The 56,593-nt window shown below is 57.4% G+C and carries 59 protein-coding genes, 4 tRNA genes and 3 pseudogenes (2 of these 66 cut by a window edge); 6 read left to right on the top strand and 60 right to left on the bottom strand.

Annotated features, from left to right (window positions below; all coding sequences use genetic code 11):
* The 5 genes from AC1Z24_RS03010 to AC1Z24_RS02990 all read right to left on the bottom strand — a co-directional run.
* Positions 1-186: the 5' portion of an ureidoglycolate lyase gene (locus AC1Z24_RS03010; RefSeq protein WP_483744471.1), read on the bottom strand. The gene continues 663 nt to the left of window position 1, outside the view; the window shows 186 of its 849 coding nt (coding positions 1-186); the start codon lies at positions 184-186; its stop codon lies off the left edge, out of view.
* 35 nt (positions 187-221) lie between these two features.
* Positions 222-956 (bottom strand): SDR family oxidoreductase, encoded by a 735-nt coding sequence (locus AC1Z24_RS03005; protein WP_483744470.1) that lies wholly within the window; start codon positions 954-956, stop codon positions 222-224.
* Positions 956-2,347 (bottom strand): MFS transporter, encoded by a 1,392-nt coding sequence (locus AC1Z24_RS03000; RefSeq protein ID WP_483744469.1) that lies wholly within the window; start codon positions 2,345-2,347, stop codon positions 956-958. The genes AC1Z24_RS03005 and AC1Z24_RS03000 overlap by 1 nt, the downstream gene beginning before the upstream one ends.
* A gap of 84 nt (positions 2,348-2,431) precedes the next feature.
* Positions 2,432-4,009, bottom strand: a complete 1,578-nt coding sequence (locus AC1Z24_RS02995) for an aldehyde dehydrogenase (NADP(+)) (RefSeq protein ID WP_483744468.1) — start codon at positions 4,007-4,009, stop codon at positions 2,432-2,434.
* Positions 4,010-4,105: 96 nt separating this feature from the next.
* Positions 4,106-5,074 (bottom strand): LysR family transcriptional regulator, encoded by a 969-nt coding sequence (locus tag AC1Z24_RS02990; protein WP_483744467.1) that lies wholly within the window; start codon positions 5,072-5,074, stop codon positions 4,106-4,108.
* Positions 5,075-5,188: 114 nt separating this feature from the next.
* Here AC1Z24_RS02990 and AC1Z24_RS02985 point away from each other — a divergent pair, with 114 nt between their 5' ends.
* Complete coding sequence (locus AC1Z24_RS02985; protein ID WP_483744466.1) at positions 5,189-6,373, top strand: fumarylacetoacetate hydrolase family protein; 1,185 nt, start codon at positions 5,189-5,191, stop codon at positions 6,371-6,373.
* Between the two features lie 56 nt (positions 6,374-6,429).
* Positions 6,430-8,214, top strand: coding sequence for an IlvD/Edd family dehydratase (locus AC1Z24_RS02980; protein WP_483744465.1), 1,785 nt, complete (start codon positions 6,430-6,432; stop codon positions 8,212-8,214).
* A 151-nt stretch (positions 8,215-8,365) separates the two neighbouring features.
* On the opposite strand, the gene AC1Z24_RS02975 is transcribed toward AC1Z24_RS02980, so the two are convergent.
* The 3 genes and pseudogenes from AC1Z24_RS02975 to AC1Z24_RS02965 all read right to left on the bottom strand — a co-directional run bounded on the left by AC1Z24_RS02975 (position 8,366) and on the right by AC1Z24_RS02965 (position 11,205).
* A complete protein-coding gene (locus tag AC1Z24_RS02975) occupies positions 8,366-9,130 on the bottom strand; it encodes a methyl-accepting chemotaxis protein (RefSeq protein WP_483746508.1) in 765 nt (254 codons plus the stop codon).
* A gap of 150 nt (positions 9,131-9,280) precedes the next feature.
* Positions 9,281-10,105: pseudogene (locus AC1Z24_RS02970) on the bottom strand (cache domain-containing protein); the annotation flags it as partial.
* 359 nt (positions 10,106-10,464) lie between these two features.
* The gene (locus tag AC1Z24_RS02965; RefSeq protein ID WP_483744464.1) at positions 10,465-11,205 is read right to left on the bottom strand and encodes a GntR family transcriptional regulator; all 741 of its coding nucleotides are present in this window, start codon (positions 11,203-11,205) and stop codon (positions 10,465-10,467) included.
* Between the two features lie 102 nt (positions 11,206-11,307).
* Between AC1Z24_RS02965 and AC1Z24_RS02960 the strand changes: the two genes are divergently transcribed.
* The 3 genes from AC1Z24_RS02960 to AC1Z24_RS02950 all read left to right on the top strand — a co-directional run bounded on the left by AC1Z24_RS02960 (position 11,308) and on the right by AC1Z24_RS02950 (position 15,470).
* Positions 11,308-12,663: a class-II fumarase/aspartase family protein gene (locus tag AC1Z24_RS02960; protein WP_483744463.1), complete on the top strand. Its 1,356-nt coding sequence runs from the start codon at positions 11,308-11,310 to the stop codon at positions 12,661-12,663.
* A gap of 78 nt (positions 12,664-12,741) precedes the next feature.
* Positions 12,742-14,043 carry a C4-dicarboxylate transporter DctA gene (gene dctA / locus AC1Z24_RS02955; RefSeq protein WP_483744462.1) on the top strand — a complete coding sequence of 434 codons (1,302 nt, stop codon included), beginning with the start codon at positions 12,742-12,744 and terminating at the stop codon, positions 14,041-14,043.
* Between the two features lie 35 nt (positions 14,044-14,078).
* Positions 14,079-15,470, top strand: coding sequence for a class II fumarate hydratase (locus AC1Z24_RS02950; RefSeq protein ID WP_483744461.1), 1,392 nt, complete (start codon positions 14,079-14,081; stop codon positions 15,468-15,470).
* 82 nt (positions 15,471-15,552) lie between these two features.
* On the opposite strand, the pseudogene AC1Z24_RS02945 reads toward AC1Z24_RS02950, so the two are convergent.
* The 4 genes and pseudogenes from AC1Z24_RS02945 to AC1Z24_RS02930 form a co-directional block, all read right to left on the bottom strand.
* Positions 15,553-15,912, bottom strand: a pseudogene (locus AC1Z24_RS02945) (methyl-accepting chemotaxis protein); the annotation flags it as partial.
* Between the two features lie 225 nt (positions 15,913-16,137).
* Positions 16,138-16,719, bottom strand: a pseudogene (locus tag AC1Z24_RS02940) (PAS domain-containing protein); the annotation flags it as partial.
* A 628-nt stretch (positions 16,720-17,347) separates the two neighbouring features.
* A complete protein-coding gene (locus AC1Z24_RS02935; RefSeq protein WP_259104550.1) occupies positions 17,348-17,884 on the bottom strand; it encodes a single-stranded DNA-binding protein in 537 nt (178 codons plus the stop codon).
* A 9-nt stretch (positions 17,885-17,893) separates the two neighbouring features.
* Complete coding sequence (locus tag AC1Z24_RS02930) at positions 17,894-19,288, bottom strand: MFS transporter (RefSeq protein ID WP_483744460.1); 1,395 nt, start codon at positions 19,286-19,288, stop codon at positions 17,894-17,896.
* A gap of 179 nt (positions 19,289-19,467) precedes the next feature.
* Here AC1Z24_RS02930 and uvrA point away from each other — a divergent pair, with 179 nt between their 5' ends.
* Positions 19,468-22,302, top strand: coding sequence for an excinuclease ABC subunit UvrA (uvrA, locus tag AC1Z24_RS02925; protein WP_483744459.1), 2,835 nt, complete (start codon positions 19,468-19,470; stop codon positions 22,300-22,302).
* A gap of 180 nt (positions 22,303-22,482) precedes the next feature.
* Here the strand turns inward: uvrA and bfr are convergent, their stop codons facing one another.
* From bfr to AC1Z24_RS02685, 48 genes are all read right to left on the bottom strand, one after another.
* Positions 22,483-22,947, bottom strand: coding sequence for a bacterioferritin (gene bfr, locus AC1Z24_RS02920; RefSeq protein WP_483744458.1), 465 nt, complete (start codon positions 22,945-22,947; stop codon positions 22,483-22,485).
* Between the two features lie 155 nt (positions 22,948-23,102).
* Positions 23,103-24,551 (bottom strand): catalase, encoded by a 1,449-nt coding sequence (locus AC1Z24_RS02915; protein WP_483744457.1) that lies wholly within the window; start codon positions 24,549-24,551, stop codon positions 23,103-23,105.
* Between the two features lie 171 nt (positions 24,552-24,722).
* Positions 24,723-25,109, bottom strand: coding sequence for a 50S ribosomal protein L17 (gene rplQ / locus AC1Z24_RS02910; RefSeq protein WP_259104541.1), 387 nt, complete (start codon positions 25,107-25,109; stop codon positions 24,723-24,725).
* Positions 25,110-25,151: 42 nt separating this feature from the next.
* Entirely contained in the window at positions 25,152-26,153 is a 1,002-nt protein-coding gene (locus AC1Z24_RS02905; RefSeq protein WP_259104539.1) for a DNA-directed RNA polymerase subunit alpha, read from the bottom strand.
* Positions 26,154-26,175: 22 nt separating this feature from the next.
* Positions 26,176-26,796, bottom strand: a complete 621-nt coding sequence (gene rpsD, locus AC1Z24_RS02900) for a 30S ribosomal protein S4 (RefSeq protein WP_259104538.1) — start codon at positions 26,794-26,796, stop codon at positions 26,176-26,178.
* A gap of 18 nt (positions 26,797-26,814) precedes the next feature.
* On the bottom strand, positions 26,815-27,204 hold the full coding sequence (gene rpsK, locus AC1Z24_RS02895) for a 30S ribosomal protein S11 (protein WP_002555466.1): 390 nt from the start codon (positions 27,202-27,204) through the stop codon (positions 26,815-26,817).
* Positions 27,205-27,234: 30 nt separating this feature from the next.
* Positions 27,235-27,591 carry a 30S ribosomal protein S13 gene (rpsM, locus tag AC1Z24_RS02890; protein WP_259104533.1) on the bottom strand — a complete coding sequence of 119 codons (357 nt, stop codon included), beginning with the start codon at positions 27,589-27,591 and terminating at the stop codon, positions 27,235-27,237.
* 130 nt (positions 27,592-27,721) lie between these two features.
* Complete coding sequence (gene rpmJ / locus AC1Z24_RS02885) at positions 27,722-27,838, bottom strand: 50S ribosomal protein L36 (protein ID WP_002555468.1); 117 nt, start codon at positions 27,836-27,838, stop codon at positions 27,722-27,724.
* A 28-nt stretch (positions 27,839-27,866) separates the two neighbouring features.
* Entirely contained in the window at positions 27,867-29,195 is a 1,329-nt protein-coding gene (secY, locus tag AC1Z24_RS02880; RefSeq protein ID WP_259104528.1) for a preprotein translocase subunit SecY, read from the bottom strand.
* Complete coding sequence (rplO, locus tag AC1Z24_RS02875; protein WP_259104527.1) at positions 29,196-29,630, bottom strand: 50S ribosomal protein L15; 435 nt, start codon at positions 29,628-29,630, stop codon at positions 29,196-29,198.
* A gap of 3 nt (positions 29,631-29,633) precedes the next feature.
* Positions 29,634-29,810: a 50S ribosomal protein L30 gene (rpmD, locus tag AC1Z24_RS02870; protein ID WP_003186033.1), complete on the bottom strand. Its 177-nt coding sequence runs from the start codon at positions 29,808-29,810 to the stop codon at positions 29,634-29,636.
* 2 nt (positions 29,811-29,812) lie between these two features.
* Positions 29,813-30,313 carry a 30S ribosomal protein S5 gene (gene rpsE / locus AC1Z24_RS02865; protein WP_259104522.1) on the bottom strand — a complete coding sequence of 167 codons (501 nt, stop codon included), beginning with the start codon at positions 30,311-30,313 and terminating at the stop codon, positions 29,813-29,815.
* 3 nt (positions 30,314-30,316) lie between these two features.
* Positions 30,317-30,667, bottom strand: a complete 351-nt coding sequence (rplR, locus tag AC1Z24_RS02860; RefSeq protein WP_259104520.1) for a 50S ribosomal protein L18 — start codon at positions 30,665-30,667, stop codon at positions 30,317-30,319.
* 10 nt (positions 30,668-30,677) lie between these two features.
* Positions 30,678-31,211: a 50S ribosomal protein L6 gene (rplF, locus tag AC1Z24_RS02855; RefSeq protein WP_259104518.1), complete on the bottom strand. Its 534-nt coding sequence runs from the start codon at positions 31,209-31,211 to the stop codon at positions 30,678-30,680.
* Between the two features lie 12 nt (positions 31,212-31,223).
* A complete protein-coding gene (gene rpsH / locus AC1Z24_RS02850; protein WP_259104517.1) occupies positions 31,224-31,616 on the bottom strand; it encodes a 30S ribosomal protein S8 in 393 nt (130 codons plus the stop codon).
* Positions 31,617-31,830: 214 nt separating this feature from the next.
* Positions 31,831-32,136 (bottom strand): 30S ribosomal protein S14, encoded by a 306-nt coding sequence (gene rpsN / locus AC1Z24_RS02845; protein ID WP_027898304.1) that lies wholly within the window; start codon positions 32,134-32,136, stop codon positions 31,831-31,833.
* Between the two features lie 13 nt (positions 32,137-32,149).
* Positions 32,150-32,689: a 50S ribosomal protein L5 gene (rplE, locus tag AC1Z24_RS02840; protein WP_004883677.1), complete on the bottom strand. Its 540-nt coding sequence runs from the start codon at positions 32,687-32,689 to the stop codon at positions 32,150-32,152.
* Positions 32,690-32,711: 22 nt separating this feature from the next.
* Positions 32,712-33,026 (bottom strand): 50S ribosomal protein L24, encoded by a 315-nt coding sequence (gene rplX, locus AC1Z24_RS02835; RefSeq protein ID WP_008081905.1) that lies wholly within the window; start codon positions 33,024-33,026, stop codon positions 32,712-32,714.
* A gap of 11 nt (positions 33,027-33,037) precedes the next feature.
* On the bottom strand, positions 33,038-33,406 hold the full coding sequence (gene rplN, locus AC1Z24_RS02830) for a 50S ribosomal protein L14 (protein ID WP_002555479.1): 369 nt from the start codon (positions 33,404-33,406) through the stop codon (positions 33,038-33,040).
* A 23-nt stretch (positions 33,407-33,429) separates the two neighbouring features.
* Positions 33,430-33,696: a 30S ribosomal protein S17 gene (gene rpsQ / locus AC1Z24_RS02825; protein WP_003444370.1), complete on the bottom strand. Its 267-nt coding sequence runs from the start codon at positions 33,694-33,696 to the stop codon at positions 33,430-33,432.
* Positions 33,697-33,698: 2 nt separating this feature from the next.
* Positions 33,699-33,890: a 50S ribosomal protein L29 gene (gene rpmC / locus AC1Z24_RS02820; protein WP_002555481.1), complete on the bottom strand. Its 192-nt coding sequence runs from the start codon at positions 33,888-33,890 to the stop codon at positions 33,699-33,701.
* On the bottom strand, positions 33,890-34,303 hold the full coding sequence (rplP, locus tag AC1Z24_RS02815) for a 50S ribosomal protein L16 (RefSeq protein ID WP_025215754.1): 414 nt from the start codon (positions 34,301-34,303) through the stop codon (positions 33,890-33,892). Before rplP ends, rpmC begins: the two co-directional genes overlap by 1 nt.
* A 12-nt stretch (positions 34,304-34,315) precedes the next feature.
* Positions 34,316-35,002 carry a 30S ribosomal protein S3 gene (gene rpsC / locus AC1Z24_RS02810; protein WP_003176422.1) on the bottom strand — a complete coding sequence of 229 codons (687 nt, stop codon included), beginning with the start codon at positions 35,000-35,002 and terminating at the stop codon, positions 34,316-34,318.
* Between the two features lie 13 nt (positions 35,003-35,015).
* Positions 35,016-35,348, bottom strand: a complete 333-nt coding sequence (gene rplV, locus AC1Z24_RS02805; RefSeq protein WP_002555485.1) for a 50S ribosomal protein L22 — start codon at positions 35,346-35,348, stop codon at positions 35,016-35,018.
* An 11-nt stretch (positions 35,349-35,359) separates the two neighbouring features.
* On the bottom strand, positions 35,360-35,635 hold the full coding sequence (rpsS, locus tag AC1Z24_RS02800) for a 30S ribosomal protein S19 (protein WP_002555486.1): 276 nt from the start codon (positions 35,633-35,635) through the stop codon (positions 35,360-35,362).
* Positions 35,636-35,651: 16 nt separating this feature from the next.
* Positions 35,652-36,476, bottom strand: coding sequence for a 50S ribosomal protein L2 (gene rplB / locus AC1Z24_RS02795; protein WP_259104511.1), 825 nt, complete (start codon positions 36,474-36,476; stop codon positions 35,652-35,654).
* Between the two features lie 14 nt (positions 36,477-36,490).
* The gene (gene rplW, locus AC1Z24_RS02790; RefSeq protein ID WP_002555488.1) at positions 36,491-36,790 is read right to left on the bottom strand and encodes a 50S ribosomal protein L23; all 300 of its coding nucleotides are present in this window, start codon (positions 36,788-36,790) and stop codon (positions 36,491-36,493) included.
* Positions 36,787-37,389 carry a 50S ribosomal protein L4 gene (rplD, locus tag AC1Z24_RS02785; RefSeq protein WP_259104508.1) on the bottom strand — a complete coding sequence of 201 codons (603 nt, stop codon included), beginning with the start codon at positions 37,387-37,389 and terminating at the stop codon, positions 36,787-36,789. The genes rplW and rplD overlap by 4 nt, the downstream gene beginning before the upstream one ends.
* A gap of 12 nt (positions 37,390-37,401) precedes the next feature.
* Entirely contained in the window at positions 37,402-38,037 is a 636-nt protein-coding gene (rplC, locus tag AC1Z24_RS02780) for a 50S ribosomal protein L3 (protein WP_259104507.1), read from the bottom strand.
* Between the two features lie 81 nt (positions 38,038-38,118).
* Positions 38,119-38,430 (bottom strand): 30S ribosomal protein S10, encoded by a 312-nt coding sequence (rpsJ, locus tag AC1Z24_RS02775; RefSeq protein ID WP_003186070.1) that lies wholly within the window; start codon positions 38,428-38,430, stop codon positions 38,119-38,121.
* 141 nt (positions 38,431-38,571) lie between these two features.
* Positions 38,572-39,765, bottom strand: a complete 1,194-nt coding sequence (gene tuf, locus AC1Z24_RS02770) for an elongation factor Tu (protein ID WP_259104506.1) — start codon at positions 39,763-39,765, stop codon at positions 38,572-38,574.
* A gap of 34 nt (positions 39,766-39,799) precedes the next feature.
* Entirely contained in the window at positions 39,800-41,905 is a 2,106-nt protein-coding gene (gene fusA, locus AC1Z24_RS02765; protein WP_259104505.1) for an elongation factor G, read from the bottom strand.
* Positions 41,906-41,935: 30 nt separating this feature from the next.
* A complete protein-coding gene (gene rpsG / locus AC1Z24_RS02760) occupies positions 41,936-42,406 on the bottom strand; it encodes a 30S ribosomal protein S7 (protein WP_010490886.1) in 471 nt (156 codons plus the stop codon).
* Positions 42,407-42,529: 123 nt separating this feature from the next.
* Complete coding sequence (gene rpsL, locus AC1Z24_RS02755) at positions 42,530-42,901, bottom strand: 30S ribosomal protein S12 (protein WP_002555494.1); 372 nt, start codon at positions 42,899-42,901, stop codon at positions 42,530-42,532.
* Between the two features lie 199 nt (positions 42,902-43,100).
* On the bottom strand, positions 43,101-47,300 hold the full coding sequence (gene rpoC, locus AC1Z24_RS02750; protein ID WP_259104500.1) for a DNA-directed RNA polymerase subunit beta': 4,200 nt from the start codon (positions 47,298-47,300) through the stop codon (positions 43,101-43,103).
* 62 nt (positions 47,301-47,362) lie between these two features.
* Complete coding sequence (rpoB, locus tag AC1Z24_RS02745; RefSeq protein WP_259104499.1) at positions 47,363-51,436, bottom strand: DNA-directed RNA polymerase subunit beta; 4,074 nt, start codon at positions 51,434-51,436, stop codon at positions 47,363-47,365.
* 219 nt (positions 51,437-51,655) lie between these two features.
* The gene (gene rplL / locus AC1Z24_RS02740; RefSeq protein ID WP_259104498.1) at positions 51,656-52,021 is read right to left on the bottom strand and encodes a 50S ribosomal protein L7/L12; all 366 of its coding nucleotides are present in this window, start codon (positions 52,019-52,021) and stop codon (positions 51,656-51,658) included.
* A gap of 78 nt (positions 52,022-52,099) precedes the next feature.
* A complete protein-coding gene (gene rplJ, locus AC1Z24_RS02735) occupies positions 52,100-52,600 on the bottom strand; it encodes a 50S ribosomal protein L10 (RefSeq protein ID WP_483744456.1) in 501 nt (166 codons plus the stop codon).
* Positions 52,601-52,797: 197 nt separating this feature from the next.
* Complete coding sequence (rplA, locus tag AC1Z24_RS02730) at positions 52,798-53,493, bottom strand: 50S ribosomal protein L1 (protein WP_099227161.1); 696 nt, start codon at positions 53,491-53,493, stop codon at positions 52,798-52,800.
* Positions 53,493-53,924, bottom strand: coding sequence for a 50S ribosomal protein L11 (gene rplK, locus AC1Z24_RS02725; RefSeq protein ID WP_062384456.1), 432 nt, complete (start codon positions 53,922-53,924; stop codon positions 53,493-53,495). Before rplK ends, rplA begins: the two co-directional genes overlap by 1 nt.
* Before the next feature lie 117 nt (positions 53,925-54,041).
* Positions 54,042-54,575: a transcription termination/antitermination protein NusG gene (nusG, locus tag AC1Z24_RS02720; protein ID WP_003186097.1), complete on the bottom strand. Its 534-nt coding sequence runs from the start codon at positions 54,573-54,575 to the stop codon at positions 54,042-54,044.
* Positions 54,576-54,584: 9 nt separating this feature from the next.
* Complete coding sequence (gene secE, locus AC1Z24_RS02715; RefSeq protein ID WP_259104495.1) at positions 54,585-54,953, bottom strand: preprotein translocase subunit SecE; 369 nt, start codon at positions 54,951-54,953, stop codon at positions 54,585-54,587.
* Between the two features lie 46 nt (positions 54,954-54,999).
* Positions 55,000-55,075 (bottom strand) — tRNA-Trp (locus AC1Z24_RS02710).
* A gap of 177 nt (positions 55,076-55,252) precedes the next feature.
* Positions 55,253-55,328 (bottom strand) — tRNA-Thr (locus tag AC1Z24_RS02705).
* Between the two features lie 26 nt (positions 55,329-55,354).
* Positions 55,355-55,428: transfer RNA gene (locus tag AC1Z24_RS02700), tRNA-Gly, on the bottom strand.
* 25 nt (positions 55,429-55,453) lie between these two features.
* Positions 55,454-55,538 (bottom strand) — tRNA-Tyr (locus AC1Z24_RS02695).
* A 142-nt stretch (positions 55,539-55,680) separates the two neighbouring features.
* Positions 55,681-56,112, bottom strand: a complete 432-nt coding sequence (locus AC1Z24_RS02690; RefSeq protein WP_483744455.1) for a hypothetical protein — start codon at positions 56,110-56,112, stop codon at positions 55,681-55,683.
* A gap of 7 nt (positions 56,113-56,119) precedes the next feature.
* Positions 56,120-56,593 carry the 3' portion of a pantothenate kinase gene (locus tag AC1Z24_RS02685; protein WP_483744454.1) on the bottom strand. It continues 270 nt past the right edge of the window, so the window shows 474 of its 744 coding nt (coding positions 271-744); its start codon lies off the right edge, out of view; its stop codon occupies positions 56,120-56,122.

The following is a 56,593-nucleotide window of genomic DNA, read 5'->3' as shown; positions in this document are numbered from 1 at the left end:
ACGCGGCTGCCCGGCCACCAGTGGCAGGCTGGCCGGATCCAGTGCGGCCAAGGCGGCCAGACCGGACGGAGTGAGGACATCACCGGCAATATCGGCAACATGGGCGGACAAATCACGGATCTGGCCGTTGGCGTCGAGCAGGCCGGGCTTTTCCGCACCTTTGTCGCCGTAACGTAGCAATTTCATGGAGGTCTCCTGTTCCTGTCGAAGGGCAAACCGGGTCAGATGCTCATGCCGCCATCAATAATGTGCACAGCGCCGGTTGTGTAAGAAGAGGCATCAGAGCCCAGATAAACAGCCAATTGCGCGATTTCTTCAGCACTACCGAGGCGGCCCATGGGTTGGCGGCCGACGAACTGCTGGTAAATCTGCGCTTGATCGACACCCTGTTGCGCGGCCTGTTCGGCAATTCGCTGGCGCAACGAAGGTGAATCTACCGTACCTGGGCAGATGGCGTTACAGCGAATGCCTTGGCCGATGTAGTCCGCAGCCACAGACTTGGTCAGACCGATCACCGCAGCCTTGCTGGCCGTGTAGGCAAAACGGTTGGGCACGCCTTTTACGCTGGACGCCACCGACGCCATATTGATGATCGAGCCACCGCCACGAGTCAGCATGCCCGGCAGAAACGCCTTGATCATGCGATACATGGCCGTGGCGTTGAGCTCAAAAGAACGGCTCCAGGCCGCTTCATCGCACTCAAGAATGCTGCCCGAATGCACGTAGCCCGCGCAGTTGAACAGTACATCGATGGCGCCGATCGACTCACTGGCGGCAATGATGTCCTCGGGGCTGGTCACGTCCAGACGCAGGGCCTGCAGCCCTTCGATGGCTTCAAGCGTGCGAATGTCGATGTCCGTGGCGATCACTTGCGCGCCGGCCGCGACAAAGGCCTTGGCGCTGGCCAGGCCGATGCCCTGGCCGCCCGCCGTGATCAGCACGCGCTTGTTCTTCATCAGGCTTTTTCCATGTTCAGAGAAGTGGGCAGCACCGGCCGAGCGTCGTCTTTCCTGCCCAGCATGCTGCCGGGAATGGCCAGGATCAGCCCGCCGCTGACCAACAGGCACAGCGCAAGCACATAGGTGCCGTTATTGATGTCGCCGGTCAGGTTCTCAGCCACAGCCGTGATCATCGAGCCGGTAAACCCGGACAGGTTGCCGATGGCGTTGATCATGCCGATCCCGGCCGCAGCAGCGGCGCCGGACAGCAACGAGCCAGGCAGGGTCCAGAAGATCGGCATGAGGCTGAGAATCCCCGAAGCGGCCACGGTCAGGAACAGCACCGACAGCACCAGGTTATGGGCGAAAAACGCACTGAGGATCAGCCCGATGCAACCGATGAAAGCCGGAATCGCCGCATGCAGGCGACGCTCGCCGGTCCGGTTGGAATGCCGGGCATTGAGCAGCATGATCACCGTCGCCACACCGTAAGGGATCGCGGTCAGCAGGCCAATCTGCACGGTACTGGTGATACCGGTGCTTTTGATGATCGACGGCATCCAGAACGCCAGGCCATAAAAGCCGGTGTTGAACGTCAGCAGAATCAGCACCAGCAGCCACACCCGCGGGTTGAGGAAGACTTCGCTGATACGGGTCACCTTGCCCGTGCTGTCAGTCTGCAGATTGGCCTTGAGCATGGCTTTCTCTGCCGCCGACAGCCACTTGGCCTTGTCGATGTTGTCGCACAGGCAAGCAATGACCACGAACGCCATGATGATCGACGGGATACCCTCGATGATCAGCATCCATTGCCAGCCAGCCATGCCCTGGATCCCGGCCATGCTGCTCATCAGCCAGCCGGAGACCATGCCGCCCAGTGTCAGGCTGACGGGCATGGCCATGAGGAAACCGGACATCACGCGGCTCTGCCGTTGGGTCGGGAACCAGTAGTTGAGGTAGAGGATCACGCCGGGGAAGAAACCGGCCTCGCAGATGCCGAGCAGAAAGCGCAGGACGTAGAACATGCTGCTGGTTTCGATGTGAAACAGCGTCGCCAGAGGCGCGGTGAATGCGACGGCAATGGAGATCACCGCCCAGCTGAGCATGATGCGGGCGATCCAGAAACGTGCGCCGAAGCGATGCAGCAACATGTTGCTCGGCACTTCGAAGATGAAATAGCCCCAGAAGAACACGCTGGCGCCCAAGGCGTAGATCGTGTTGCTGAATTGCAGATCGCTAAGCATGTCCAGCTTGGCGAAACCCACGTTGACCCGGTCCAGATAGGCCGCCATGTAGCACAGCAACAGGATCGGCAGGATGCGCAGGATGACCTTGCGATAGGTCCGGTCCTCGAAAGCGCTGTCGTGAACAGGCGCGTTGGCGCCCTGGTATTCGGCGTTTGTTTGCATGGGATTAACCCTTGGGCACGTTTACATGCCTGATTGTTTTTATTGAATGGGTCTGTGCCGGGCATGGGGCCCGGCGGCGTTGCGTTACAGCGTTTTCTCGGTCAACCGGCCATCGACCAGGCGCGTCAGGCCCAGCGGATTGCTGTTCTTGAGGGCGTCGGGCAATAGCGCATCAGGAAAATTCTGGTAGCACACCGGGCGCAGAAAACGATCGATGGCCAGGGTGCCGACCGAGGTGCCACGGGCATCCGATGTGGCCGGATAAGGGCCGCCATGAACCATGGCCTCGCAGACCTCGACACCGGTCGGGTAACCATTGATCAGGATCCGGCCGACCTTGCGCTCCAGCACTTCGATCACTTCGACGCAGCGGGCCAGTTCATCGGCCTCGCCAATCAGCGTCGCCGTCAGTTGCCCCTGCAAGGCGTGCAGACACTGCAGCAATTGCTGCATATCCGCCGCTTCGATAACGATGGTCGCCGGGCCGAAAATCTCTTCCTGCAGCAGCACATCGCCGTCCAACAACAGGCTCGCGTCGGCCTGGAACAGTTGCGCCTGAGCCTGGCTGCCTTCCTGCGCCTGACCGGCCAGATGACGAACACCGGAATGTTTGAGCAATGCGGCGCAACCCTGTTGATAACTGCGCAAGGTGCCTGCATTGAGCATGGTCTGGGTCGGCTGGTCGGCCATGGCATCGGCAAGCCGTTGGATAAACCCGTCGAAAGCCGGCGAGCGCAGGCCGATGACCAGGCCCGGATTGGTACAGAACTGCCCGACACCCTGCACCACCGACGCGCTCAGTTCCCTGACGATATCATCGCCGCGAACCTCCAGCGCCTCGGGCAGGATGATGACCGGGTTGATGCTGCTCATCTCGGCGAACACAGGTATCGGCTGAGGCCGGGCAGCAGCCATATCGCATAGCGCGCGGCCACCCTTGAGCGAGCCGGTAAAACCGACCGCCTGGATCGCCGGATGCTTGACCAGCGCCTCGCCCACGCCACCACCGAAAATCATGTTGAACACCCCAGCTGGCATGGCGGTTTTCTCTGCCGCGCGAATAATCGCGGCGGCAACCTGCTCGGCCGTGGCCATATGCCCGCTGTGGGCCTTGAAAACTACCGGGCAACCGGCAGCCAGTGCGGCAGCGGTGTCGCCGCCTGCGGTGGAAAACGCCAACGGAAAGTTACTGGCGCCGAAGACCGCGACCGAGCCGACACCCATGCGGCACTGGCGCAGGTCGACACGCGGCAGCGGGGTACGCTGCGCCAGTGCCTGATCGATCCGCGCACCCAGGAAGTCGCCACGGCGCAGAGTGGCGGCAAACAGGCGCATCTGGCCGCTGGTCCGGGCTCTTTCGCCTTGCAGGCGCGCTGCTGGCAGAGCGGTTTCCTGGCCGATCAGGGCAATGAAATCATCGCCCAAGGCATCCAGTTCATCGGCGATAGCATCAAGAAATTCGGCGCGGCGGGCGGCGGGCAGCCCGCGGTAGGCAGGATAAGCGCTGGCAGCAGCGAGGCAGGCGGCATCCACTTCTTGCGGTGTGGCCTGGTGAAAAGCGCTGAAGGCGTGCCCGGTACGGGCATCGACGCTGTGCAGGATCACCGAGCCGGCCGCGCTGCGACGACCCGCAATGAAGTTGTGACCGGACAAATCGGACATGGGGAATACCTGACCATTTATAGTTATTGGCCGGTAATCTAAGCCCGCGTCCGATTCAATCCCAATGGCATTTTTGGATTAATTGATAACGTATGGTTATTGAGATGCACCGCGCCCTTCCTGTTCATCCCGGGCCAGGCGTGCGTTCTCCATAAGGATGTCGGCAAACTCCATCGCCGGACCGTTCAGGTGCTCGCCTTTACGGGTGAGAATCCCGTAATACTGGGGCGTCAGGTAGAGCGGCGTATCGAGAATCTTCAGCAGGCCACTCTCCAGATGCGGCGCCACCATGGCGTCGGGGAGCATGCCGATCATGGGGCCGCTTTGCAGCACCTTGAGGAAGGTCTGCATGGAAATGGTTTCGATGGTGTTCCTCGGCACGTCCACTTGGGCACTGGCAAACGCCTGCTCCATGCGCCCGCGAATCGGCGTGCCCTTGGGATAGAGCATCCATGGCCAGTCGACCAATTGCTGCAAGGTCATGGGCCCGGCATCGCACAGCGGATGGCGGCTGTTGACCACGATGCAGAAGGGCTCGGGCGCCAGTTCCTGGAAGTCGTAGCGCTGTTGCTGGGCCTGGTCGGTGAAGCGGCCGATGGCCAGGTCCAGCGTGCGCTCTTCGAGCATTTCCATCAGGTGGTCGCTGGTCTGCTCCACCACTTCAATGGCCAGCAACGGCCAGCGCTCCTTGATCTGCACGATTGCCTGAGGGAGCACCACGGCCGTCGCGGCAAAGATACCGCCCACCTTGAGATGACCATGGCCACCGGCACTGAGGTTATTGATCTGTTCGACGAAAGTACGCGCATCGTTGAGCGCCAGTTGTGCATAACGCACCACCTGCACACCCAGAGCCGTGGGCAGCATGCTGCGCGGCAGGCGTTCGAAAAGGGTGAAACCCAACAGGCTCTCGATTTCCTTGAGCATCTTGCTCAGGGCGGGCTGGCTGAGGTTCATCTGCTGGGCGGCCAGATGCATGTTGTGAGTGCGGCCCAAGGTATCGATGAGCACCAGATGCCGGAATTTCAGCCAGTTGCAAAAGTTGGAGAACGACAAGTCCGACATGGGAGCGCCCCGCCCGGCAATAACGCCAGGTTATCAATAATTGAGAATATGCCATTGGAGTTTATCCGCGCGCCCACCTAGCGTGCAGCTTTTATGGCCCTGGAATTCTTCACCATGACAACAATAAGACTGACCTGTGCAAACACCCTGCCCGACGACAGCCCGTCAGCCACACTGATCGGCCGTGCCTGGGTGCCGGGCGAAGTATCCGGGCCGTCGCCCGTGGTGTTGCGCGCCGACGGTGTGTTCGACCTGTCCGCGCATTTCGCCACCCTGAGCGACTTGCTGGAAAGTGACTCGCCGCTCAAGGCCGTGCGTGAAGTCCCCGGCCGCTTCATTTGCAGCGCTGAAGACCTGCTGGCCAATACCGGCGCCCACGCCGATCCGGGCAAACCCTTCCTGTTGCCACCGCTGGACCTGCAAGTGATCAAGGCTGCGGGCGTGACCTTCGCCGCGAGCATGATCGAGCGGGTCATCGAGGAAAAAGCCGGCGGCGACGCGGCCAGGGCCGAAGGGGTGCGTGCCACGGTGCGCAGCGTCATCGGTGACAACCTGCGCGCGGTCAAACCGGGTTCCGAGCAGGCCATGCGCCTCAAAGCACTGCTGATCGAACAAGGCATGTGGTCGCAGTATCTGGAGGTGGGCATTGGCCCCGACGCCGAGATTTTCACCAAGGCGCCGATCCTGTCCGCCGTGGGCAGCGCCGCCGATATCGGCATTCACCCCGGCTCGCAATGGAACAACCCGGAGCCGGAAGTGGTGCTGGCGGTCAACAGTCGCGGGCAGATTCACGGCGCGACACTGGGCAACGACGTCAACCTGCGCGACTTCGAAGGCCGCAGCGCGCTGCTGCTGAGCAAGGCCAAGGACAACAATGCCTCCTGCGCCATCGGCCCGTTCATTCGCCTGTTCGACGAGCAGTTCAGCCTCGATGACGTGCGTAACTGTGTGATCGATCTGGAGGTACGCGGCAACGATGGCTATCTGCTCAACGGCGCCAGCTCCATGGACCAGATCAGCCGCGACCCGCAGGACATCGCCGGGCAAACCCTCAACGCCAACCACCAGTATCCCGACGGTTTCGTGTTGTTTCTCGGCACCCTGTTCGCCCCTACCGAAGACCGTGATCATCCGGGCGCCGGTTTCACCCACAAGCAGGGCGATCAGGTGCGCATCAGCAGTCCGCGTCTCGGCGCCCTGCATAACCACGTAACCTACAGCGATGCGGCCACGCCCTGGACCTTCGGGGTCAGCGCCCTGCTGCGTAATCTGGTTGCCCGTGGCGTACTGACCCGCTGAGCCCAAGCGCCACCGGCCACGACCGAATCACAATAAATACAAGAGAGACATCAATCATGAGCTTGCCCCCTAAACGCCCCCTGCGCAGCCAGCAATGGTTCGATGACCCTGACCACGCCGACATGACCGCGCTCTATGTCGAGCGTTACATGAACTACGGCCTGACCCGGGAAGAACTGCAGTCCGGCAGGCCGATCATCGGTATCGCTCAGACCGGCAGCGACCTGACGCCCTGCAACCGCCATCACATCGAACTGGCCCAACGGGTCAAGGCCGGCATCCGCGACGCGGGGGGTATCCCGATGGAGTTTCCGGTCCACCCGATCGCCGAACAGAGCCGCCGCCCCACCGCCGCCCTGGACCGCAACCTGGCGTACCTGGGCCTGGTGGAAATCCTCCACGGTTACCCACTCGATGGCGTGGTGCTGACCACCGGCTGCGACAAGACCACGCCGGCGTGCCTGATGGCTGCGGCCACCACTGACCTGCCCGCCATCGTTCTGTCCGGCGGGCCGATGCTCGACGGCCACCACAAGGGCGAACTGATCGGCTCCGGTACGGTGCTCTGGCATGCGCGCAAGCTGCTCGCCGCCGAAGAGATCAACTACGAAGGCTTCATGGAAATGACCACAGCGGCCTCGCCTTCCGTGGGTCACTGCAACACCATGGGCACCGCCCTGTCGATGAACGCCCTGGCCGAAGCCCTGGGCATGTCGCTGCCCGGCTGCGCCAGCATTCCGGCCCCGTATCGCGAGCGCGGGCAAATGGCCTATGCCACCGGCAAGCGCATCTGCGAACTGGTGCTGCAAGACGTGCGGCCGTCGCAGATCATGACCCGCGAAGCCTTCGAGAACGCCATCGCTGTGGCCTCGGCACTGGGCGCTTCAAGCAACTGCCCGCCACACCTGATTGCCATCGCACGACACATGGGCGTCGAGTTGAGCCTCGATGACTGGCAACGCATCGGCATGGATGTGCCGTTGTTGGTCAACTGCATGCCGGCTGGTAAATACCTGGGCGAGGGCTTCCACCGCGCAGGCGGTGTGCCTGCGGTGATGCACGAGCTGCAAAAGGCCGGGCGCCTGCATGAAGACTGCGCCACCGTCAGCGGCAAGAGCATCGGTGAAATCGTGCGCAATTCCCTGTCCAGCAATGCCGACGTCATCCTGCCCTACGACGCGCCGCTCAAACACAGTGCAGGCTTTATCGTGCTCAGCGGCAATTTCTTCGATAGCGCGATCATGAAGATGTCGGTAGTGGGCGAGGCGTTCCGCAAGACTTACCTGTCCGAACCCGGCGCCGAGAACAGCTTCGAAGCACGGGCCATCGTCTTCGAGGGGCCGGAGGATTACCACGCGCGCATCAACGACCCGGAACTGGATATCGACGAGCGCTGCATTCTGGTGGTTCGCGGCGCCGGCACAGTCGGTTATCCCGGCAGCGCCGAAGTGGTGAACATGGACCCGCCTGCGGCCCTGATCAAACGCGGCATCGAGTCCCTGCCCTGCCTTGGCGACGGTCGCCAGAGCGGTACTTCGGCCAGCCCGTCGATCCTCAACATGTCCCCGGAAGCCGCCGTGGGTGGTGGTATTGCGCTGCTACGCACCAATGACCGCCTGCGCGTCGATCTCAACGCCCGTTCGGTGAACCTATTGGTGGACGAGGAGGAACTGGCGCAACGGCGCAGCGAATGGACGCCCAGCTTCCCGCCGTCGCAAACGCCCTGGCAGGAACTCTACCGGCAACTGGTCGGGCAGTTATCCACAGGCGGCTGCCTGGAACCGGCGACCCTGCACATGAAAGTCATCGCCCGCAGCGGCGCGCCACGGCATTCGCATTGAGGGAGCCACCAACCGCAGGGTTATAGGCGGGAGAGGCCTCGTAGGAGCGGCTTTAGCCGCGAGATGGCCCTCGCGGCTAAAGCCGCTCCTACGGTCAGATGGTTGCCGCGCGACAACTCTGTGTCAGGAACACCGTGTCCGCTTCTACCGCTCAAATCCTGAAATGCCCCACCAACCCCTGCAAGCGCACGGCCTCGCGCTCCAGCTCGGCGCAGGCGTCGAAGGTCGAGTGCAGGTTGGCCATGCCCTGGCGGTTCAGGGCGTCGATCTGGGCGATGTCATCGTTGACTGACAGCACCACGCAGGTCTGTTCTTCCGTGGCGGCGGCCACCGACTGGTTCATCGCGTCGATTTCGCCGATACGCTGGGCCACTTTGCTCAACCGCTCGCCGGCCTGATTGGCGACGGTGACGCTGGTTTCGCTCTCGCGCTGGCTCTCGGTCATGGTCGCCACGGCGGTTTGTGCGCCGACTTGCAACTGCTCGATCAAGCCCTGCACCTGCCGCGCCGAGTCCTGGGTGCGGTGCGCCAGGTTGCGCACTTCATCGGCGACCACGGCAAAGCCCCGGCCCGCCTCGCCTGCCCGCGCCGCTTCGATGGCGGCGTTCAAGGCCAGCAGGTTGGTCTGCTGGGAAATACTGGTGATGACCTCGAGAATCTGGCCGATATCGCCGGTCTGGGTGGCGAGGTTTTCGATGGTGATGCGCGATTTGTCGATGTTTTTCGACAAGCGATTGATCGCTTCGATGGTCATGCCGACCACTTGTTGCCCGTCATCGGCCAGCGCTCGCGCCTGACTCGAACTCTGGGACGCCAGCGCCGCATTACGGGCGATCTCGGACGAGGCCGCGCCCAACTGGTGAATGGCCGACACCACGCTCTCGGTGCGCCGCGCCTGCTCATCGGAATTGCTCATGGACGTGCGCGACACACGGGTCACCTGGGCCGCCACCTGATTGAGCGCGGAACTGGTGCCCGACACATCGCGAATCGAAATCTGAATGAACTCGAGGAAACGGTTGAACGACTGCGCCAGCGCGCCGAACTCATCCCGGGAATTGATCGGCAAGCGCTGGGTCAGGTCACCTTCGCCATTGGCGATGTCTTCCAGGGCCTGGCCCATGGCGTGCAGCGGGCGCATCAGCCAGCGGATCAGCACGCCGAGCAGCAGAATAATGATCACTACCGCAATCAGGGTGGCAGTGATTGCCAGAGTGCGCAGCTCGCTGAGCATGGAAAACGCGGCCTGTTGATCGATGACCATCGCCACGTACCAGTCGGCCGACGCCAGCCCATCGACATGAGTGAAAGACAGCAACTGCGAGCCATTGGCGCCGCTGATCTCCCGCACACCCGGCGCAGGCAGTTGTGTGCCCGGGCCGAACACGTCCTTGAGATCCTTGAGGATGAACTTGCCGTCCGGATGCACCAACACCTTGCCGTCGGCGCTGACGATAAAGGCGTAGCCATGGCCATCGAAATTGAGGGTGTTGATCAGCTTGCTCAAGTCGTCCAGGGACAGGTTGGCGCAGGCCACGCCGAAACGATCCTGATATTTCACCGGGGTCGCCACAGTCATCACCATCTTTCCGGACGACGCGGCGATATAGGGCTCGGTAAACACCGTCTGCTTGCGCTCTTGCGCGGCCTTGTACCAGCCCCGCACGCGCGGGTCGTAGTCCGGGGCGCGCACGCTGTCCGGCAGGGAGAACATCGAACCGTCGCTGCCGCCGTAGGAAATCAGCTGAAAGTTCTCGGCATACACCGGCAGGTTGATGGTCTTGAGCAGACTGGCGTTGTCAGTCCCTTCGACATTGAGGCGCTGGCCCAGGGTCTCGATCAGGCGCATACGGCTTTCCAGCCAGGTGCGGATATCGTGGGCGGTCAACATGCCCAGCTGCTGCAACTTGGCGTCGACATCACCGCGCAGGGTCTGGCGCTGCCGGTAGTCGGTGACAGCAATAAACGCACTGAAGGCCAGAATGACGATCAGGGCTGCGGCGATCAAAATTTTGCGACTGAAACCAATGCCTTTCATCAACTCACCTCACCCATCGTCACCCAGTCGGTTGATAGCAAAGTTGAATCACGGCCTGCTCACGGGCAATTGCCGTTTCGGCACAGGCGCGGGCCTGTTCGGCACATGCTGTTTAGCACCGCCTTTACAGCAGGATCTGCTGTGGCATTTATTTTTGTGGTGCCCGCAATTAGTGCGAGGGGACGCCCTGGTACGGGGTTCGAGTTCGGAACTTACATCCCATCGCGCTTCATCTGCATGGTCAGGGTGAACCTGTCGGCCGGGTAGAAGTTCTCCGAAACCGCAATCAAACCACCTTGGCCATCGCGATACTGACGAATGATATTGAGCGCCAGCGACCCCGGCTTGGCGTTCAGGCTCGCCGCCATTTCCGCCGACAACTGCACCGGCCGGACTTCCTGATCCACCGAATGAATATCCCGCGAGAACGCCCGGCCGATCAGCGCGGCGATCAGTTCGTCCGGGTGCTCATGGGCTTGGGGGATGACTTCGTCGTATTGCCGGTCGGCGTAGACATCGGTCCAGCACAGCGGCGCATCGCGCTCGTTGCGGTCGACCTTGATGCTCGACACGCAAAAGTAATGGCCGCCCGGCTCAAGACCCAGGCGCCGGGCCAGGGCGATATCCGCGACGAAATGCCGGACGCCCTGAATATCCCGAACGTGGGATTCGGCGACATTGACCAGGTCCGCCACCGAGGCGATGGCCTGGGTGTAGCCGCTGCTCGGCTGGGAGGCTTCGACCCGGGTGCCGACGCGCTTTCTTCTCGAGACCATGCCCTGGCCTTCCAGCTGGCTGATCGCCGCACGGACGGTATGGCGGCTCGCCTGATAGATGGCGCACAGCTCGAACTCCGTGGGCAGCAACGAGCCGATCGGATAGCGGCCGCTGCCGATCGACTCCATCAAATCCTTCGCTACATGTGCGTAGCGCTTCAGCCCATCGCCTTCCATCAGGTACCTCCCGGTTGATTTGACAGCTTACCAGAACGGCGGCAATCATATGTCCGAACATATATTAATATGTACGGTTAAAAACAACAAATAGAGGTTGCCATGTCCAGTACCGTTTTCGACTCCGTCCTGTTCCGCGATATGTTCGGCACTGCCGAAATGCGTGCCGTGTTTTCCGACGAGGCGCTTATTGGCCGTTATATCGAAGTCGAAATTGCCCTCGCCAAGGCTGAAACCCGCTGCGGCGTGATTCCTGCCGGGGCGGCTGAGAAAATCGCCGAACTGGCGCGATTCGACGCGCTAGACCTCAAGCTGATGCAGCACGAGACCGAAATCGTCGGCTACCCGATCCTGCCTCTGGTGGAACAGCTGTCGAAAATCTGCGGCGAAGCGGGCCGCTACGTGCATTGGGGCGCTACCACCCAGGACATCATGGACACGGCTGTCGTCCTGCAGGTGCGTGCGGCATTGGCCATCGTCGAGCGCGATATTCAGGCGGTGCGCGGCTTGCTGGCCGAACTGGCCAAGCGTTATCGCGATACGCCCATGGCCGGTCGCACCCATCTGCAACATGCCCTGCCGATCACCTTCGGCTACAAGTGCGTGGTCTGGCTGAGCATGTTCGACCGTCACGCCGAGCGCCTGGTCGAGCTGCGCCCACGGGTGGAGATCGGCCAGTTTGCCGGCGCCGCCGGGACCCTGGCCTCACTGGGCGACAAGGGCTTGGAAGTACAGCAAGCGCTGATGGCTGAACTGGGTCTGGGGGTGCCTCAGGCGACCTGGCATGTCGCCCGTGATGGCCTGGCCGAGACCCTGAACTTCCTCGGTCTGGTGACCGGCTCCCTCGGCAAGGTCGCGCTGGACGTGATGATGATGATGACCAGCGAACTGGGCGAAGTGTACGAGCCGTTCGTCAAAGGCCGTGGCGCCAGCAGCACCATGCCGCAGAAGCGCAACCCGATTTCCTGCGAACTGATGTATGCCGCCGCCAAGGGCGTGCGCCAGCAGGCCGGGCTGATGCTCGACGCCATGATCCAGGATTTCGAGCGCTCCACCGGCCCGTGGCAGGCAGAGTGGATCGCCATTCCTGAAGCCTTTGCCCTCAGCGCCGCCTCCCTCGGCCAGGCCAAATTCATGCTGGCGGGGCTGGAAGTACGCACCGAGCGCATGCGCGAAAACCTCGACATGACTCAGGGCCTGATCGTCGCCGAGGCCGTGATGATGGGCCTGGCCCCGGCACTTGGCCGTCAGGTCGCCCATGACGTGGTGTATGCCGCGTGCCGCATGGCCAACGACCAGCGCATCAGCCTGCTCGACGCCCTGCTGGCCCAGGGCGAAGCCACCGCGCAACTGGATATCGAAGAACTCAAGCGCCTCACCGACCCGGCCAACTACCTGGGCCTGGCCCCGCAGATGGTCGATTACGCCCTGGCCAACGAGGGCTCGGTAAAGCGTTGAAACATCCAGGGCCGCGGCAAGCCGGGGCCCGCCAAGCAGTTGCTGTAACTCCCCATAAGAACAAATGAGAGTACACACATGGCTTCCATCGAGAAAAAGCCGTTTTACCGCGACCTCACTTTTCAAGTGATCGCGGCCATGTTCCTCGGCATCGCCTTCGGCTTTGTAATGCCGGAACTGGCGGCACAATTGCGTATCCTCGGCGATATCTTCCTCAAGCTGATCAAGACTGCCGTTGCGCCCCTGGTGTTCTTCACCGTGGTACATGGCATTGCCTCGGCGGGCGATATAAAGCGCGTCGGCAAGGTCGGCCTGCGGGCGCTGATTTACTTCGAGGTGGTGTCCACCGTGGCCCTGGCCATCGGCCTGGTATGGGGCAATCTGTTGCAGATCGGCTCCGGCATGCATGACGCCCATCCCAGCAGCGCCACGGCGGCAGCCTCGGCGGCAGCGGTCGCCAAAGGCCACGGCCCGACTTCGACCCTGGACTTTATCTACGGTATCTTCCCCGACAACTTCGTCGGTGCTTTCGCCGGCGGCCAGTTGCTGCAAGTGCTGGTGGTCTCGGTGTTGTTCGGCTTTGCCCTGCTGACCCTCAAGCCTGAGCGCCGGGCGGTGATCGAAGACGGCCTGAGCCGGATCTCCGAGTGCTTCTTCGAGTTCATCAACCTGATCATGAAGTTCGCGCCACTCGGAGCCTTTGGCTCGGTGGCCTACGCCGTGGGCAGCAATGGCACTGCGGTGCTGATGTCCCTGGCCAACCTGGTGTTGATGTTCTACGTCGGCATCCTGTTCTTCATCTTCGTCGTGCTCGGCGCCGTTTGCCGGATCTCAGGCTTCAGCCTGTGGCGCTTCTTGAAGTACATCAAGGACGAGATTTTCATCGTCCTTGGCACCGCCTCTTCGGAGAGCGCCCTGCCACGCCTGCTGCAAAAACTGGAGAAGTTCGGTTGCTCCAAACAGAGCGTCGGCCTGGTGCTGCCCACCGGTTACGCCTTCAACCTGGATGGCACCTCGATCTATATGTCCATGTGCGTGCTGTTCATCGCCAACGCCTACGGCGTGCATCTGAGCTGGGAGCATCAACTGGGCATCGTCGCCATCACGTTGGTCACCTCCAAGGGCGCAGCGGCGGTATCCGGTGGCAGCTTTGTGGTGTTCGCCGCCACCGTGACCGCCATCGGCGTGCTGCCTGCCGAAGGCCTGGCGTTGCTGTTCGGCGTTTATCGCTTCATGTCCATGGCCATCGCCACCTGCAACACCATCGGCAATAGCGTGGCGACAGTAGTGGTGTCGAAATGGGCGGGCGAGTTCTCCGAGGAAACCGCGCAGAAAGAGTATCAGGAGCAGTTTGGCCGGGCGCCGGGCGCAGCGCTTTAAGCTGAGCTGTGGGTATCTGATTGCAGAGGTTTTCAATGTCGAATAATCGAATAGAGATGGATTCGTTCGGGCCGGTAGCCATCCCGGCCGACCGCTACTGGGGCGCGCAAACCCAGCGGGCGCTGGCGGTCTTCGGGGTCGGTCGCGAGATGTTTCCACAATGCCTGGTCCGGGCCTGGGGCCAGCACAAACACGCTGCCGCCCTCGCCAACTTCCAGCTGGGCGTATTGCCCGAACAGTTGCTCGGGCCAATCGCCCAGGCAGCCACCGAGCTGGCCGAGGGGCGCTTTGACGAGCACTTTCCGCTGTCGGTCTGGCAGACGGGTTCCGGCACTCAGACCAACATGAATGCCAACGAAGTCATCGCCAACCGCGCCAACCAGATCCTCGGATGCGAGCTCGGCACTCGTTCGCCCGTGCATCCGAATGATCACGTCAATCGTTCCCAGTCCTCCAACGACAACTTCCCCACCATCATGCACCTGACGACGGTAAGCGAACTGACCGGCCGCCTGTTGCCCGCTATGGAACGACTACGCGGCGAGCTGCAAAACAAGGCGGATGAATGGGCCGACGTACTGAAAATCGGCCGTACCCATCTGATGGACGCCGTGCCCATGACCCAGGGCCAGGCATTCGGCGCCTTCGCCCATCAGGCCGCCCATGGTATCGACCGGATCAAGGCCTGTATGCCGCGCCTGCTGTTACTGCCCCAGGGCGGCACGGCCGTCGGCACCGGGCTGAATACCCCGGTGGGCTTCGACGGTAAATTCTGCGAACACATCAGCGTTCTCACCGGCCAACCCTTCGCGCCCAACCCCTGCAAGTTCGAAGGCATGGGCACTCATGACGCGTTGGTCGAGGTGTCCGGCGTGCTCAACGTCATCGCCGTGTCCCTGACCAAACTGGCCAACGACGTGCGCCTGCTCGGCTCCGGCCCACGCTGTGGCTTTGGCGAACTACTGATTCCGGACGATGGCCTGACGTCATCGATCATGCCCGGCAAACGCAACCCCACCATCGCCGAAGTCCTTGCCCAGGCAGCCATGCAAGTGATCGGCAATCACAGCACCATCACCATGGCCGGGGCCTCGAGCCTGTTCGAACTGAACGTGGCCAAACCGGTGCTGATCAGCAATCTCCTGCAATCCATCGACGTGCTGAGCAACAGCGTGACGATCTTCACCGAAAAACTGCTCAAGGACCTGGACCTCGACCGCGAGAAGCTGCAGAGCAACATCGATCACTCTCTGTTGATCGCCACGGCTCTGAATCCGCTGCTTGGCTACGATGTGGTGGCAACGATCACGCGCAAGGCCGCCGCAGAAGGGATATCGCCCAAGGCAGCGGCGTTGGCACTGGGGGTGATGACGGCGCAGGAGTATGACGCCCAGGTACGGCCGGGGATGATGGTACGGCCGAAGTAAAGGGCGATTTTTCGGGCAAACAAAAGCCCCGCTCAGTTCCTACTGGCGGGGCCATTGAGGCTTATCTACAAATTGGCCGCCACTAATTATTATTTTTGAACAGCACCGATACGGTGCGTGCGACATGGTCGGCACCGTCGCTTATTTCACGCATGATCGTCGTGACTGCCGCAATTTGGTTATTATTTTCCTCTGCACTGCTGGCAATGCTGTTCATATTCACATTGAGATGCTGAGTCAATTTTCCATTCTCAGTCACCACACCTTGAATTTCCACCGTGGCACGGCTGGTACGGGCAGCCAACTGGCGGACCTCATCGGCTACCACAGCAAAACCGCGCCCCATTTCACCTGCGCGGGCCGCTTCAATGGCCGCATTCAGCGCCAGTAAATTAGTCTGCTCAGCGACGCCTTGAATGGTGGTGACGATTTGCTCGATATCCTTGGCCTGAGTGTTAAGTTGCTTAATCAAGTCAACCGCACCATTAATCAGGTTGAGCGTCTTCTGAGACAGCTGAATGGAACTGCCAAGGGAGTCGATGCCACGAATGGAAATTTGGGAAGTTTCTTCGGCGGTGGTGAATGAGAGCTCTGCTGCTTGACGAATTTCCTCGGTTTTGCGTTTTTGCGCACTGACATCGCTGGCGAACTTGATCACTTTTATAACTTCGCCGCGCTCATCAATGACCGGGTTGTAGGTAGCTTCCAGATAAACACGCTCCCCTGACGCCGTTTTACGCTCGAACTGCCCCCCAAAGAAAACTCCGTTTTTCAGGCTTTGCCAGAAACCGGGATTTTCCTGATAAAAACTATCAAAGCACAATATACGGTGGTGGCGTCCCTTCAAGTCACTCAAACGATAACCCATGATATTAAGAAAATTATCATTGGCGTTCAGAATATTGCCATCCGGCGAAAACTCAATCACTGCCATTGAACGATTAATGGCTGCATAGGCGGAGTCCAACAGCAAAAGTCGTTCTTGATTATGAGTCACATCGGAGGCGATCTTTACAACTTCAATTGTTGTATTGTTTTCATCTTTGACAGGAAAGTAGGTTGCCTCAACCCAAACAACCGAGCCCTCTTTGCTCATACGTTTGAAGGTGCCTTTTTGAACAGCCCCCGTGGCTAAATCTTGCCAGAGCTTTTGATAATTGCTGGACTGGGTATAGGTTTTTTCGCAGAAAATACGATGATGCTTACCCACCAACTCGTCGAGCGTGTAGCCGAATGTTTTCAGAAACAAGGGGCTTACATCAATAATGGTGCCATCTGGCCTGAAACGGATAGTCGCCAGGTTTTGATGAATGGACAGCAAACGTCGTTGCAACTCAGTGAGTTGCGTTTGACATGCGAGAATTTCATTTTTTTTTTAAAGAAATTCATGACTGTAGCCTCAGTTGATTGGCTTGCTAAACAACTGCATTCTGAAAGCGAGTTATCACCCAGCCATAATACAGACTCTAAAGTTTAACCTTCGAAGCCCTCGCCCCTTAACCTTAACAATCGATTCGTCGCCCCCTTAAACACGCACTATTGTCATTTCCTGCACAGTACTGACGAAGTACTAGAGTGTAGCCTAATTTTTACCAAGTCAAAATTTCGTGATTTTTACCACTGTACCGTTCTGACACCACCATTTATATGACAATCTGGATCCAATCGTCGATAACCATTGCTCAAACTGTCGTTTAAACTCGTATAACGATAACACCGCAAGCCCACCATCAGCTGCGGCTCACCAGAGGATAATGCGATCTTTAGGAGGCGCCGGCCTGTCATTTTCCCCACCGGCATTGGCAGAAAAAGCACAAAAAAAGCCCGGCATCCAAGAAGAAATGCCGGGCTTCGTTTATCAAACTAATCGCAACTGGTCAGAACGGAATATCGTCATCAAAGCTGTCGAAATCCTGCGCAGGCTGAGGAGCCTGTTGCGGCGCCGGGCGCGATTCGCGCTGTGGCTGCTGCTGTGGCGCCGACTGTTGCGGACGTGACTGCTGCTGTGGACGCGGTGCGGAGTTGCCGTAGTTGCCGCCGCCCTGGCCCTGTGGAGCGCCTTCACCCTGTGGACGGCCGCCCAGCAGTTGCATGGTGCCTTGCATGTCGACGACGATTTCAGTGGTGTAGCGCTTGATGCCGTCTTTTTCCCACTCACGGGTCTGCAGCTTGCCTTCGATGTAGACCTGGGAACCCTTGCGCAGGTATTCGCCAGCGATTTCGGCAACCTTGCCGAACATCGAGACACGGTGCCATTCGGTCTTCTCGACCTTCTGTCCGGTTTGCTTGTCAGTCCACTGTTCGCTGGTCGCCAGACTCAGGTTGGTCACGGCGTTACCGTTAGGCAAGTAGCGAACTTCGGGATCCTGGCCACATGTGCCGACCAATATGACTTTGTTAACCCCACGGGCCATAACGTTCTCCTAGGCTTCGCACGTCTGCGACGACGGATTGATCAGTCGTTCGAGGGACGGGCGATCCAATAGTTCTTTGTCCAATTTGATATAGATGGCGGCCTCCTCGGCCACCACTACCGCATCTGTCACTCCGGCCACTGCCAGCAGGCGCTCAACAAGACCTGCGTCACGTTGCGCCTCGGGCGACAACGGCATGCGCAGGCTCGTGACGTACGGTGGTTCGCGCATGGTAACAGCAAAGGCGAGCCAAATGGCGCTGAGCGCGGCGCCGCCGAGGAACACCACGCCCAGCCCTCCATGCTGCAAAAGCCAGCCGCCGAGGATACCGCCTGCGGCCGAGCCGAGGAACTGGCTGGTGGAGTAAACCCCCATGGCCGTGCCTTTTCCGCCAGCCGGTGACACTTTGCTGATGAGTGACGGCAGCGAGGCTTCAAGCAGGTTGAAGGCGATAAAGAACACCACCGTGCCGATCACCAACGCCCTGAGGCTGTCGCCAAAGGCCCAGAAATACAGCTCGGTGAGCATAAGTACCGCAACCGCGCCGAGCAGTACGCGCTTCATCTGACGCTTTTTCTCACCATAAATGATGAAAGGGACCATGGCGAAGAAGGAAATCAGCAGCGCCGTCAGGTACACCCACCAGTGCTGTTCCTTGGGCAGGCCGGCTTTTTCTACCAGGGCCAGGGGTAACGCGACGAAGCTCGACATGAGCATCGCGTGCAATACGAAGATACCCAAATCCAGGCGCAGCAGGTCCGGATGGCGCAAGGTCGGCCCCAGCGCCTGGCGGGCGACGCCGGATTCCCGGTGTAGCAGCGGGCCATTGGCCTTGGGCACGACGAAGGCGACGATGAGGATGCCGAACAAGGCCATGCCGCCCGTCGCCATAAACAGGCCGGACAGACCAAAGGCGCGGGTCAGCAAGGGACCGACCACCATGGCAATGGCGAACGACACGCCAATGGTCATGCCGATCATGGCCATGGCCTTGGTGCGGTGCTGCTCGCGCGTCAGGTCGGAGAGCAAGGCCATGACGGCTGCGGAAATCGCCCCGGCGCCTTGCAGGACGCGACCGGCGATTACGCCCCAGATGCTGTCGGAACGTGCGGCGAGCAGGCTGCCCAGGGCGAAAACGATCAGCCCCAGGTAAATCACCGGACGTCGGCCGATGCGATCGGAAATGATCCCGAAAGGAATTTGCAGCACCGCCTGGGTCAGGCCGTAGGCACCAATGGCCAGGCCGATAAGTGCGGGGCTCGCGCCCGCCAGATCCATGCCATAGGTTGCCAAAACTGGCAGCACCATGAACATGCCGAGCATACGGAACGCGAAAACCAGGGCCAGGCCGCCCGCTGCGCGGGTCTCGCCACCACTCATGCGTTCGCTGTGGGGATCGTGCATGGATAAACCTCGTGTGAACCGGCGGCGATTCTACCAGTCCCATCGTTGCGCGGCACATACGCGACGCTTTGCCGCGCAATACATGACACAGTCTTCATGTAGGGATGCAATAGTGTGCATCCATCCAGTATTTGACCGTATACTCCCACGTTTTCGTCGCCCGCCGAGCGAGGCCAGCCTTGGACAAGATCCTGATTCGTGGGGCCCGCACCCACAACCTGAAGAACATTGACCTGACCCTGCCACGGGACAAGCTGATCGTGATCACCGGCCTGTCCGGTTCCGGCAAGTCTTCCCTGGCCTTTGACACCTTGTATGCCGAAGGTCAGCGGCGTTACGTCGAGTCGCTTTCCGCCTACGCCCGCCAGTTCCTGTCGATGATGGAGAAGCCGGACGTCGACACCATCGAAGGCCTGTCGCCGGCGATTTCCATCGAACAAAAGTCCACTTCCCACAACCCGCGTTCCACTGTCGGTACGATCACCGAGATCTACGACTACCTGCGCCTGTTGTATGCCCGCGTCGGCCAGCCGCGCTGCCCGGATCACGACATCCCCCTGGAAGCCCAGACCGTCAGTCAGATGGTCGACCTGGTGCTGGCACAGCCGGAGGGCAGCAAGCTGATGCTGCTGGCCCCGGTGATCCGCGAGCGCAAGGGCGAGCACCTGTCGGTGTTCGAAGAGCTGCGGGCTCAGGGTTTCGTGCGTGCGCGAGTCAACGGCCGGTTGTGCGAGCTCGACGAACTGCCGAAGCTGGACAAGCAGAAGAAGCACTCCATCGATGTGGTGGTGGACCGCTTCAAGGTGCGTAATGACTTGCAGCAGCGTCTGGCCGAGTCGTTCGAGACCGCGCTGAAGCTCGCCGACGGCATTGCCCTGGTCGCGCCGATGGACGACGAACCCGGCGAAGAGATCATCTTCTCTGCGCGTTTCGCCTGCCCGATCTGCGGCCACGCCATCAGCGAGCTGGAACCCAAGCTGTTCTCCTTCAACAACCCGGCCGGCGCTTGCCCGACCTGCGATGGCCTGGGCGTGAAGCAGTTCTTCGATATCAAGCGTCTGGTCAATGCCGAGCTGACCCTGGCCGAGGGCGCGATTCGCGGCTGGGACCGGCGCAACGTCTACTACTTCCAGATGCTCGGCTCCCTGGCCAAGCATTACGATTTCAGCCTCGAAGTGCCGTTCAAGGAGCTGCCTGCCGACACGCAGAAGATCCTGCTCAATGGCAGCGGCACGCAGAACGTCGATTTCCGTTACCTCAATGACCGCGGCGATATCGTCAAGCGTGCGCACCCGTTCGAAGGGATCGTCCCGAATCTGGAGCGGCGCTACCGGGAGACCGAGTCGGCCACCGTGCGCGAGGAGCTGGCCAAGTTCCTCAGTACCCAGCCGTGCCCGGACTGCCGTGGCACCCGCCTGCGTCGTGAGGCGCGGCACGTCTGGGTCGGGGAAAAGACCCTGCCAGCCGTGACCAATATGCCGATTGGCGATGCGACCGAATACTTCGGCGTGCTGAAACTGACCGGCCGTCGTGGCGAAATCGCCGACAAGATCCTCAAGGAAATTCGCGAGCGTCTGCAGTTCCTTGTCAACGTGGGTCTCGACTACCTGACCCTGGACCGCAGCGCCGACACCCTGTCCGGCGGTGAGGCCCAGCGTATTCGTCTGGCCAGCCAGATCGGTGCGGGTCTGGTGGGGGTCATGTATATCCTCGATGAACCGTCCATCGGCCTGCACCAGCGCGATAACGATCGCCTGCTCGGCACCCTCAAACACCTGCGCGATATCGGCAACACGGTGATTGTGGTGGAGCACGACGAGGACGCGATCCGTCTGGCTGACTACGTGGTGGATATTGGCCCGGGGGCCGGTGTACACGGCGGCGCCATCGTTGCTGAAGGTACTCCTGCCGAGGTCATGGCTCACCCTGACTCCCTGACCGGCAAGTACCTGTCCGGGCGAGTCAAGATCGAGGTCCCGGCCAAGCGCACGCCGCGCAATAAGAAGATGTCGCTTTCGCTCAAGGGCGCACGCGGCAACAACCTGCGCAATGTCGACCTGGAAATTCCGATTGGCCTGCTGACCTGCGTGACCGGGGTTTCCGGTTCGGGCAAGTCGACGCTGATCAACAACACCCTGTTCCCCCTCAGTGCTACCGCGCTGAACGGCGCCACGACCCTGGAAGCGGCGACCCACGACAGCATCAAGGGCCTGGAACATCTGGACAAGGTCGTCGATATCGACCAGAGCCCGATCGGCCGTACGCCGCGCTCCAACCCGGCGACCTACACCGGGCTGTTCACACCGATTCGCGAGTTGTTCGCCGGCGTGCCGGAGTCCCGCTCACGGGGCTATGGGCCGGGGCGCTTCTCCTTCAACGTCAAGGGCGGGCGCTGTGAAGCCTGTCAGGGCGATGGCCTGATCAAGGTGGAGATGCACTTCCTGCCGGATATCTACGTGCCGTGCGACGTGTGCAAGAGCAAGCGCTACAACCGCGAAACCCTTGAGATCAAATACAAGGGCAAGAGCATCCATGAAGTGCTGGAAATGACCATCGAAGAAGCGCGGGTGTTCTTCGACGCCGTCCCGGCCCTGGCGCGCAAGCTGCAAACCCTGATGGATGTGGGCCTGTCCTACATCAAGCTGGGGCAATCGGCTACGACTCTGTCCGGTGGCGAGGCGCAGCGCGTCAAGCTATCCCGCGAGCTGTCCAAGCGCGATACCGGCAAGACCCTGTATATCCTCGACGAGCCGACCACCGGCCTGCACTTTGCGGATATCCAGCAACTGCTCGACGTCCTCCATCGCCTGCGCGACCACGGCAACACAGTAGTGGTGATCGAGCACAACCTGGACGTGATCAAGACCGCGGACTGGCTGGTCGACCTGGGGCCGGAAGGCGGCTCCAAGGGCGGGCAGATCATCGCGGTGGGCACGCCGGAGCAGGTATCGGAGATGGAACAGTCCTACACCGGGCACTACCTGAAACCGTTGTTGCTACGGGACAGGGCGTAGTTCAAAGGGCCAACCCTGTGGGAGCCGGGCTTGCCCGCGAAAAACACGGCGCGGTGTCTCAGGCATACCGTGTGGTGGCCTTCGCGGGCAAGCCTCGCTCCCACGGCAAAGGTCGAAACTCCCTGCAAACAAAAACGGCGGTTATCTCTCGATAACCGCCGTTTTTTATAACCGCAAGAATCAGAACTGCGACTGCAGGTAGTTCTCGAGGCCGATGGACTTGATCAGGCCCAGCTGCTTTTCCAGCCAGTAGGTGTGATCTTCTTCGGTGTCGGCCAGTTGCACGCGCAAAATGTCGCGGCTGACGTAATCTTTGTGCAGTTCACACAGTGCGATGCCTTTACACAGCGCAGCACGAACCTTGTATTCCAGGCGCAGGTCGGCAGCGAACATGTCGGGCACGGTGGTGCCGACGTCGAGGTCGTCCGGGCGCATGCGCGGCGTACCTTCGAGCATCAGGATGCGACGCATCAGGGCATCAGCGTGCTGCGCCTCTTCTTCCATCTCATGGTTCATGCGCTCGAAGAGCTTGCTGAAACCCCAGTCTTCGTACATGCGCGAGTGAACGAAATATTGGTCACGAGCAGCCAGTTCGCCCGTCAGCAACGTGTTGAGGTAATCGATTACTTCGGGGTGACCTTGCATCGCCCTACATCTCCCTGCTTTAAAGGTTGCAGTTTGAACCAAGCGCTATCGGAGGTCACTCTAAAAAAGGCAAAATATTGATTAAAAGCAGCGAAAATCGACCATTGGATGCGAAAAACCGCCCAAATGAGGGCGGTTCTGTTTATCACTTCCAGTTACGCGAGTTTTACACCCAAGGCATCGGCAATGCCTTGACCGTAAGCAGGATCAGCCTTGAAGAAATACTGTAGCTGACGCTGCACCACATCACTGGATACGCCGGCCATGGTCCCGGCAATGTTGCCAATCAGTTCGGCCTTCTGCGCAGCGCTCATCAGATTGAACAGCTTGCCCGCCTGACTGAAGTAATCGCCGTCTTCACGATGATCGTAACGATCAGCCAGACCACTCAAGGCCAGCCCCGGCTCAGCGTACTGCGGTGCCTGTTTCGGCGCATCGCTGTAGCTGTTTGGCTCGTAGTTTGGAGCGCCGCCGCCGTTATCGCCAAAGCGCATGGCACCGTCACGCTGGTAGCTGTGGACCGGGCTACGTGGCAAGTTGACCGGCAGTTGCTGGTAGTTGGTACCTATGCGATAGCGATGGGCATCGGCGTACGCGAACACACGACCTTGCAGCATGCGGTCCGGCGATAAACCGACACCGGGCACCATGTTGCTCGGACCGAACGCCGCCTGCTCGACTTCTGCGAAGTAATTCAGCGGGTTGCGGTTGAGCTCCAACTGGCCGACTTCGATCAGCGGGTATTCCTTCTGCGACCAGGTTTTGGTCACGTCGAACGGGTTCTCATGGTGCGCTGCGGCCTGGGCTTCAGTCATCAGCTGGATGCATACGCGCCATTTCGGGAAGTCACCGCGCTCGATGGCCTCGAACAGGTCGCGCTGGGCGTAATCCGGGTCAGTACCGGCGATGCGTGCGGCATCGGCGGGTTTGAGGTTCTTGATGCCTTGCAGGGTCTTGTAGTGCCATTTGACCCAGAAGCGCTCACCGGCTGCGTTGATCAGGCTGTACGTGTGGCTGCCAAAGCCGTGCATGTGGCGATAGCCGTCAGGGATGCCGCGGTCAGAGAACAGCGTGGTGACCTGGTGAAGCGCCTCAGGCGAATGCGACCAGAAGTCCCACATCATCTGAGCGTTCTTCAGGTTGGTCTGCGGCTGACGCTTCTGGGTGTGAATGAAGTCAGGGAATTTCAGCGGATCGCGGATAAAGAACACCGGGGTGTTGTTACCGACGATGTCCCAGTTGCCTTCTTCGGTGTAGAACTTCACAGCAAAGCCGCGTGGATCGCGCTCGGTATCAGCCGAACCGCGCTCGCCACCCACAGTGGAGAAGCGCAGGAAAATAGGCGTTTGTTTGCCGATAGAGTCGAACAGCTTGGCGCTGGAGTACTGGCTGATATCGCGGCTGACAGTGAAGGTCCCGTAGGCACCCGAACCCTTGGCGTGTACGCGGCGTTCAGGGATGTTTTCGCGGTTGAAGTGAGCCAGCTTCTCGATCAGGTGGAAGTCTTCAAGCAGCAACGGACCGCGAGGACCGGCAGAGCGAGAGTTCTGGTTATCGGCGACGGGGGCACCGCCAGCAGTGGTGAGGATCTTGTTCTGACTCATGTGATATCTCCTGTTGGCCTGTGCGGCCCGGCTAAGACGGCTTGAGGAGAAGTATCAATGAGCCATGCCCTACCATCAAATTCATTAACTATTAACGGGTGATAGCTTTATTTAATTTCAGACATAAAAAAACCGGGCACCAGGCCCGGTTTTTTTGATCAGACTGACGTCTTACTCAGCGGATACAGCTTCACCGCCGACAGGACGATCAACCAGCTCGACGTACGCCATAGGCGCGTTGTCGCCAGCGCGGAAACCGCACTTCAGGATGCGCAGATAGCCACCCTCACGGGTTGCATAACGCTTGCCCAGATCGTTGAACAGCTTACCAACGATTTCTTTCGAACGAGTACGGTCGAAAGCCAGACGGCGGTTAGCCAGACTGTCCGTTTTTGCCAAAGTGATCAGCGGCTCAGCAACGCGACGCAGTTCTTTAGCTTTCGGCAATGTAGTTTTGATCAGCTCGTGCTCGAACAGCGACACCGCCATGTTTTGGAACATGGCCTTACGGTGGGAGCTAGTCCGGCTCAGGTGACGACCACTTTTACGATGACGCATGGTTCATTCCTTACCAAACACTACGTTCGGTGATTACGACGATCAGGCCGTAGCCTTGTCGTCCTTCTTAAGACTTGCCGGCGGCCAGTTGTCGAGGCGCATGCCGAGGGACAGACCACGGGAGGCCAGGACATCCTTGATCTCAGTCAAAGATTTCTTGCCCAGGTTCGGAGTCTTCAACAGTTCTACTTCGGTGCGCTGAATCAGGTCGCCGATGTAGTAAATGTTCTCCGCCTTGAGGCAGTTGGCCGAACGTACGGTCAGTTCCAAATCGTCAACCGGACGAAGCAGGATCGGATCGATCTCGTCTTCCTGTTCGATTACAACAGGCTCGCTGTCACCTTTGAGGTCGACGAATGCAGCCAACTGCTGTTGCAAGATGGTTGCAGCACGACGAATAGCCTCTTCAGGATCCAGAGTACCGTTGGTTTCCAGATCAATAACCAGTTTGTCCAGGTTGGTACGCTGTTCGACACGGGCGTTTTCCACCACGTATGCGATACGGCGAACCGGGCTGAACGAAGCATCCAGCTGCAAGCGACCAATGCTGCGGCTTTCGTCTTCATCGCTTTGACGCGAGTCTGCTGGTTCATAACCACGACCACGAGCTACGGTGAGCTTCATGTTCAGGGCGCCGTTAGACGCCAGGTTAGCGATTACGTGATCGGGGTTAACGATCTCGACATCATGATCCAGCTGAATATCGGCAGCGGTAACCACCCCCGAACCCTTCTTAGACAAGGTCAGCGTAACTTCGTCTCGACCGTGCAGCTTGATAGCCAGACCTTTAAGGTTCAACAGGATTTCAATGACATCTTCCTGTACACCTTCGATGGCGCTGTACTCGTGGAGCACACCGTCAATCTCGGCCTCGACTACTGCACAGCCGGGCATGGAGGACAACAGGATGCGGCGCAGCGCGTTGCCCAGGGTATGGCCGAAACCACGCTCGAGAGGCTCGAGAGTGATCTTGGCGCGGGTTGGACTGACAACCTGCACATCAATGTGGCGGGGTGTCAGGAACTCATTTACCGAAATCTGCATGGATGCACCTATTTTCTAGCCCTTACTTGGAGTAGAGCTCGACAATCAGGCTTTCGTTGATGTCGGCGGACAGATCACTGCGAGCTGGAACGCTTTTGAAGACGCCAGATTTCTTTTCAGTGTCTACTTCTACCCATTCTACGCGGCCACGTTGGGCACACAGATCGAGAGCCTGGACAATGCGCAGTTGGTTCTTAGCCTTCTCGCGGATAGCTACCACGTCACCAGCACGAACCTGGTACGAAGGAATGTTAACGGTTTTGCCGTTAACGCTGACCGACTTGTGCGAAACCAATTGACGGGATTCTGCACGAGTAGAGCCGAAGCCCATACGATAGACGACGTTGTCCAGACGGCATTCCAGAAGTTGCAGCAGGTTCTCACCTGTTGCGCCTTTCTTGCCGGCAGCTTCTTTGTAGTAGCCGCTGAACTGACGCTCAAGGACGCCGTAGATACGACGAACTTTTTGTTTCTCACGCAGCTGAGTACCGTAATCGGACTGGCGACCGCGGCGTTGGCCGTGGATACCTGGAGCTGCTTCGATGTTGCACTTGGATTCAAGTGCGCGGACGCCGCTCTTCAGGAAGAGATCAGTGCCTTCGCGACGAGCCAATTTGCATTTTGGACCAATGTAACGAGCCATTTCTTACAGTCTCCTGGATTACACGCGGCGCTTCTTCGGCGGACGGCACCCGTTGTGCGGGATTGGCGTCACGTCGGTGATGCTGGCGATCTTATAGCCACAGCCGTTCAAAGCACGGACAGCAGACTCACGACCTGGACCTGGACCCTTGACGTTAACGTCGAGGTTCTTCAGGCCGTACTCCAGCGCAGCTTGGCCAGCACGTTCAGCGGCTACTTGAGCAGCGAACGGGGTGGATTTGCGCGAACCACGGAAACCCGAGCCGCCGGAGGTAGCCCAAGAAAGCGCATTACCTTGACGATCGGTGATGGTGACGATTGTGTTGTTAAAAGAAGCGTGGATGTGGGCGATGCCATCAACCACCGTCTTTTTAACTTTTTTACGAGGACGAGCAGCAGGTTTTGCCATGACTAAATTCCTGTCGTTGCGCTGGTGCGATTACTTGCGGATCGGCTTACGCGGACCTTTGCGAGTACGCGCGTTGGTCTTGGTACGCTGACCGCGTACTGGCAGACCACGACGATGACGCAGACCGCGGTAGCAGCCCAGGTCCATCAAGCGCTTGATTTTCATGTTGATTTCGCGACGCAGGTCACCTTCAGTGGTGAACTTCGCCACTTCGCCACGCAGCTGTTCAATCTGCTCGTCGCTCAGATCTTTGATCTTTGCCGCCGGGTTAACCCCGGTGTCTGCACAGATTTTGTGTGCAGTTGTGCGACCAACACCATAAATGTAGGTCAGCGAGATAACAGTATGCTTGTTATCTGGAATGTTAACGCCTGCAATACGGGCCATTCAGTGGGACTCCAATTGACAGCTACCTACGCCCCGGAAGCCAAGAAATAGGGCGCGAGATAATATCGCTGTAGTAACAAATAATCAACCCAGCAGCGCACTAGCTGCTGGGCTTAAGCACAGCTCACAATCAGCCTTGGCGCTGCTTGTGACGTGGTTCCGCGCTGCAAATTACTCGAACAACACCTTCGCGGCGAATAATTTTGCAGTTGCGGCACAGTTTTTTAACCGATGCACGAACTTTCATCACCAACTCCTCGAACCTTATGGGTGCTTCAGCGCAGCATGCCGCTGCCGTAGCCCTTCAGGTTGGCTTTCTTCATCAGGGATTCGTACTGGTGCGAAACGAGGTGCGATTGTACTTGGGACATGAAGTCCATCACAACCACGACCACGATCAGCAACGAGGTCCCGCCAAGGTAGAACGGAACGTTTGCTGCGACCACAAGGAACTGAGGCAACAGGCACACGGCCGTCATATAAAGAGCACCGAACAGGGTCAAACGAGTCAGAACGCCATCAATGTAGCGCGCCGACTGCTCGCCTGGACGAATACCCGGAATAAAGGCACCGGACTTCTTCAGGTTTTCCGCTACGTCTTTCGGATTGAACATCAACGCCGTATAGAAGAAGCAGAAGAAAATAATCCCTGCACTAAACAGCAGAATATTCAACGGCTGACCAGGAGCGATCGACTGCGAGATGTCCTGCAACCAGCCCATACCTTCAGACTGACCAAACCAGGAACCCAGCGAAGCCGGGAACAGCAAGATGCTGCTTGCGAAAATAGCCGGGATTACCCCAGCCATGTTCACTTTCAGCGGCAAGTGGCTGGTCTGCGCAGCGAATACCTTGCGGCCCTGCTGACGCTTGGCATAGTGAACGGCTATTCGCCGCTGACCACGCTCAATGAACACCACGAAACCGATGATCGCTACTGCCAGCAAACCGATGGCAACCAACGCGAAAATGTTGATATCGCCCTGACGTGCAGACTCGAAAGACTGCCCAATTGCCCTCGGAAGACCGGCGACGATACCCGAAAAAATCAACATCGAGATACCGTTACCGACACCGCGCTCGGTAATCTGCTCGCCCAGCCACATCATGAACAGTGCGCCCGCCACGAAGGTGGTCACTGCTACGAAGTGGAAACTGAGACCACCAGAAAACGCGACCCCCTGACCGGCCAGGCCAACGGACATGCCGGTGGCTTGAACCAATGCCAGGGCAACGGTGCCATAGCGGGTGTACTGGCTGATCTTGCGACGGCCAGCCTCACCTTCCTTCTTCAACTGCTCCAGCTGCGGGCTGATAGCGGTCATCAACTGCATGATGATCGATGCCGAAATGTACGGCATGATTCCCAGTGCAAAAATCGACATCCGCTCCAGCGCGCCGCCGGAAAACATGTTGAACAAGCTAAGAATGGTCCCCTCATTCTGTCGAAACAGGTCCGCCAGCCGGTCCGGGTTTATGCCTGGAACTGGGATATGCGCGCCGATCCGATAGACGATAATCGCCAGGAACAGAAAACGCAGTCGAGCCCAGAGCTCGGACAACCCGCCTTTGCTGAGCGCTGAGAGAGCACCTTGCTTAGCCATTTATTCCTCGAACTTGCCGCCAGCTGCTTCGATAGCCGCACGCGCACCTTTGGTGGCGCCGATACCTTTGATAGTGACAGCGCGAGTAACTTCGCCGGACAGCATGATTTTCACACGCTGTACGCTTTGGTTGATCACGTTGGCATCTTTCAGGGACTGCACAGTAACGATGTCGCCTTCCACTTTAGACAGCTCGGACAAACGCACTTCTGCGCGGTCCATGGCCTTCAGGGAAACGAAACCGAACTTAGGCAGACGGCGATGCAGCGGCTGTTGACCGCCTTCAAAGCCTGGAGCAATGGTGCCACCGGAGCGGGAGGTCTGACCTTTGTGGCCACGGCCACCAGTCTTACCCAAACCGCTACCGATACCACGGCCCGGACGATGCTTTTCGCGACGGGAACCCGGCGCTGGACTCAGATCATTGAGTTTCATCGATTAACCCTCGACACGCAGCATGTAGTAAGCCTTGTTGATCATCCCGCGATTCTCGGGAGTATCCAGGACTTCTACAGTGTGACCGATGCGACGCAGACCAAGACCCTTAACGCACAGTTTGTGGTTAGGGATACGGCCGGTCATGCTTTTGATCAGCGTTACTTTAACGGTAGCCATGATCAGACGATCTCCTCAACACGCTTGCCACGCTTGGCAGCAATGGATTCAGGAGACTGCATGCCTTTCAAACCCTTGAAAGTGGCGTAAACCACGTTCACTGGGTTAGTCGAGCCATAGCACTTAGCCAGAACGTTCTGAACGCCAGCAACTTCGAGGACAGCACGCATAGCGCCGCCAGCGATGATACCGGTACCTTCAGAAGCAGGCTGCATGTACACCTTCGAAGCGCCATGGGCGGACTTCATTGCGTACTGCAGGGTAGTGCCGTTCAGATCAACCTGGATCATGTTGCGACGAGCAGCTTCCATCGCTTTCTGGATAGCAGCTGGCACTTCGCGGGACTTGCCGCGGCCGAAACCTACACGACCTTTACCATCACCCACCACGGTCAACGCGGTGAAAGTGAAGATACGGCCGCCTTTAACGGTTTTGGCTACGCGGTTAACTTGAACCAGCTTCTCGATGTAGCCTTCGTCGCGCTTTTGGTCGTTATTTGACATAACTTAGAACTCCAGCCCAGCTTCACGAGCAGCATCAGCCAGCGCCTTGACGCGACCGTGGTACTTGAAGCCAGAGCGGTCGAAAGCCACTTGCGAGACGCCCACGGCTTTCGCACGTGTAGCGACCAGCTGGCCAACCTTAGTGGCCGCGTCGATGTTGCCAGTGGCACCATCACGCAGTTCTTTGTCCAAAGTCGAGGCGCTCGCCAGGACTTTGCTGCCGTCGGCCGAAATGACCTGGGCATAAATGTGCTGCGAAGAGCGGTACACGCAGAGACGCACGACTTCGAGTTCGTGCATTTTCAGGCGTGCTTTGCGAGCGCGACGCAGTCGGGTAACTTTTTTGACGGTCATTTGCTATGCCCTACTTCTTCTTGGCTTCTTTACGGCGGACGACTTCGTCTGCGTAACGCACACCTTTGCCTTTGTACGGCTCAGGACGGCGGAAGTCGCGGATCTCAGCGGCCACTTGACCAACCAACTGCTTGTCGATACCCCGGATGAAGATATCGGTCTGGTTGGGAGTCTCAGCGGTGATGCCTTCCGGCAATTCGTAATCCACTGGGTGCGAGAAGCCAAGAGCCAGGTTCAGCACTGTGCCTTTTGCTTGCGCTTTGTAACCAACACCGACCAGCTGGAGCTTGCGCTCGAAGCCTTGGCTTACGCCCTGGACCATGTTGTTAACCAGTGCACGAGTGGTGCCGGCCATTGCGCGAGTTTGTTGATCGCCATTGCGAGCAGCGAAACGCAGCTCACCGGCTTCTTCAACGATCTCAACGGACGAATGGATGTTCAGTTCCAGAGTACCTTTAGTACCCTTCACCGAAAGCTGCTGGCCGACGAGTTTGACTTCGACGCCGGATGGCAACTTAACGGGGTTCTTAGCTACGCGTGACATGCTTATCCCCCCTTAGAACACTGTGCAAAGCACTTCGCCGCCGACACCGGCAGCGCGCGCAGCACGATCCGTCATCACACCTTTGTTGGTGGAGACGATAGACACACCGAGGCCGCCACGAACTTTTGGCAACTCATCGACGGACTTGTACTGACGCAAGCCTGGACGACTGACGCGCTTCACTTCTTCGATGACCGGACGGCCTTCGAAGTACTTCAGCTCGATGGACAACGAAGGCTTTGCTTCGCTGCTGATCTGATAACCCGCAATGTAACCTTCGTCTTTCAGGACTTTGGCTACAGCTACCTTCAACGTGGAAGATGGCATGCTTACGACGGGCTTTTCAGCCATCTGGGCATTACGGATACGAGTTAGCATGTCCGCTAACGGGTCCTGCATACTCATGGGCTAGACGCTCCTAATACAAAATAATTAGCCTTGCGGCTACAGCTTATCGCCGAGAAATTCCGGGCAAATGAAAAACACGGGCTCAGGCGAGCCGGCAATTCTAGACCTACCCCAGAAATGAATCAAGCCCCATGAGGGGCTTGATTCAGATTCAGGCTCGAATCCGACCAACCGTCGAGACGGCCGGCCGAAATCTAGCGAGAAACGCGCATTACCAGCTGGCTTTAACCAGACCTGGTACATCACCACGCATTGCAGCTTCACGCAGCTTGTTACGGCCGAGGCCGAACTTGCGGTAAACGCCGTGCGGACGACCAGTGATGCGGCAGCGGTTACGCATGCGCGAAGCGCTTGCGTCACGTGGCTGCTTCTGCAGAGCTACGGTAGCTTCCCAACGTGCTTCTGGACTTGCGTTCAGATCAACGATGATTGCTTTGAGCGCTGCACGCTTAGTGGCGTACTTGGCAACGGTGAGCTGACGCTTCAGCTCACGGTTCTTCATGCTCTTCTTGGCCATTTTCCTACTCCAATCAGTTGCGGAACGGGAATTTGAAAGCACGCAGCAGAGCGCGGCCTTCGTCATCGTTCTTGGCAGTGGTGGTCAGGGTAATGTCCAGACCGCGGAGAGCATCGATCTTGTCGTAGTCGATTTCCGGGAAGATGATCTGCTCTTTAACGCCCATGCTGTAGTTACCACGACCATCGAAGGACTTGGCATTCAGGCCGCGGAAGTCGCGAACCCGAGGCAGGGAGATCGACAGCAGACGATCCAGGAATTCGTACATACGATCGCGGCGCAGAGTCACTTTGACGCCGATCGGCCAACCTTCACGGACTTTAAAGCCAGCGATGGATTTCCGAGCGTAAGTCACAACGACTTTTTGGCCGGTGATCTTTTCCAGGTCAGCAACAGCGTGCTCGATGACTTTTTTGTCGCCGATCGCTTCGCCCAGACCCATGTTCAGGGTGATTTTAGTAACGCGCGGAACTTCCATCACGTTCGCCAGCTTAAGTTCTTCCTTAAGCTTCGGAGCGATTTCCTTCCGGTAAATCTCTTTCAGTCGTGCCATGGTCTCATCTACCTAGCAGTGTTCAAGCATCAACCGCTTTTTGGGTCGACTTGAAGACACGAATTTTTTTGCCGTCTTCTACTTTGAAACCAACGCGGTCAGCCTTGTTGGTTTCGCCGTTGAAAATGGCGACGTTAGAAGCGTCCAGTGGAGCTTCTTTTTCGACGATACCGCCCTGCACGCCCGACATAGGGTTTGGCTTGGTATGACGCTTAACCAGGTTCAGACCGCTAATAACCAGACGGTTGTTAGCGAGAACCTTGAGCACCTTACCGCGCTTACCTTTGTCTTTGCCGGCGATCACGATGATCTCGTCGTCACGACGAATCTTTTGCATGTCGGATCTCCTTACAGCACTTCTGGGGCGAGCGAGACGATCTTCATGAACTTCTCAGTACGAAGTTCACGGGTCACTGGCCCAAAGATACGGGTGCCGATCGGCTCTTGCTTGTTGTTCAGAAGAACAGCAGCGTTGCCATCAAAGCGGATGATGGAGCCGTCAGCACGACGGACGCCATGGCGAGTGCGGACTACAACAGCAGTCATCACTTGGCCTTTTTTCACCTTACCGCGAGGAATTGCTTCCTTGACGGTAACTTTGATGATGTCACCGATACCAGCGTAACGACGATGGGAGCCACCCAGCACCTTGATGCACATAACGCGGCGAGCGCCGCTGTTATCGGCCACATCGAGCATGGATTGAGTCTGAATCATATAATTTCTCCGACCCCTAGTCCTTAGACTTCCACGGCACGTTCGAGGATATCAACCAGTGCCCAAGACTTGGTCTTGGCCAGCGGACGGGTTTCACGGATCGTGACCTTGTCGCCGATGTGGCACTGATTGGTTTCGTCGTGCGCGTGCAGCTTCGTCGAACGCTTAACGTATTTACCGTAGATTGGGTGCTTAACGCGACGCTCAATCAGAACGGTGATGGTCTTGTCCATCTTGTCGCTGACAACACGGCCAGTCAGCGTACGGACGGTTTTTTCGGCTTCAGCCATGATTACTTACCTGCCTGCTGGTTGAGCACAGTCTTCACGCGAGCGATGTCACGCTTAACTTGCGAGAGCAGGTGAGACTGCCCCAACTGGCCAGTTGCTTTCTGCATACGCAGATTGAACTGGTCGCGCAGCAAGCCGAGCAGTTGCTCGTTCAGCTGCTGTGCTGATTTTTCACGAAGTTCATTCGCTTTCATCACATCACCGTCCGTTTAACAAAAGCGGTGGCGAGTGGCAGCTTTGCAGCAGCCAGGGCGAAAGCCTCACGCGCCAACTCTTCAGTAACACCCTCGATTTCATACAGGACTTTGCCTGGCTGAATCTGGGCAACCCAATATTCCACGTTACCCTTACCTTTACCCATACGAACCTCGAGAGGTTTTTTGGAGATCGGCTTGTCCGGGAATACACGGATCCAGATCTTGCCGCCACGTTTTACGTGACGGGTCAGAGCACGACGCGCTGACTCGATCTGACGAGCGGTGAGACGACCACGAGCAACAGACTTCAGAGCGAATTCGCCGAAGCTGACTTTGCTACCGCGCAGTGCCAGGCCACGGTTGTGACCGGTCATTTGCTTGCGGAACTTCGTACGCTTAGGTTGCAACATTTGGCGTACCCCTTACTTAGCAGCTTTTTTACGAGGCGCTGGTGCTTGTGGTTTCAGTTCTTCTTGGCGACCACCAATTACTTCGCCTTTGAAGATCCAAACCTTTACACCGATCACACCATAAGTGGTGTGAGCTTCGTAGTTGGCATAGTCGATGTCGGCACGCAGGGTGTGCAATGGCACACGCCCTTCGCGATACCATTCAGTACGTGCGATTTCAGCACCGCCGAGACGACCGCTCACTTGGATTTTGATGCCTTTGGCACCAATGCGCATGGCGTTCTGTACAGCGCGCTTCATGGCGCGACGGAACATTACACGACGCTCCAGCTGCTGAGCTACGCTCTGCGCAACCAGCATACCGTCGAGTTCCGGCTTGCGGATCTCTTCGATATTGATGTGCACAGGCACACCCATTTGCTTGGTCAGGTCCTGACGCAGTTTCTCAACATCTTCACCTTTCTTCCCGATAACAATACCTGGGCGAGCGGTGTGGATGGTGATACGTGCTGTCTGAGCCGGACGATGGATATCGATACGGCTGACGGACGCGCTTTTTAGTTTGTCTTGGAGATACTCACGCACCTTCAGATCAGCGAACAAATAGTCCGCATAAGTCCGACCGTCTGCGTACCAGACGGAGGTGTGCTCCTTGACGATTCCCAGGCGAATGCCAATGGGATGTACTTTCTGACCCATCTCTTCGACTCCGTTACTTGTCAGCAACCTTGACAGTGATATGGCAAGACCGCTTGACGATGCGATCAGCACGGCCTTTGGCACGTGGCATGATGCGCTTCAGCGAACGCCCTTCGTTGACGAAAACGGTGCTGACCTTGAGGTCATCAACGTCTGCGCCTTCGTTATGCTCGGCGTTGGCTACGGCCGACTCCAGCACTTTTTTCAGGATCTCGGCGGCTTTCTTACTGCTGAAAGCCAACAGGTTGAGCGCTTCGCCCACCTTCTTCCCGCGGATCTGGTCGGCGACCAAGCGGGCTTTCTGGGCGGAGATTCGAGCGCCCGACAACTTAGCGGCTACTTCCATTTCCTAACCCCTTAACGCTTGGCTTTCTTGTCAGCCACGTGCCCACGATATGTGCGGGTACCGGCGAACTCGCCCAGTTTGTGGCCGACCATGTCTTCGTTCACGAGAACGGGGACGTGTTGACGACCGTTGTGTACTGCGATGGTCAAACCGACCATTTGTGGCAGGATCATCGAACGACGCGACCAGGTTTTCACCGGCTTGCGATCGTTCTTTTCCGCCGCCACTTCGATCTTCTTCAGTAGGTGAAGATCGATAAAAGGACCTTTTTTCAGAGAACGTGGCACTGTCGTATCCCTCTATTTACTTGCGACGACGGACGATCATTTTGTCGGTACGCTTATTACCACGAGTCTTCGCGCCCTTAGTCGGGAAGCCCCACGGCGATACCGGATGACGACCACCAGAGGTACGACCTTCACCACCACCATGTGGGTGGTCAACCGGGTTCATGGCAACACCACGAACGGTTGGGCGAACGCCACGCCAGCGTTTGGCACCAGCTTTACCCAGCGAACGCAGGCTGTGCTCGGAGTTCGAGACTTCGCCCAGCGTTGCACGGCATTCAGCCAGAACTTTACGCATTTCACCGGAGCGAAGACGCAGGGTAACGTAGACACCTTCACGAGCGATCAGCTGAGCCGAAGCACCAGCGGAACGAGCGATCTGTGCACCTTTACCTGGCTTCAGTTCGATGCCGTGAATGGTAGAACCCACTGGGATGTTGCGCAGTTGCAGAGCGTTGCCTGGCTTGATTGGAGCCAGAGCGCCTGCTATCAGCTGGTCGCCAGCACTCACGCCTTTAGGCGCGATGATGTAACGACGCTCGCCGTCTGCGTACAGCAGCAGTGCGATGTGAGCAGTACGGTTTGGATCGTATTCGATACGCTCGACGGTGGCAGCGATGCCATCCTTGTCGTTGCGACGGAAGTCGACCAGACGATAATGCTGCTTATGACCACCACCGATATGACGGGTAGTAATACGGCCATTGTTGTTACGACCACCAGACTTCGATTTCTTCTCGAGCAGCGGTGCGTGAGGAGCGCCTTTATGCAGCTCCTGGTTGACCACCTTGACCACAAAACGGCGGCCAGGGGAAGTCGGTTTGCATTTAACGATTGCCATGATGCACCCCTTCCTTACTCAGCACTGCTGCTGAAATCGAGATCTTGGCCTGGCTGAAGGGAGATAACTGCCTTCTTCCAGTCATTACGCTTGCCCAGACCGCGAGCAGTGCGCTTGCTCTTACCCAGAACATTCAGGGTAGTAACACGCTCAACTTTCACGCTGAACAGGCTTTCGACGGCCTTCTTGATTTCCAGCTTGGTTGCGTCAGTTGCAACCTTGAAAACGAACTGGCCTTTCTTGTCTGCCAGAACCGTAGCCTTCTCGGAAACGTGCGGGCCAAGCAGAACTTTAAATACGCGTTCCTGGTTCATCCCAGCAGCTCCTCGAATTTCTTCACGGCCGACACAGTGATCAACACTTTGTCGTATGCGATCAGACTAACTGGATCGGAACCTTGAACGTCACGTACATCTACGTGCGGCAGGTTACGAGCAGCCAGGTACAGATTCTGGTCAACGGAGTCGGACACGATCAGAACGTCGGTCAGGCTCATGTTGTTCAACTTGCCCAGCAGGTCTTTGGTTTTCGGCGATTCAACGGCGAAATCCTGAACCACGACCAGACGATCAGTACGAACCAGTTCAGCAAGGATGGAGCGCAGAGCTGCGCGATACATCTTCTTGTTGAGCTTCTGAGAGTGGTCCTGTGGACGAGCTGCGAAAGTGGTACCGCCGCCACGCCAGATTGGGCTACGGATAGTACCGGCACGAGCACGGCCAGTACCCTTCTGACGCCATGGGCGCTTACCGCCACCGGAAACGTCGGAACGGGTCTTTTGCTGCTTGCTACCCTGACGACCGCCAGCCATGTAGGCCACGACTGCCTGGTGAACCAGCGTCTCGTTGAATTCGCCGCCAAATGTCAGTTCGGAAACTTCGATTGCTTGAGCGTCATTTACATTTAATTGCATGTCAGCTTCCCCTTAACCGCGAGCCTTGGCTGCTGGACGTACAACCAGATTGCCGCCAGTAGCGCCTGGAACGGCACCCTTGACCAACAACAGATTGCGTTCAGCGTCCACGCGCACTACTTCCAGGGACTGCACGGTCACGCGCTCAGCGCCCATATGACCGGACATTTTTTTGCCCTTGAATACACGACCAGGAGTCTGGCACTGGCCGATAGAGCCTGGGACGCGGTGGGACAGGGAGTTACCGTGGGTATTATCTTGCCCGCGGAAATTCCAGCGCTTGATCGTGCCCTGGAAACCCTTACCTTTGGACTGACCGGTTACATCAACCAGTTGACCAGCGGCGAAGATTTCAGTGCTGATCAGGTCGCCTGCCTGGTAATCGCCTTCTTCAAGGCGGAATTCCATTACGGTGCGACCGGCAGCTACGTTCGCCTTAGCGAAGTGGCCAGCCTGAGCAGCTGTAACACGCGAAGCACGACGCTCGCCGACAGTGACTTGCACTGCACGATAGCCATCGGTTTCTTCGGTTTTGAACTGAGTGACGCGATTCGGCTCGATCTCAATGACCGTAACCGGAATGGAGACACCTTCTTCGGTGAAAATACGGGTCATACCGCATTTACGACCGACTACACCAATAGTCATGTTGTAAACCTCATGAGTGTACGGGGCTTTCACCCGCTATGGCCGCCCATTTCAGAGCGTTACACGACTAAGACCCAAGTCTTAGCCGAGGCTGATCTGCACTTCCACACCGGCCGCAAGATCAAGCTTCATAAGAGCATCAACGGTTTTATCCGTTGGCTGGACGATGTCCAGAACGCGCTTATGAGTGCGGATCTCGTACTGGTCGCGCGCGTCTTTGTTGACGTGCGGAGAAACCAGAACGGTGAACCGCTCTTTACGGGTCGGCAGTGGAATTGGACCACGCACCTGAGCACCAGTACGTTTCGCGGTTTCCACGATTTCCTGGGTGGATTGGTCGATCAGGCGATGGTCAAAAGCCTTCAACCTGATACGGATTTGCTGGTTTTGCATTGGATTCAGACTCCAGATTGCTGTTCCCACCGAGCGCAATACGCCCGTTTAAAGGAGGCGCAATTCTATAGACCGGCTTTGAGGGTGTCAACCCAATAAAAAAGCCCCCGCTAGGCGGGGGCTTCTTTTTTGAATCAACGCTTACGCGATGATTTTGGCTACGACGCCAGCGCCGACGGTACGACCGCCTTCACGGATTGCGAAACGCAGACCATCTTCCATTGCGATTGGCTTGATCAGGGTAACGGAAACTTTAACGTTATCACCTGGCATAACCATTTCTACGCCTTCCGGCAGTTCGCAGCTACCAGTTACGTCGGTAGTACGGAAGTAGAACTGTGGACGGTAGCCTTTGAAGAAAGGAGTGTGACGACCGCCTTCTTCTTTGCTCAGAACGTAGATTTCAGCTTCGAACTGAGTGTGCGGCTTGACGGTGCCTGGCTTGACCAGAACCTGGCCACGCTCAACGTCGTCACGCTTGGTGCCACGCAGCAGAACGCCGCAGTTCTCACCAGCACGGCCTTCGTCCAGCAGCTTGCGGAACATCTCAACGCCAGTGCAAGTAGTTTTGGTAGTGTCACGCAGACCTACGATTTCTACTTCTTCCTGGATCTTGATGATACCGCGCTCAACACGACCGGTAACAACAGTACCGCGACCCGAGATCGAGAACACGTCTTCGATTGGCATCAGGAACGGCTTGTCGATTGCGCGCTCTGGTTGCGGGATGTAGCTGTCCAGAGTCTCAACCAGCTTCTTGACTGCGGTGGTACCCATTTCGTTGTCGTCTTGGCCGTTCAGAGCCATCAGAGCCGAACCGATGATGATCGGGGTATCGTCGCCTGGGAAGTCGTAAGTGCTCAGCAGATCGCGCACTTCCATTTCAACCAGTTCCAGCAGCTCAGCGTCGTCAACCATGTCAGCCTTGTTCAGGAAGACAACGATGTACGGAACGCCAACCTGACGGGACAGCAGGATGTGCTCACGGGTTTGTGGCATCGGACCATCGGCGGCCGAGCAAACCAGGATCGCGCCGTCCATCTGGGCAGCACCGGTGATCATGTTTTTTACGTAGTCGGCGTGACCTGGGCAGTCAACGTGAGCGTAGTGACGCTCGGCCGAATCGTATTCAACGTGAGCGGTGTTGATGGTGATACCGCGAGCTTTTTCTTCTGGTGCGCTGTCGATTTTGTCGAAGTCGACTTTAGCCGAACCGAAAACTTCGGAGCAGACGCGAGTCAGAGCAGCGGTCAGAGTGGTTTTACCGTGGTCAACGTGACCGATAGTGCCAACGTTGACGTGCGGTTTGTTACGTTCAAATTTTTCTTTAGCCACGACAGTGAACTCCTAGCCTAAAGTGAGGGCTGAATCAGCCTTGTTTTTTAACGATAGCTTCGACGACGTTCGACGGAGCTTCGGAGTATTTGGAGAATTCCATGGAGTAGCTCGCGCGACCCTGGGACATGGAGCGAACGTCGGTCGCATAACCGAACATCTCACCCAACGGCACTTCGGCGCGAATCACTTTGCCAGAAACCGTATCTTCCATACCCTGGATCAGACCACGACGACGGTTCAGGTCACCCATCACGTCACCCATGTAGTCCTCAGGTGTAACAACTTCAACCTTCATGATCGGCTCAAGTACAACACCGCCACCTTTGGTAGCCAGTTGCTTGGTCGCCATGGAGGCTGCCACCTTAAACGCCATCTCGTTGGAGTCGACGTCGTGGTAAGAACCATCGAAAACGGTAGCCTTCAGGCCGATCAGAGGATAACCGGCAACAACGCCGTTTTTCATCTGTTCTTCGATACCCTTCTGGATAGCCGGGATGTATTCCTTAGGAACCACACCACCTACTACTTCGTTCACGAATTGCAGACCTTCCTGACCTTCGTCAGCAGGAGCAAAACGGATCCAGCAATGGCCGAACTGGCCACGACCGCCGGACTGGCGAACGAACTTGCCTTCGATCTCACAAGCCTTCGTGATCTTCTCACGATAGGAAACTTGTGGTTTACCGATGTTGGCTTCGACGTTGAACTCACGGCGCATCCGATCAACCAGGATGTCCAGGTGCAACTCGCCCATGCCAGAGATGATCGTTTGACCAGTCTCTTCATCAGTCTTGACGCGGAAAGACGGGTCTTCCTGAGCAAGTTTGCCCAGAGCGATACCCATTTTTTCCTGGTCGTCCTTGGTCTTAGGTTCTACGGCAACCGAAATAACCGGCTCCGGGAAGTCCATGCGAACCAGGATGATTGGTTTTTCAAGCGAGCAGAGGGTATCACCAGTGGTGACGTCCTTCATGCCGATCAGGGCCGCGATGTCGCCAGCGCGTACTTCCTTGATCTCTTCACGGGTGTTTGCGTGCATTTGCACCATACGACCCACGCGCTCTTTCTTGCCTTTGACCGAGTTGATCACGCCGTCGCCGGAGCTCAACACGCCCGAGTAAACGCGAGCGAAGGTCAGAGTACCCACGAATGGGTCGGTAGCGATCTTGAACGCCAGAGCCGAGAACGGTTCTGAGTCGTCTGCATGACGCTCCATTTCAACAGTCTCGTCATCCGGGTCGGAACCCTTGATGGCAGGAATGTCGACCGGGGCCGGCAGGTAATCGATAACGGCGTCGAGAACCAGGGGAACGCCCTTGTTCTTGAAGGAAGAACCGCAAACAGCCAGGACGATTTCGCCAGCGATAGTACGCTGACGCAGAGCGGCCTTGATTTCCTCGTTGGTGAGCTCTTCACCTTCGAGATACTTGTTCATCAGCTCTTCGTTGGCTTCGGCAGCCGCCTCAACCATGTTGCTGCGCCACTCATCAGCCAGTTCCTGCAGTTCAGCAGGGATAGCTTCGCGACGTGGAGCCATACCTTTGTCAGCGTCGTCCCAGTAAACAGCTTCCATGGTCATCAGATCGATCTGACCCTGGAAATTGTCTTCCGAACCGATAGCCAACTGGATTGGCACCGGAGTGTGGCCCAGACGCTGCTTGATCTGACCGATCACGCGCAGGAAGTTGGCACCAGCACGGTCCATCTTGTTTACGTAAACAAGACGTGGAACGCCGTACTTGTTGGCTTGACGCCATACGGTTTCCGACTGAGGCTCAACGCCCGAAGTACCGCAGAACACTACGACAGCACCGTCGAGTACGCGCAGCGAACGTTCTACTTCAATGGTGAAGTCAACGTGGCCAGGGGTATCGATGATGTTGAAGCGGTAGCTGTCTTTGTGCTGCTTTACAGAACCCGACCAGAAAGCGGTAGTCGCAGCGGAGGTGATAGTGATACCACGCTCTTGCTCCTGCACCATCCAGTCCATGGTCGCGGCGCCATCATGCACCTCGCCCATCTTGTGGTTTACGCCAGTGTAAAAAAGGACGCGCTCGGTGGTGGTGGTTTTACCAGCATCCACGTGAGCAACGATACCGATGTTACGGTAGCGGCTAATCGGAGTAGTACGAGCCATAAAGCCCTCGCAAAATTAGTGACGCTGAAATTAGAAGCGGTAGTGCGAGAAAGCCTTGTTGGCTTCAGCCATACGGTGCACGTCTTCACGCTTCTTAACCGCAGCACCTTTACCTTCGGCGGCGTCCAACAGTTCGCCAGCCAAACGCAGAGCCATAGACTTCTCACCGCGCTTGCGCGCGAAGTCTACCAGCCAACGCATTGCCAGAGCATTACGACGGGACGGACGAACTTCAACCGGAACCTGGTAAGTAGCACCGCCTACACGGCGCGACTTCACTTCGACCAGCGGAGCGATGGCGTCGAGAGCTTTCTCGAAGATTTCCAGGGGGTCGCTGTTCTTGCGTTCTTTAACCTTGTCCAGCGCGCCATAAACGATACGCTCGGCAACGGCTTTCTTGCCGCTTTCCATTACGTGGTTCATGAACTTGGCCAGGATTTGGCTTCCGTATTTTGGATCGTCAAGCACTTCGCGCTTGGCTGCTACGCGTCTTCTTGGCATGGATAAGCCCTCAAACGGTCTTCAGGTTAGCTCGGGACCACCACCCTCTTGAGGATGCGCCCGACCTTACTCTTATCGACTCAGAAAAATAGAAATCTGCTTTTTGTCACAGGAAACCGAAGACTACTTCGGCTTCTTGGTACCGTACTTCGAACGACCCTGGTTACGACCTTTAACGCCGGAGGTATCCAGAGAGCCGCGAACGGTGTGGTAACGAACACCTGGCAAGTCTTTTACACGACCGCCGCGGATCAGCACCACGCTGTGCTCTTGCAGGTTGTGGCCTTCACCGCCGATGTACGAGGAAACCTCGAAACCGTTGGTCAGGCGCACGCGGCATACTTTACGCAGTGCCGAGTTAGGTTTTTTCGGCGTGGTGGTATACACACGGGTGCATACGCCACGACGTTGCGGGCAGTTCTGCAGCGCAGGCACGTCGGATTTCTCGACGATACGCTTACGCGGCTGACGTACCAGCTGGTTGATAGTTGCCATCTACTAGCTCCACTGTTGTCTTGCGACGCTATTGTCTTACAAGAAAAGCAAAATGGCAGAACGCGAGTTCCGCCAAATTTAGGGGTACAAGAGTCTAAAGAGGATCCTGTCCCCAGTCAAGACAGAGCCCCGATCTTGTCTTCAAGGATCTGGCGGTATCAACCACCAGATCCGAGAGGAAAAGAGCGAGGCTCTAGTCTCAATTACCGCTCGAGTTCAACGCTTCGGTCAGGGCGGCTTCGACTTCGCTGGCGCTTACGCGCAGCGGCTTGTCGATTTCACGGCGACGCTTGCGTTCGCTGTGGTAGGCCAGACCTGTACCAGCCGGGATCAGACGACCCACGACCACGTTTTCTTTCAAGCCGCGCAGGTAGTCACGCTTGCCGGTAACGGCCGCTTCGGTCAGTACGCGGGTAGTTTCCTGGAAGGAAGCCGCGGAGATGAACGATTCGGTCGACAACGATGCCTTGGTGATACCCAGCAGTACGCGAGTGAACTTGGAGATAAATTTATCATCCGCGCTCAGACGCTCGTTTTCTACCAGTACATGTGTCAGTTCCATCTGGTCGCCCTTGATGAAACTCGAGTCGCCGGATTCGGAGATCTCAACTTTACGCAGCATCTGACGCAGGATGGTCTCGATGTGCTTGTCGTTGATTTTTACCCCTTGCAGGCGGTAAACGTCCTGAATCTCGTTGACGATGTACTTGGCCAGTGCGCTCACACCCAGCAGACGCAGGATGTCGTGCGGATCGCTCGGGCCGTCGGAAATAACTTCGCCGCGGTTAACCTGTTCGCCTTCGAAGACGTTCAGGTGGCGCCACTTCGGAATCAGCTCTTCGTACGGATCGCTACCGTCGTTCGGTGTAATGACCAGACGGCGCTTGCCCTTGGTCTCTTTACCGAACGCGATGGTACCGCTGACTTCTGCCAGGATCGACGCCTCTTTCGGACGACGAGCTTCGAACAGGTCGGCAACACGCGGCAGACCACCGGTGATGTCACGGGTCTTCGAAGTTTCCTGCGGAATACGAGCGATAACGTCACCGATCGCGATCTGTGCACCATCCGCAACACCGACCAGGGCGTTGGCTGGCAGGAAGTACTGAGCCGGTACGTCAGTACCTGGCAGCAGCAGATCCTTGCCATCCAGACCCACCATCTTGACGGCTGGACGGATGTCCTTGCCGGCAGCAGGACGGTCTTTGGCGTCGAGAACTTCAATGTTGGTCATACCGGTCAATTCGTCTGTCTGACGCTTGATCGTGATGCCTTCTTCCATGCCCACGTAGGTCACGGTACCTTTCATTTCGGTAACGATCGGGTGGGTGTGCGGGTCCCACTTGGCCACGATGGAGCCAGCGTCGACCTTGTCGCCTTCCTTCACGGAAATCACAGCACCGTACGGCAGCTTGTAGCGCTCGCGCTCACGACCGAAGTCGTCGGCAATTGCCAGTTCGCCCGAACGGGATACCGCAACCAAGTGACCGTCAACACGCTCTACGTGCTTCAGGTTGTGCAGACGGACGGTACCGCCATTCTTCACCTGAACGCTGTCAGCAGCTGAGGTCCGGCTTGCCGCACCACCGATGTGGAACGTACGCATGGTCAGCTGGGTACCCGGCTCACCGATGGACTGTGCAGCGATTACGCCGACAGCTTCACCGATGTTCACCTGGTGACCACGGGCCAGATCGCGGCCGTAGCACTTGGCGCAGATGCCGTAGCGGGTTTCACAGCTGATCGGCGAACGCACGATCACTTCGTCGATGCTGTTGAGCTCGATGAATTCAACCCACTTCTCGTCTACCAGCGTGCCGGCAGGAACGATGATTTCTTCGGTGCCTGGCTTGAATACGTCACGGGCGATTACTCGACCCAGTACGCGCTCACCCAGTGGCTCTACAACGTCGCCGCCTTCAATGTGCGGCGTCATCAGCAGGCCGTGCTCAGTGCCGCAATCGACCTCGGTAACCACCAGGTCTTGCGCCACGTCTACCAGACGACGAGTCAGGTAACCGGAGTTCGCGGTTTTCAACGCGGTATCCGCAAGACCCTTACGAGCACCGTGAGTCGAGATGAAGTACTGGAGTACGCTCAGACCTTCACGGAAGTTCGCAGTAATCGGCGTTTCGATGATGGAACCGTCCGGCTTGGCCATCAGACCACGCATACCGGCCAGCTGGCGAATCTGTGCTGCGGAACCCCGCGCACCCGAGTCGGCCATCATGTACATCGAGTTGAAGGACTCTTGATCAACGGTGTCGCCATGGCGATCGACAACTTTCTCTTTCGAGAGGTTGGACATCATTGCCTTGGAAACTTCGTCGTTCGCCTTCGACCAGAGGTCGATCACCTTGTTGTACTTCTCGCCCTGGGTAACCAGGCCCGATGCGTACTGGCTTTCGATCTCTTTAACTTCTTCGGTAGCGGCGTCGATGATGCGAGCTTTCTCATCCGGGATAACGAAGTCGTTAACGCCGATGGAAACACCCGAGATCGTCGAGTAGGCAAAACCGGTGTACATCAACTGGTCAGCGAAGATAACGGTCTCTTTCAAACCAACCACGCGGTAGCACTGGTTGATCAGCTTGGAGATCGCCTTTTTCTTCATCGGCTGGTTGACGACGTCGTACGACAGACCTTTTGGCACAACTTGATACAGCAGCGCACGGCCGACAGTAGTGTCGACAATACGGGTGCCGCTCACGCTGCCGCCGTCACGGTCGTTGACGGTTTCGTTGATCCGCACTTTGACCTTGGCATGCAGCGCGGCTTCGCCGGCGCGGAATACACGGTCAACTTCCTGCAGATCCGCGAACACACGACCTTCGCCCTTGGCGTTGATCGCTTCACGGGTCATGTAGTACAGACCCAATACAACGTCCTGGGAAGGAACGATGATCGGCTCACCGTTCGCTGGCGACAGGATGTTGTTGGTCGACATCATCAGCGCACGCGCTTCGAGCTGGGCTTCCAGCGTCAGCGGTACGTGTACAGCCATCTGGTCGCCGTCGAAGTCGGCGTTGTACGCAGCACAGACCAGAGGGTGCAGCTGGATAGCCTTACCTTCGATCAGTACCGGTTCAAACGCCTGGATGCCCAGACGGTGAAGAGTAGGTGCACGGTTCAGAAGCACTGGGTGTTCGCGAATCACTTCAGCGAGAACGTCCCAAACCTCTGGCAGCTCGCGCTCGACCATCTTCTTGGCAGCTTTGATGGTGGTGGCGAGACCACGCATTTCCAGCTTGCCGAAAATGAACGGCTTGAACAGTTCCAGAGCCATCTTCTTCGGCAGACCGCACTGGTGCAGACGCAGGGTCGGACCCACGGTAATTACCGAACGACCGGAGTAGTCAACGCGCTTACCGAGCAAGTTCTGACGGAAACGACCTTGCTTACCCTTGATCATGTCAGCCAGGGATTTCAGAGGACGCTTGTTGGAACCGGTGATAGCGCGGCCACGACGACCGTTGTCGAGCAGTGCGTCGACGGCTTCCTGCAACATACGCTTTTCGTTGCGCACGATGATGTCCGGAGCGGACAGATCGAGCAGACGCTTCAAGCGATTGTTACGGTTGATCACTCGACGATACAGGTCGTTGAGGTCGGAAGTCGCGAAGCGACCGCCATCCAGAGGGACCAGTGGACGCAGATCTGGCGGCAGAACCGGCAGAACGGTCAACACCATCCACTCAGGCAGGTTGCCGGAACCCTGGAAGGCTTCCATCAACTTCAGGCGCTTGGACAGCTTCTTGATCTTGGTTTCGGAGTTGGTTTGCGGAATTTCTTCGCGCAGACGGCCAATCTCGTGTTCCAGGTCGATAGCGTGCAGCAGCTCGCGGACAGCCTCGGCACCCATGCGGGCGTCGAAGTCATCGCCGAACTCTTCCAGCGCTTCGAAGTACTGCTCGTCGTTGAGCAGCTGACCTTTTTCCAGAGTGGTCATGCCCGGGTCGATAACGACATAGCTCTCGAAGTAGAGAACGCGTTCGATATCACGCAGGGTCATGTCCATCAGCAAGCCGATACGGGACGGCAGCGATTTCAGGAACCAGATGTGGGCTACCGGCGAAGCCAGCTCGATGTGAGCCATGCGCTCGCGACGAACCTTGGCCAGTGCAACTTCAACGCCGCACTTCTCGCAGATGACGCCACGATGCTTCAAGCGCTTGTACTTACCGCACAGGCACTCGTAATCCTTTACCGGGCCAAAGATCTTGGCGCAGAACAGGCCGTCACGCTCAGGTTTGAACGTACGGTAGTTGATGGTTTCCGGCTTTTTAACTTCACCGAACGACCACGAACGGATCATCTCAGGCGAGGCCAATCCGATACGGATGGCGTCGAACTCTTCGACTTGACCCTGGTTTTTCAGCAAATTCAGTAGGTCTTTCAAGGCCTTTCCTCCTGGCGGAGCAGGAAGGGGGCGTCACCGCCCTCTTCCATTCGCGTCACGTGTTATTCGGTTTCCAGATCGATATCGATGCCGAGGGAACGAATTTCTTTGATCAACACGTTGAAGGACTCGGGCATGCCCGGCTCCATACGGTGATCGCCGTCCACGATGTTTTTGTACATCTTGGTACGACCGTTCACATCGTCCGACTTCACTGTGAGCATTTCTTGCAGGGTGTATGCCGCGCCATATGCTTCCAGCGCCCACACCTCCATCTCCCCGAAACGCTGACCACCGAACTGAGCCTTACCACCCAGCGGCTGCTGGGTAACCAGGCTGTAAGAACCAGTGGAACGCGCGTGCATCTTGTCGTCCACCAAGTGGTTCAGCTTCAGCATGTACATGTAGCCAACGGTGACCGGACGCTCGAACTTGTTACCGGTACGACCATCGAACAGCTGCATCTGGCCGCTCTCTGGCATGTCAGCCAGTTTGAGCATTGCCTTGATTTCGCTTTCCTTGGCGCCGTCGAACACCGGAGTCGCCATTGGCACGCCGTTACGCAGGTTCTTCGCCAGGTCCAGGATTTCCTTATCGCTAAGGTCTTCCAGGTTCTCTTGACGACCACCGATCTCGTTATAGATCTCGGTCAGGAACTTGCGCAAGTCAGCAACTTTACGCTGCTCTTCGAGCATGCGGTTGATCTTCTCGCCCAGACCCTTGGCCGCGAGGCCCAGGTGAGTCTCAAGAATCTGACCAACGTTCATACGCGAAGGTACGCCCAACGGGTTCAGTACGATATCGACCGGAGTACCGTTGGCGTCGTGCGGCATGTCTTCAACCGGCATGATCACGGAGACCACACCCTTGTTACCGTGACGACCGGCCATCTTGTCGCCCGGCTGGATGCGACGACGGATTGCCAGGTAAACCTTGACGATTTTCAGAACGCCCGGTGCCAGGTCATCGCCCTGTTGCAGCTTGCGTTTCTTGTCTTCGAACTTGTCGTCCAGCAGACGGCGACGATCAACGATGTAAGCCTGGGCTTTCTCGAGTTGCTCATTCAGCGCGTCTTCGGCCATGCGCAGTTTGAACCACTGGCCATGCTCCAGACCGTCGAGGATCTCGTTGGTGATGTCCTGACCTTTCTTCAGGCCAGCACCACCTTCGGCGATACGACCGACCAGCGCGGAACGCAGACGTTCGAAGGTTGCACCTTCAACGATACGGAACTCTTCGTTCAGATCCTTGCGAATCTCGTCCAGCTGGGACTTCTCGATGGACAGTGCGCGAGCGTCACGCTCTACGCCGTCACGGGTGAAGACCTGAACGTCGATGACTGTACCTTTGGTACCAGTTGGCACGCGCAGGGAAGTGTCTTTAACGTCGCTGGCTTTCTCACCGAAAATGGCGCGCAGCAGTTTTTCTTCTGGCGTCAGTTGGGTCTCGCCTTTTGGCGTGACTTTACCGACCAGAATGTCGCCCGGGCCAACTTCAGCACCGACGTAAACGATACCGGCTTCGTCCAGTTTGTTCAGTGCCGCTTCACCCACGTTCGGGATGTCGGCAGTGATTTCCTCAGGCCCAAGCTTGGTATCACGCGCCACACAGGTCAGTTCCTGAATGTGGATCGTGGTGAAGCGATCTTCCTGAACCACACGCTCGGACAGGCAGATGGAGTCTTCGAAGTTGAAACCGTTCCAGGCCATGAACGCGATGCGCATGTTCTGGCCCAGAGCCAGCTCACCCATATCGGTCGACGGACCGTCAGCCATGATGTCGCTGCGCTGGATACGATCACCTTTGCTCACCAGCGGACGCTGGTTGATGCAGGTGTTCTGGTTCGAGCGGGTGTACTTGGTCAGGTTGTAGATATCTACACCTGCTTCACCCGGCTCTACTTCATCATCAGCAACGCGAACCACGATACGGCTGGCATCAACGGAATCGATCACACCGCCACGGCGAGCCACGACGCAAACGCCGGAGTCACGCGCAACGTTGCGCTCCATACCAGTACCGACCAGCGGCTTGTCAGCACGCAGGGTCGGAACCGCTTGACGCTGCATGTTCGAACCCATCAACGCACGGTTGGCGTCGTCGTGCTCGAGGAACGGGATCAACGAAGCTGCTACCGAGACTACCTGCTTGGGCGAAACGTCCATCAGGGTTACGTCATCAGGCGCCTTGACCGTGAACTCGTTCAGGTGACGTACCGCTACCAGCTCGTCGATCAGCACCTTCTTGTCGTTCATCGTGGCCGAAGCCTGAGCGATGACGTGGTCAGCTTCTTCAATAGCCGACAGGAAGACGATCTCGTCGGTGACCAGTGCGTTCTTCACCACGCGGTACGGGCTTTCCAGGAAGCCGTACTGGTTGGTGCGCGCATAGGCCGCCAGGGAGTTGATCAGACCGATGTTCGGACCTTCCGGCGTTTCGATCGGGCAAACACGACCGTAGTGCGTCGGGTGAACGTCGCGAACTTCAAAGCCGGCGCGCTCGCGAGTCAGACCACCAGGGCCGAGTGCAGAGACACGACGCTTGTGGGTGATCTCGGACAGCGGGTTGTTCTGGTCCATGAACTGAGACAGCTGGCTGGAACCGAAGAACTCTTTCACCGCGGCAGCGACTGGCTTGGCGTTGATCAGGTCCTGAGGCATCAGGCCTTCGCTTTCCGCCATCGACAGACGCTCTTTGACCGCACGCTCGACACGGACCAGACCTACACGGAACTGGTTCTCGGCCATTTCGCCTACGCAGCGAACGCGACGGTTACCCAGGTGGTCGATGTCGTCGACGATGCCTTTGCCGTTACGGATATCGACCAGCGTCTTGAGGACGGCAACGATATCTTCCTTGCACAACACGCCCGAACCTTCGATCTCGGTACGACCGATACGACGGTTGAACTTCATCCGGCCGACCGCAGACAGGTCATAGCGCTCTGGGCTGAAGAACAGGTTGTTGAACAGAGTCTCGGCAGCATCCTTGGTCGGTGGCTCGCCAGGACGCATCATGCGATAGATCTCGACCAGCGCTTCCAGTTGGTTGCTGGTGGAGTCGATCTTCAGGGTGTCCGAGACGAACGGACCGCAGTCGATATCGTTGGTGTACAACGTTTCGAGGCGAACGACCTGAGCCTTGGCAATCTTGGCCAGGATCTCGGTGTTCAGCTCGGTGTTGCATTCAGCAATGATTTCGCCAGTAGCCGGGTGCACGATCACCTTGGCCGTAGTGCGACCCAGGACGTAGTCCAGAGGCACTTGCAGCTCTTTGATGCCAGCCTTTTCCAGCTGGTTGATGTGGCGCGCAGTAATACGACGACCTTGCTCAACGATCACCTTGCCGTTTTCATCCTGGATATCCAGAACGGCAATTTCACCACGCAGGCGCTGAGGCACCAGCTCCAGGCTCAGGGTCTCGCCCTTAACGTGGAATACGTTGGTGCTGTAGAAGGCATCGAGCACTTCTTCAGTGGTATAGCCGAGCGCGCGCAGCAATACAGAAGCCGGCAGCTTGCGACGACGGTCGATACGGACGAATACACAGTCCTTTGGATCGAATTCGAAGTCCAGCCACGAGCCGCGGTAAGGAATGATGCGCGCGGAGTACAGCAGCTTGCCGGAGCTGTGCGTCTTGCCACGGTCGTGGTCGAAGAACACACCAGGCGAACGGTGCAGCTGGGAGACGATAACGCGCTCGGTACCGTTGATTACGAAGGTACCGTTTTCAGTCATCAGGGGGATTTCACCCATGTAGACTTCTTGCTCTTTGATGTCCTTGATCGCTTTGTTCGACGATTCTTTGTCGAAAATGATCAGACGGACCTTGACCCGCAGAGGTACTGCGTAAGTCACACCGCGCAGTACGCACTCTTTGACATCAAATGCCGGTTCGCCCAAGCGATAACCTACATACTCCAGCGCAGCATTGCCGGAGTAGCTGATGATCGGGAAAACGGATTTGAAGGCTGCATGCAGACCGACGTCGCGGAACTGATCTTTGGTCGCTCCCGCTTGCAGGAATTCGCGATACGAATCCAGCTGGATGGCCAGGAGATACGGCACATCCATTACGTCCGGCAACTTGCTAAAGTCCTTGCGGATACGTTTTTTCTCAGTATATGAGTAAGCCATCAGCGTTCCCCAGCTTGGTCACCTGCTTGTTTGGCTTCTCCCGACGGGAGCAGCCAGAAAATCGTGCAAACCCCTTGGTTTGCGCCGCCTCTCGGGCGGTTCCTGCACGTTAAAGACACTGACCTAATCAGCTGTCTAGAACGGAAAAAGGCCGGTGGCAAAAGCCACCAGCCATCAGCCTTCCGCTTACCGCTTCGGCTGGATACGCAAAGTCGATACTTATTTCAGCTCGACTTTAGCGCCTGCTTCTTCCAAGGCTGCTTTAGCCTTGTCAGCTGCGTCTTTGGCAACAGCTTCCAGAACGATGCCTGGTGCGCCGTCAACGACTGCCTTGGCTTCTTTCAGGCCCAGACCGGTCAGTTCACGTACTGCCTTGATCACGTTAACTTTCTTCTCGCCAGCTTCAACCAGCATGACGTTGAATTCGGTTTGCTCTTCAACAACAGCAGCAGCTACAGCAGGACCTGCCGAAGCAGCAGCGGCGGAAACGCCGAATTTTTCTTCGAAAGCTTTGATCAGCTCAACAACCTGCAGAACAGACATTTCAGCTACGGCGTTGAGGATATCGTCTTGAGAGATAGACATGACTCTAATTCCTGAATTGTGTGAGGGCCTATGCGGCCTTCGAAATAAACAAAAATACGCGAGAAGAAGTGTGCGGCCTTAGGCTGCAGCAGCTTCTTTCTGTTCGTGAACTGCCGCCAGAGTACGAGCCAATTTGCTGGTCGCGCCTTGAATCACGCTCATCAGCTGGGAAATTGCTTCGTTACGGGTCGGCAAGGTTGCCAGTACGTCGATCTGATTAGCTGCGAGGAACTTGCCCTCGAACGCAGCTGCCTTGATCTCGAACTTGTCCTGACCTTTGGCGAACTCTTTGAACAAACGGGCAGCAGCGCCTGGATGTTCGTTGGAGAACGCGATCAAGGTCGGGCCGGTGAACGCATCGTTGAGGACACTGTATTGAGTGTCAGCAACGGCGCGCTTGAGCAGGGTGTTACGTACGACACGTACGTAAACGCCAGCTTCACGAGCCTCTTTACGGAGTCCGGTCATCGCGCCTACTGTCACGCCACGGGCATCAGCCACGACAGCAGACAGAGCGACTTTGGCAGCCTCGTTGACTTCAGCGACGATGGCCTTCTTGTCTTCGAGTTTAATTGCCACGGGTTTAACTCCTGCTTGTTACCGTTTCATCTGGCCGGAGCCGGATGTCGTTTTGGTGTCTGATTCGGTAAGGAACCGGGAGCACCATCTGCGTAGGCTTGAGGTTTAAGGCTTGCGCCGCCTACGGTCTTGGATAGCCCCCGCCAGGCAGGGACCCCAATCTTTCGAGCGGTGCGCAATCAGCGCACCGTTCTGTGTTACGCGTCCAGCGAGCCTTGGTCGATGACCAGACCTGGGCCCATAGTGGTGCTCAGGGTAACGCGCTTGACGTAGATACCTTTCGAGGAAGCTGGCTTGATACGCTTCAGATCAGCGATCAGGGCTTCAACGTTTTCCTTCAGCTTGACGGCGTCGAAACCGACTTTGCCAACGGAAGTGTGAATGATGCCGTTTTTGTCGGTGCGATAACGAACCTGGCCAGCCTTGGCATTCTTGACGGCGTTAGCAACGTCAGGAGTAACAGTGCCGACTTTCGGGTTAGGCATCAGGCCACGTGGACCCAGAACCTGACCCAGTTGACCTACAACGCGCATTGCATCAGGGGATGCGATAACGACGTCATAGTTCAGGTCACCGGCTTTCATTTCGGCAGCCAGATCGTCCATACCAACGCGATCAGCGCCGGCAGCCAGAGCGGCCTCAGCAGCTGGGCCTTGAGTGAACACAGCAACGCGAACGGTCTTGCCAGTGCCGTGTGGCAGCACAGTAGCGCTACGAACAACCTGGTCAGATTTACGCGGGTCAACACCGAGGTTTACAGCAACGTCTACGGACTCGCTGAATTTAACGGTGGACAGTTCGGTCAGCAGTGCAGCAGCGTCAACGAAGTTGTAGGCCTTGCCTGCTTCGATTTTGCCGGCGATTGCCTTTTGACGTTTGGTCAGCTTAGCCATTACACACCCTCCACGTTGAGGCCCATGGAACGAGCAGAACCGGCGATGGTACGCACGGCTGCTTCCATGTCAGCAGCAGTCAGATCCGCGTTTTTAACTTTCGCGATATCTTCCAGCTGAGCACGGGTCACGGTACCGACTTTAACAGTGTTCGGACGAGCCGAACCGCTGGTCAGGCCAGCTGCTTTTTTCAGCAGGACCGAAGCCGGGGTGCTTTTGGTTTCAAAAGTGAAGCTGCGGTCGCTGTAGACAGTGATGATCACTGGAGTCGGCAGACCTGGCTCAAGACCCTGAGTACGGGCGTTGAAAGCCTTGCAGAATTCCATGATGTTCACGCCGTGCTGACCCAGAGCAGGACCGACGGGCGGGCTTGGGTTAGCCTGAGCGGCCTTCACTTGCAGCTTGATGTAAGCGGTAATCTTCTTGGCCATGAGGCACTCCAATTACGGGTTCGAACGCCAGTTAAGGCTCCCCGGTTACTTGCACGTTTATCCCAGTGACGAAAAAACCCCACAGCCAGGGCTGCGGGGTATGGGATTCTTGCTCAGTTAGACCTTTTCGACCTGACTGAACTCAAGCTCTACCGGAGTAGAGCGTCCGAAAATGAGCACAGCAACTTGAATGCGGCTCTTCTCGTAGTTAACTTCCTCGACAGTACCGTTAAAATCAGCGAACGGACCATCTGTGACGCGAACAACCTCACCCGGCTCGAACAGAGTCTTCGGCTTCGGCTTATCGCTACCATCAGCAACGCGACGCAGAATGGCTTCAGCTTCTTTGTCGGTGATCGGCGCAGGCTTGTCGGCAGTACCACCGATGAAGCCCATGACGCGAGGCGTGTCTTTCACCAAGTGCCAGGTGCCTTCATTCATGTCCATCTGGACAAGCACGTAGCCAGGGAAAAACTTCCGCTCGCTCTTACGCTTTTGGCCGTTGCGCATTTCAACGACTTCTTCGGTAGGGACCAGAATCTCACCGAAGCCGTCTTCCATGCCAGCCAGCTTCACGCGCTCGACCAACGAGCGCATTACATGCTTCTCGTAACCCGAATAAGCATGCACTACGTACCAACGCTTAGCCACGGGACACCCTTAGCCAACAATCAAAGAAACAAGCCAGCCGAGCAGGGAATCAAGCCCCCACAACAGCAAGGCCATCACCAGCACAACAGCGACTACGATCAGAGTGGTCTGAGTAGTCTCCTGGCGGGTGGGCCATACGACTTTACGAATTTCAGTGCGCGCTTCTTTCGCCAGAACGAAGAAAGCCTTGCCCTTGCCAGTCTGCAGACCTATGAAGCCGGCAGCAGCAGCGATGACAAGCAATACGAGGACGCGATACAGGATCGGCTGCGCAGAGAAGTACTGGTTACCAACTACACCTACGGCAACCAGAACGACCACCAGCAGCCATTTCAGCAAGTCAAAACGTGAGTCTTGGGCTTCAGCTTTGGGAGTCATCTACGAAGATCCTGTGAAAAGAAAGCCAGATACCACTGAGTGAATCTGGCAGGTCAGGAGGGAATCGAACCCCCAACCTACGGTTTTGGAGACCGTCGCTCTGCCAATTGAGCTACTGACCTAAAAGCAAAATCAGGCCGACCATTATGCTGACCTGAAAATAATTTTTCAACATCTATTCAGCGGGTTGCCGCATTTACCACTCCGGTAACACCAGACAACCCACCAAACCTAGAGGATCGACACTCGGATCGACCGCCTAAAACAAAGGCAGATATTTGCATATCTGCCTTTGATAATGGAGCTCTTGAGCGGATTCGAACCGCTGACCTCACCCTTACCAAGGGTGTGCTCTACCAACTGAGCTACAAGAGCGAAACACTTTTGCACAATCTGTAATCTGGAGCGGGTAGCGGGAATCGAACCCGCATCATCAGCTTGGAAGGCTGAGGTTCTACCACTAAACTATACCCGCACAACCTACAGCTCACGCTTGAATATGGTGGAGGGGGAAGGATTCGAACCTTCGAAGTCGTAGACGTCAGATTTACAGTCTGATCCCTTTGGCCGCTCGGGAACCCCTCCTAAGCGAGGCAGCATTCTCAATGCTTGCTGCCCTTCTGTCAACCTTTTTCTCATAAAAATTATGAGGTTACATCTGTTGACCGTTTCGCATTGCCTGTTACAACTTATACCGCACTGCGAAGCGGGCGCCATTCTATGCAAACTAATCTGCAGTTGCAACACCTTCACACGACATTATTTTGTTTTTTAATTGCGGGAAGTCTTTGCTCAGCCCCTGGATCAATACGTCATCCACCAAACGGCGACTTTCCGGGCCTACACGCAGCCAATAAGTCGCAGTACCCGCACTCTGCAGAGCCTTGAATTGCGTCTGTATATCCAGACTGATCAGCCGCTGCTCGACAGTCCGAACATCCTCCTGGCGAGCAAAGCCGCCGAGATAGAGGCATTTCTGCTCAGCCTCAGCGCCCTGCTCACGCCCGACATCCGATTCGCTGAGCAAATGAATATCTTGCTGAGCAGATCGAGCCAGCGACAGCGGCAGTATCTCTTTAGCTCGCAGCGGAGCCTCTTGCTGCTGCCAGACGTAATAAAAGCCGTTCAGCATCAACAGCAGCAGAAATAGCCAACGCATAAAGACCTCAGGAAAACGGACAGGCGAGGGCCAGCCCCATGAAGATAAGATCCGGTACCACCCGCGCACCAGGCAGCACACCATCGACCAGACCAGCATCGCCGCCAGTGATAAAAATAGCGAAATCATCAGCCCAATATTCTCGGGCAATCTCGGCCTGGGTTGCGACGAAGCCGCGCAACATCAACGAACAGCCACGCTCGACCGCCTCAGCCGTGGAGCGCCCGGGCGAGAGACTCGTCAGAGCCTGCTCAGCCGCCGCGTCATCGTAGCGAATGCGTCGTGTATGGGTACGCAGCTGGTTGCGCATGAGCGGCAGGCCCGGGCAGATAAAGCCGCCAAGGTGGCGCCCACTGGCATCGACGAAGTCGGAAGTCACTGCCGTGCCCAGATCGATCACCAAACAGGCCTTGCGGACATGATGAAAGGCGCCGACCACCGCCAGCCAGCGGTCCAGCCCCAGCCTTGCGTAATCGTCGTA

Source organism: Pseudomonas sp. JL23 (assembly GCF_056933585.1).
Note: the sequence above shows the minus strand (reverse complement) of the source record. Positions and strands in the feature narration are given on the sequence as shown.

Coding starts and splice junctions, on each gene's coding strand:
- AC1Z24_RS03005 (WP_483744470.1), bottom strand. CDS start 956: ATGAAGAACAAGCGCGTGCTGATCACGGCGGGCGGCCAGGGCATCGGC.
- AC1Z24_RS03000 (WP_483744469.1), bottom strand. CDS start 2,347: ATGCAAACAAACGCCGAATACCAGGGCGCCAACGCGCCTGTTCACGAC.
- AC1Z24_RS02995 (WP_483744468.1), bottom strand. CDS start 4,009: ATGTCCGATTTGTCCGGTCACAACTTCATTGCGGGTCGTCGCAGCGCG.
- AC1Z24_RS02990 (WP_483744467.1), bottom strand. CDS start 5,074: ATGTCGGACTTGTCGTTCTCCAACTTTTGCAACTGGCTGAAATTCCGG.
- AC1Z24_RS02985 (WP_483744466.1), top strand. CDS start 5,189: ATGACAACAATAAGACTGACCTGTGCAAACACCCTGCCCGACGACAGC.
- AC1Z24_RS02980 (WP_483744465.1), top strand. CDS start 6,430: ATGAGCTTGCCCCCTAAACGCCCCCTGCGCAGCCAGCAATGGTTCGAT.
- AC1Z24_RS02975 (WP_483746508.1), bottom strand. CDS start 9,130: ATGAGCAATTCCGATGAGCAGGCGCGGCGCACCGAGAGCGTGGTGTCG.
- AC1Z24_RS02965 (WP_483744464.1), bottom strand. CDS start 11,205: ATGGAAGGCGATGGGCTGAAGCGCTACGCACATGTAGCGAAGGATTTG.
- AC1Z24_RS02960 (WP_483744463.1), top strand. CDS start 11,308: ATGTCCAGTACCGTTTTCGACTCCGTCCTGTTCCGCGATATGTTCGGC.
- dctA (WP_483744462.1), top strand. CDS start 12,742: ATGGCTTCCATCGAGAAAAAGCCGTTTTACCGCGACCTCACTTTTCAA.
- AC1Z24_RS02950 (WP_483744461.1), top strand. CDS start 14,079: ATGTCGAATAATCGAATAGAGATGGATTCGTTCGGGCCGGTAGCCATC.
- AC1Z24_RS02935 (WP_259104550.1), bottom strand. CDS start 17,884: ATGGCCCGTGGGGTTAACAAAGTCATATTGGTCGGCACATGTGGCCAG.
- AC1Z24_RS02930 (WP_483744460.1), bottom strand. CDS start 19,288: ATGCACGATCCCCACAGCGAACGCATGAGTGGTGGCGAGACCCGCGCA.
- bfr (WP_483744458.1), bottom strand. CDS start 22,947: ATGCAAGGTCACCCCGAAGTAATCGATTACCTCAACACGTTGCTGACG.
- AC1Z24_RS02915 (WP_483744457.1), bottom strand. CDS start 24,551: ATGAGTCAGAACAAGATCCTCACCACTGCTGGCGGTGCCCCCGTCGCC.
- rplQ (WP_259104541.1), bottom strand. CDS start 25,109: ATGCGTCATCGTAAAAGTGGTCGTCACCTGAGCCGGACTAGCTCCCAC.
- AC1Z24_RS02905 (WP_259104539.1), bottom strand. CDS start 26,153: ATGCAGATTTCGGTAAATGAGTTCCTGACACCCCGCCACATTGATGTG.
- rpsD (WP_259104538.1), bottom strand. CDS start 26,796: ATGGCTCGTTACATTGGTCCAAAATGCAAATTGGCTCGTCGCGAAGGC.
- rpsK (WP_002555466.1), bottom strand. CDS start 27,204: ATGGCAAAACCTGCTGCTCGTCCTCGTAAAAAAGTTAAAAAGACGGTG.
- rpsM (WP_259104533.1), bottom strand. CDS start 27,591: ATGGCCCGTATTGCAGGCGTTAACATTCCAGATAACAAGCATACTGTT.
- rpmJ (WP_002555468.1), bottom strand. CDS start 27,838: ATGAAAGTTCGTGCATCGGTTAAAAAACTGTGCCGCAACTGCAAAATT.
- secY (WP_259104528.1), bottom strand. CDS start 29,195: ATGGCTAAGCAAGGTGCTCTCTCAGCGCTCAGCAAAGGCGGGTTGTCC.
- rplO (WP_259104527.1), bottom strand. CDS start 29,630: ATGAAACTCAATGATCTGAGTCCAGCGCCGGGTTCCCGTCGCGAAAAG.
- rpmD (WP_003186033.1), bottom strand. CDS start 29,810: ATGGCTACCGTTAAAGTAACGCTGATCAAAAGCATGACCGGCCGTATC.
- rpsE (WP_259104522.1), bottom strand. CDS start 30,313: ATGTCAAATAACGACCAAAAGCGCGACGAAGGCTACATCGAGAAGCTG.
- rplR (WP_259104520.1), bottom strand. CDS start 30,667: ATGACCGTCAAAAAAGTTACCCGACTGCGTCGCGCTCGCAAAGCACGC.
- rplF (WP_259104518.1), bottom strand. CDS start 31,211: ATGTCACGCGTAGCTAAGAACCCCGTTAAGTTGCCATCCGGCGTCGAA.
- rpsH (WP_259104517.1), bottom strand. CDS start 31,616: ATGAGTATGCAGGACCCGTTAGCGGACATGCTAACTCGTATCCGTAAT.
- rpsN (WP_027898304.1), bottom strand. CDS start 32,136: ATGGCCAAGAAGAGCATGAAGAACCGTGAGCTGAAGCGTCAGCTCACC.
- rplE (WP_004883677.1), bottom strand. CDS start 32,689: ATGGCACGACTGAAAGAGATTTACCGGAAGGAAATCGCTCCGAAGCTT.
- rplX (WP_008081905.1), bottom strand. CDS start 33,026: ATGCAAAAGATTCGTCGTGACGACGAGATCATCGTGATCGCCGGCAAA.
- rplN (WP_002555479.1), bottom strand. CDS start 33,406: ATGATTCAGACTCAATCCATGCTCGATGTGGCCGATAACAGCGGCGCT.
- rpsQ (WP_003444370.1), bottom strand. CDS start 33,696: ATGGCTGAAGCCGAAAAAACCGTCCGTACGCTGACTGGCCGTGTTGTC.
- rpmC (WP_002555481.1), bottom strand. CDS start 33,890: ATGAAAGCGAATGAACTTCGTGAAAAATCAGCACAGCAGCTGAACGAG.
- rplP (WP_025215754.1), bottom strand. CDS start 34,303: ATGTTGCAACCTAAGCGTACGAAGTTCCGCAAGCAAATGACCGGTCAC.
- rpsC (WP_003176422.1), bottom strand. CDS start 35,002: ATGGGTCAGAAAGTACATCCCATTGGCATTCGCCTGGGAATCGTCAAG.
- rplV (WP_002555485.1), bottom strand. CDS start 35,348: ATGGAAGTAGCCGCTAAGTTGTCGGGCGCTCGAATCTCCGCCCAGAAA.
- rplB (WP_259104511.1), bottom strand. CDS start 36,476: ATGGCAATCGTTAAATGCAAACCGACTTCCCCTGGCCGCCGTTTTGTG.
- rplW (WP_002555488.1), bottom strand. CDS start 36,790: ATGAACCAGGAACGCGTATTTAAAGTTCTGCTTGGCCCGCACGTTTCC.
- rplD (WP_259104508.1), bottom strand. CDS start 37,389: ATGCAATTAAATGTAAATGACGCTCAAGCAATCGAAGTTTCCGAACTG.
- rplC (WP_259104507.1), bottom strand. CDS start 38,037: ATGACTATTGGTGTAGTCGGTCGTAAATGCGGTATGACCCGTATTTTC.
- rpsJ (WP_003186070.1), bottom strand. CDS start 38,430: ATGCAAAACCAGCAAATCCGTATCAGGTTGAAGGCTTTTGACCATCGC.
- fusA (WP_259104505.1), bottom strand. CDS start 41,905: ATGGCTCGTACTACTCCGATTAGCCGCTACCGTAACATCGGTATCGTT.
- rpsG (WP_010490886.1), bottom strand. CDS start 42,406: ATGCCAAGAAGACGCGTAGCAGCCAAGCGCGAAGTGCTTGACGATCCA.
- rpsL (WP_002555494.1), bottom strand. CDS start 42,901: ATGGCAACTATCAACCAGCTGGTACGTCAGCCGCGTAAGCGTATCGTC.
- rpoB (WP_259104499.1), bottom strand. CDS start 51,436: ATGGCTTACTCATATACTGAGAAAAAACGTATCCGCAAGGACTTTAGC.
- rplL (WP_259104498.1), bottom strand. CDS start 52,021: ATGTCTATCTCTCAAGACGATATCCTCAACGCCGTAGCTGAAATGTCT.
- rplA (WP_099227161.1), bottom strand. CDS start 53,493: ATGGCTAAGCTGACCAAACGTCAAAAGGCAATCGCCGGCAAAATCGAA.
- rplK (WP_062384456.1), bottom strand. CDS start 53,924: ATGGCCAAGAAGATTACCGCTTACATCAAGCTGCAAGTGAAGGCCGCT.
- secE (WP_259104495.1), bottom strand. CDS start 54,953: ATGACTCCCAAAGCTGAAGCCCAAGACTCACGTTTTGACTTGCTGAAA.
- AC1Z24_RS02690 (WP_483744455.1), bottom strand. CDS start 56,112: ATGCGTTGGCTATTTCTGCTGCTGTTGATGCTGAACGGCTTTTATTAC.